Annotated in this window: 53 protein-coding genes (2 of these 53 cut by a window edge); 29 read left to right on the top strand and 24 right to left on the bottom strand. The window is 62.5% G+C overall.

Annotated features, from left to right (window positions below; genetic code table 11):
• Together DSC91_RS08950 and DSC91_RS08945 are read right to left on the bottom strand one after the other, a co-directional pair.
• A protein-coding gene (locus DSC91_RS08950; protein ID WP_115777789.1) for a Gfo/Idh/MocA family protein crosses the window boundary here: on the bottom strand, window positions 1-995 show its 5' portion. 76 nt of this gene lie to the left of the window's left edge; the window shows 995 of its 1,071 coding nt (coding positions 1-995); its start codon is at window positions 993-995; its stop codon lies beyond the left edge, outside the window.
• 33 nt (window positions 996-1,028) lie between these two features.
• A complete protein-coding gene (locus DSC91_RS08945; protein WP_115777788.1) occupies window positions 1,029-2,435 on the bottom strand; it encodes an MFS transporter in 1,407 nt (468 codons plus the stop codon).
• Window positions 2,436-2,714: 279 nt separating this feature from the next.
• Between DSC91_RS08945 and DSC91_RS08940 the strand changes: the two genes are divergently transcribed.
• Window positions 2,715-3,671 carry a LysR family transcriptional regulator gene (locus DSC91_RS08940; protein WP_115777787.1) on the top strand — a complete coding sequence of 319 codons (957 nt, stop codon included), beginning with the start codon at window positions 2,715-2,717 and terminating at the stop codon, window positions 3,669-3,671.
• 210 nt (window positions 3,672-3,881) lie between these two features.
• Window positions 3,882-5,405, top strand: a complete 1,524-nt coding sequence (locus DSC91_RS08935; protein WP_115777786.1) for a CoA-acylating methylmalonate-semialdehyde dehydrogenase — start codon at window positions 3,882-3,884, stop codon at window positions 5,403-5,405.
• A 153-nt stretch (window positions 5,406-5,558) separates the two neighbouring features.
• On the opposite strand, the gene DSC91_RS08930 is transcribed toward DSC91_RS08935, so the two are convergent.
• From DSC91_RS08930 to DSC91_RS08915, 4 genes are all read right to left on the bottom strand, one after another.
• Window positions 5,559-6,899 carry an MFS transporter gene (locus DSC91_RS08930; protein ID WP_115779763.1) on the bottom strand — a complete coding sequence of 447 codons (1,341 nt, stop codon included), beginning with the start codon at window positions 6,897-6,899 and terminating at the stop codon, window positions 5,559-5,561.
• Between the two features lie 52 nt (window positions 6,900-6,951).
• Window positions 6,952-7,515, bottom strand: coding sequence for an isochorismatase family protein (locus DSC91_RS08925; RefSeq protein ID WP_115777785.1), 564 nt, complete (start codon window positions 7,513-7,515; stop codon window positions 6,952-6,954).
• A 16-nt stretch (window positions 7,516-7,531) separates the two neighbouring features.
• Entirely contained in the window at window positions 7,532-7,999 is a 468-nt protein-coding gene (locus DSC91_RS08920) for a MarR family winged helix-turn-helix transcriptional regulator (protein ID WP_115777784.1), read from the bottom strand.
• Between the two features lie 566 nt (window positions 8,000-8,565).
• On the bottom strand, window positions 8,566-9,270 hold the full coding sequence (locus DSC91_RS08915; RefSeq protein WP_115777783.1) for an ArsR/SmtB family transcription factor: 705 nt from the start codon (window positions 9,268-9,270) through the stop codon (window positions 8,566-8,568).
• Between the two features lie 137 nt (window positions 9,271-9,407).
• Here DSC91_RS08915 and DSC91_RS08910 point away from each other — a divergent pair, with 137 nt between their 5' ends.
• The 4 genes from DSC91_RS08910 (at window position 9,408) to DSC91_RS08895 (ending at window position 13,708) form a co-directional block, all read left to right on the top strand.
• Window positions 9,408-10,787 (top strand): MFS transporter, encoded by a 1,380-nt coding sequence (locus DSC91_RS08910; protein WP_229758166.1) that lies wholly within the window; start codon window positions 9,408-9,410, stop codon window positions 10,785-10,787.
• A gap of 168 nt (window positions 10,788-10,955) precedes the next feature.
• On the top strand, window positions 10,956-11,867 hold the full coding sequence (locus DSC91_RS08905) for an NAD(P)-dependent oxidoreductase (protein ID WP_175171887.1): 912 nt from the start codon (window positions 10,956-10,958) through the stop codon (window positions 11,865-11,867).
• A gap of 746 nt (window positions 11,868-12,613) precedes the next feature.
• Window positions 12,614-13,117, top strand: coding sequence for an inclusion body family protein (locus DSC91_RS08900; RefSeq protein ID WP_115777780.1), 504 nt, complete (start codon window positions 12,614-12,616; stop codon window positions 13,115-13,117).
• 66 nt (window positions 13,118-13,183) lie between these two features.
• On the top strand, window positions 13,184-13,708 hold the full coding sequence (locus tag DSC91_RS08895) for an AidA/PixA family protein (RefSeq protein WP_115777779.1): 525 nt from the start codon (window positions 13,184-13,186) through the stop codon (window positions 13,706-13,708).
• A 57-nt stretch (window positions 13,709-13,765) separates the two neighbouring features.
• Here DSC91_RS08895 and DSC91_RS08890 read toward each other — a convergent pair whose 3' ends face one another.
• On the bottom strand, window positions 13,766-14,413 hold the full coding sequence (locus DSC91_RS08890; protein WP_115777778.1) for a VTT domain-containing protein: 648 nt from the start codon (window positions 14,411-14,413) through the stop codon (window positions 13,766-13,768).
• Window positions 14,414-14,547: 134 nt separating this feature from the next.
• Between DSC91_RS08890 and DSC91_RS08885 the strand changes: the two genes are divergently transcribed.
• Complete coding sequence (locus DSC91_RS08885; RefSeq protein WP_115777777.1) at window positions 14,548-15,075, top strand: GNAT family N-acetyltransferase; 528 nt, start codon at window positions 14,548-14,550, stop codon at window positions 15,073-15,075.
• 102 nt (window positions 15,076-15,177) lie between these two features.
• Here DSC91_RS08885 and DSC91_RS08880 read toward each other — a convergent pair whose 3' ends face one another.
• Together DSC91_RS08880 and DSC91_RS08875 are read right to left on the bottom strand one after the other, a co-directional pair.
• The gene (locus DSC91_RS08880; protein ID WP_115777776.1) at window positions 15,178-16,239 is read right to left on the bottom strand and encodes an alkene reductase; all 1,062 of its coding nucleotides are present in this window, start codon (window positions 16,237-16,239) and stop codon (window positions 15,178-15,180) included.
• Window positions 16,240-16,332: 93 nt separating this feature from the next.
• Complete coding sequence (locus tag DSC91_RS08875) at window positions 16,333-16,635, bottom strand: ArsR/SmtB family transcription factor (protein ID WP_115777775.1); 303 nt, start codon at window positions 16,633-16,635, stop codon at window positions 16,333-16,335.
• Window positions 16,636-17,105: 470 nt separating this feature from the next.
• On the opposite strand from DSC91_RS08875, the gene DSC91_RS08870 reads away from it, so the two are divergent.
• Both DSC91_RS08870 and DSC91_RS08865 read left to right on the top strand, forming a co-directional pair.
• Window positions 17,106-17,549 carry a GFA family protein gene (locus DSC91_RS08870; RefSeq protein ID WP_162831351.1) on the top strand — a complete coding sequence of 148 codons (444 nt, stop codon included), beginning with the start codon at window positions 17,106-17,108 and terminating at the stop codon, window positions 17,547-17,549.
• 9 nt (window positions 17,550-17,558) lie between these two features.
• Entirely contained in the window at window positions 17,559-18,659 is a 1,101-nt protein-coding gene (locus DSC91_RS08865; RefSeq protein WP_115777773.1) for an NAD(P)-dependent alcohol dehydrogenase, read from the top strand.
• A gap of 93 nt (window positions 18,660-18,752) precedes the next feature.
• Here DSC91_RS08865 and DSC91_RS08860 read toward each other — a convergent pair whose 3' ends face one another.
• Both DSC91_RS08860 and DSC91_RS08855 read right to left on the bottom strand, forming a co-directional pair.
• A complete protein-coding gene (locus DSC91_RS08860) occupies window positions 18,753-19,694 on the bottom strand; it encodes a helix-turn-helix domain-containing protein (protein WP_162831350.1) in 942 nt (313 codons plus the stop codon).
• A gap of 515 nt (window positions 19,695-20,209) precedes the next feature.
• Complete coding sequence (locus DSC91_RS08855) at window positions 20,210-20,470, bottom strand: DUF4148 domain-containing protein (RefSeq protein ID WP_115777771.1); 261 nt, start codon at window positions 20,468-20,470, stop codon at window positions 20,210-20,212.
• Between the two features lie 829 nt (window positions 20,471-21,299).
• Between DSC91_RS08855 and katG the strand changes: the two genes are divergently transcribed.
• Together katG and DSC91_RS37390 are read left to right on the top strand one after the other, a co-directional pair.
• Window positions 21,300-23,540, top strand: a complete 2,241-nt coding sequence (gene katG / locus DSC91_RS08850; protein ID WP_115777770.1) for a catalase/peroxidase HPI — start codon at window positions 21,300-21,302, stop codon at window positions 23,538-23,540.
• Window positions 23,541-24,005: 465 nt separating this feature from the next.
• Window positions 24,006-24,143, top strand: a complete 138-nt coding sequence (locus DSC91_RS37390) for a hypothetical protein (RefSeq protein ID WP_162831349.1) — start codon at window positions 24,006-24,008, stop codon at window positions 24,141-24,143.
• Between the two features lie 545 nt (window positions 24,144-24,688).
• On the opposite strand, the gene DSC91_RS08840 is transcribed toward DSC91_RS37390, so the two are convergent.
• On the bottom strand, window positions 24,689-25,705 hold the full coding sequence (locus DSC91_RS08840; RefSeq protein ID WP_162831348.1) for a Crp/Fnr family transcriptional regulator: 1,017 nt from the start codon (window positions 25,703-25,705) through the stop codon (window positions 24,689-24,691).
• A gap of 39 nt (window positions 25,706-25,744) precedes the next feature.
• Here DSC91_RS08840 and DSC91_RS08835 point away from each other — a divergent pair, with 39 nt between their 5' ends.
• The gene (locus DSC91_RS08835) at window positions 25,745-27,391 is read left to right on the top strand and encodes an FAD-dependent oxidoreductase (RefSeq protein WP_115779762.1); all 1,647 of its coding nucleotides are present in this window, start codon (window positions 25,745-25,747) and stop codon (window positions 27,389-27,391) included.
• On the top strand, window positions 27,388-27,717 hold the full coding sequence (locus tag DSC91_RS08830; protein WP_115779761.1) for a 4Fe-4S dicluster domain-containing protein: 330 nt from the start codon (window positions 27,388-27,390) through the stop codon (window positions 27,715-27,717). The genes DSC91_RS08835 and DSC91_RS08830 overlap by 4 nt, the downstream gene beginning before the upstream one ends.
• A gap of 244 nt (window positions 27,718-27,961) precedes the next feature.
• Here the strand turns inward: DSC91_RS08830 and DSC91_RS08825 are convergent, their stop codons facing one another.
• On the bottom strand, window positions 27,962-29,968 hold the full coding sequence (locus tag DSC91_RS08825; protein ID WP_115777767.1) for a bifunctional DedA family/phosphatase PAP2 family protein: 2,007 nt from the start codon (window positions 29,966-29,968) through the stop codon (window positions 27,962-27,964).
• A 141-nt stretch (window positions 29,969-30,109) separates the two neighbouring features.
• Window positions 30,110-30,817, bottom strand: coding sequence for a glycine zipper 2TM domain-containing protein (locus tag DSC91_RS08820; RefSeq protein ID WP_115777766.1), 708 nt, complete (start codon window positions 30,815-30,817; stop codon window positions 30,110-30,112).
• A gap of 403 nt (window positions 30,818-31,220) precedes the next feature.
• Here DSC91_RS08820 and DSC91_RS08815 point away from each other — a divergent pair, with 403 nt between their 5' ends.
• Window positions 31,221-31,565 (top strand): hypothetical protein, encoded by a 345-nt coding sequence (locus DSC91_RS08815; protein WP_115777765.1) that lies wholly within the window; start codon window positions 31,221-31,223, stop codon window positions 31,563-31,565.
• A 3-nt stretch (window positions 31,566-31,568) separates the two neighbouring features.
• On the opposite strand, the gene DSC91_RS08810 is transcribed toward DSC91_RS08815, so the two are convergent.
• On the bottom strand, window positions 31,569-32,210 hold the full coding sequence (locus DSC91_RS08810; RefSeq protein ID WP_115777764.1) for a GntR family transcriptional regulator: 642 nt from the start codon (window positions 32,208-32,210) through the stop codon (window positions 31,569-31,571).
• A gap of 109 nt (window positions 32,211-32,319) precedes the next feature.
• Here DSC91_RS08810 and DSC91_RS08805 point away from each other — a divergent pair, with 109 nt between their 5' ends.
• A complete protein-coding gene (locus tag DSC91_RS08805; RefSeq protein ID WP_115777763.1) occupies window positions 32,320-32,796 on the top strand; it encodes an OsmC family protein in 477 nt (158 codons plus the stop codon).
• Window positions 32,797-32,939: 143 nt separating this feature from the next.
• Here DSC91_RS08805 and DSC91_RS08800 read toward each other — a convergent pair whose 3' ends face one another.
• The 4 genes from DSC91_RS08800 to DSC91_RS08780 form a co-directional block, all read right to left on the bottom strand.
• Complete coding sequence (locus DSC91_RS08800; RefSeq protein WP_115777762.1) at window positions 32,940-34,616, bottom strand: NRAMP family divalent metal transporter; 1,677 nt, start codon at window positions 34,614-34,616, stop codon at window positions 32,940-32,942.
• A 134-nt stretch (window positions 34,617-34,750) separates the two neighbouring features.
• Complete coding sequence (locus tag DSC91_RS37385) at window positions 34,751-34,894, bottom strand: hypothetical protein (protein WP_162831347.1); 144 nt, start codon at window positions 34,892-34,894, stop codon at window positions 34,751-34,753.
• 994 nt (window positions 34,895-35,888) lie between these two features.
• Window positions 35,889-36,122 carry a hypothetical protein gene (locus tag DSC91_RS08785; protein ID WP_074287882.1) on the bottom strand — a complete coding sequence of 78 codons (234 nt, stop codon included), beginning with the start codon at window positions 36,120-36,122 and terminating at the stop codon, window positions 35,889-35,891.
• Between the two features lie 65 nt (window positions 36,123-36,187).
• Window positions 36,188-36,655, bottom strand: coding sequence for an Lrp/AsnC family transcriptional regulator (locus tag DSC91_RS08780; RefSeq protein WP_115779760.1), 468 nt, complete (start codon window positions 36,653-36,655; stop codon window positions 36,188-36,190).
• Window positions 36,656-36,809: 154 nt separating this feature from the next.
• Here DSC91_RS08780 and DSC91_RS08775 point away from each other — a divergent pair, with 154 nt between their 5' ends.
• Window positions 36,810-37,439 carry a LysE family translocator gene (locus tag DSC91_RS08775; protein WP_115777759.1) on the top strand — a complete coding sequence of 210 codons (630 nt, stop codon included), beginning with the start codon at window positions 36,810-36,812 and terminating at the stop codon, window positions 37,437-37,439.
• Between the two features lie 180 nt (window positions 37,440-37,619).
• On the top strand, window positions 37,620-37,940 hold the full coding sequence (locus DSC91_RS08770; protein ID WP_115779759.1) for a YnfA family protein: 321 nt from the start codon (window positions 37,620-37,622) through the stop codon (window positions 37,938-37,940).
• Window positions 37,941-38,090: 150 nt separating this feature from the next.
• Here the strand turns inward: DSC91_RS08770 and DSC91_RS08765 are convergent, their stop codons facing one another.
• Window positions 38,091-38,600: a DUF1993 domain-containing protein gene (locus DSC91_RS08765; protein WP_115779758.1), complete on the bottom strand. Its 510-nt coding sequence runs from the start codon at window positions 38,598-38,600 to the stop codon at window positions 38,091-38,093.
• A gap of 317 nt (window positions 38,601-38,917) precedes the next feature.
• On the opposite strand from DSC91_RS08765, the gene DSC91_RS08760 reads away from it, so the two are divergent.
• The 5 genes from DSC91_RS08760 (at window position 38,918) to DSC91_RS08745 (ending at window position 44,128) form a co-directional block, all read left to right on the top strand.
• The gene (locus DSC91_RS08760; RefSeq protein ID WP_115777758.1) at window positions 38,918-40,474 is read left to right on the top strand and encodes a S53 family peptidase; all 1,557 of its coding nucleotides are present in this window, start codon (window positions 38,918-38,920) and stop codon (window positions 40,472-40,474) included.
• A gap of 234 nt (window positions 40,475-40,708) precedes the next feature.
• On the top strand, window positions 40,709-42,379 hold the full coding sequence (locus DSC91_RS08755) for a S10 family peptidase (protein ID WP_115777757.1): 1,671 nt from the start codon (window positions 40,709-40,711) through the stop codon (window positions 42,377-42,379).
• Window positions 42,380-42,655: 276 nt separating this feature from the next.
• Entirely contained in the window at window positions 42,656-43,309 is a 654-nt protein-coding gene (locus tag DSC91_RS08750; RefSeq protein WP_115777756.1) for a hypothetical protein, read from the top strand.
• Between the two features lie 400 nt (window positions 43,310-43,709).
• Window positions 43,710-43,856, top strand: a complete 147-nt coding sequence (locus DSC91_RS37820) for a hypothetical protein (RefSeq protein WP_167470495.1) — start codon at window positions 43,710-43,712, stop codon at window positions 43,854-43,856.
• A 5-nt stretch (window positions 43,857-43,861) separates the two neighbouring features.
• Window positions 43,862-44,128, top strand: a complete 267-nt coding sequence (locus tag DSC91_RS08745; RefSeq protein ID WP_115777755.1) for an RNA-binding protein — start codon at window positions 43,862-43,864, stop codon at window positions 44,126-44,128.
• 133 nt (window positions 44,129-44,261) lie between these two features.
• On the opposite strand, the gene nadE is transcribed toward DSC91_RS08745, so the two are convergent.
• On the bottom strand, window positions 44,262-45,122 hold the full coding sequence (gene nadE, locus DSC91_RS08740) for an ammonia-dependent NAD(+) synthetase (protein ID WP_115777754.1): 861 nt from the start codon (window positions 45,120-45,122) through the stop codon (window positions 44,262-44,264).
• A 416-nt stretch (window positions 45,123-45,538) separates the two neighbouring features.
• Here nadE and DSC91_RS08735 point away from each other — a divergent pair, with 416 nt between their 5' ends.
• A complete protein-coding gene (locus DSC91_RS08735; protein WP_229758165.1) occupies window positions 45,539-46,555 on the top strand; it encodes a L,D-transpeptidase in 1,017 nt (338 codons plus the stop codon).
• Window positions 46,556-46,688: 133 nt separating this feature from the next.
• Here the strand turns inward: DSC91_RS08735 and DSC91_RS08730 are convergent, their stop codons facing one another.
• On the bottom strand, window positions 46,689-47,561 hold the full coding sequence (locus DSC91_RS08730; RefSeq protein WP_115777753.1) for a DMT family transporter: 873 nt from the start codon (window positions 47,559-47,561) through the stop codon (window positions 46,689-46,691).
• 73 nt (window positions 47,562-47,634) lie between these two features.
• Window positions 47,635-49,194 (bottom strand): ABC1 kinase family protein, encoded by a 1,560-nt coding sequence (locus tag DSC91_RS08725; protein WP_115777752.1) that lies wholly within the window; start codon window positions 49,192-49,194, stop codon window positions 47,635-47,637.
• A gap of 175 nt (window positions 49,195-49,369) precedes the next feature.
• Here DSC91_RS08725 and DSC91_RS08720 point away from each other — a divergent pair, with 175 nt between their 5' ends.
• The gene (locus tag DSC91_RS08720; protein WP_115777751.1) at window positions 49,370-50,125 is read left to right on the top strand and encodes a DeoR/GlpR family DNA-binding transcription regulator; all 756 of its coding nucleotides are present in this window, start codon (window positions 49,370-49,372) and stop codon (window positions 50,123-50,125) included.
• Between the two features lie 129 nt (window positions 50,126-50,254).
• On the opposite strand, the gene DSC91_RS08715 is transcribed toward DSC91_RS08720, so the two are convergent.
• Entirely contained in the window at window positions 50,255-51,364 is a 1,110-nt protein-coding gene (locus DSC91_RS08715) for a 2-aminoethylphosphonate--pyruvate transaminase (RefSeq protein ID WP_115779756.1), read from the bottom strand.
• 372 nt (window positions 51,365-51,736) lie between these two features.
• Between DSC91_RS08715 and phnS the strand changes: the two genes are divergently transcribed.
• The 5 genes from phnS to DSC91_RS08690 form a co-directional block, all read left to right on the top strand.
• Window positions 51,737-52,828 (top strand): 2-aminoethylphosphonate ABC transporter substrate-binding protein, encoded by a 1,092-nt coding sequence (phnS, locus tag DSC91_RS08710; protein WP_115777750.1) that lies wholly within the window; start codon window positions 51,737-51,739, stop codon window positions 52,826-52,828.
• A gap of 89 nt (window positions 52,829-52,917) precedes the next feature.
• Window positions 52,918-54,018 (top strand): 2-aminoethylphosphonate ABC transport system ATP-binding subunit PhnT, encoded by a 1,101-nt coding sequence (phnT, locus tag DSC91_RS08705; RefSeq protein ID WP_115779755.1) that lies wholly within the window; start codon window positions 52,918-52,920, stop codon window positions 54,016-54,018.
• On the top strand, window positions 53,996-54,940 hold the full coding sequence (locus tag DSC91_RS08700) for a 2-aminoethylphosphonate ABC transporter permease subunit (protein ID WP_115777749.1): 945 nt from the start codon (window positions 53,996-53,998) through the stop codon (window positions 54,938-54,940). Before phnT ends, DSC91_RS08700 begins: the two co-directional genes overlap by 23 nt.
• Window positions 54,930-55,793, top strand: a complete 864-nt coding sequence (gene phnV / locus DSC91_RS08695; protein WP_115777748.1) for a 2-aminoethylphosphonate ABC transport system, membrane component PhnV — start codon at window positions 54,930-54,932, stop codon at window positions 55,791-55,793. The genes DSC91_RS08700 and phnV overlap by 11 nt, the downstream gene beginning before the upstream one ends.
• 93 nt (window positions 55,794-55,886) lie before the next feature.
• Window positions 55,887-56,402, top strand: partial view of a phosphonate utilization associated transcriptional regulator gene (locus DSC91_RS08690; RefSeq protein WP_115779754.1) — the 5' portion only. 219 nt of this gene lie beyond the right edge of the window; the window shows 516 of its 735 coding nt (coding positions 1-516); its start codon is at window positions 55,887-55,889; its stop codon lies beyond the right edge, outside the window.

Here is a 56,402-nt window from a genome sequence, read left to right as displayed (position 1 = left end):
GTAATGCGGAGATTCCTCAGGCCGTCGCGGGCACTCACGAGCGGCTCGGCTTCTCCCTGAATAACCCGGTTGAAGTGTTCGAGTTGAAGCCTGAGCGGATCGTCGCGTGTCATTGCGGCCACGCCGACGTCGAACGGCTTCCACCACGAACGGTCTTCCGCCTTGCCATATGTTTTCAGACGCATCGTGGGCACGGAGAGCGAGCCGAACGTACCGGCAATCACATAGCAATCTTCGTCCGGATATGACGGGTAGGCCTTGTTCTCCTGCGAGGTCTGCTCCCAGCTGCGCGCGCTTGCAGCCGTGTCGGACAACATGAAGCTGCCGAGCGCGCCGCTTGCGAAGCGCAGGTTGATCGCCACGGTGTCTTCGACGGGAAAGCCGCGCGTCGCGTGCGATGAAAACGCCTGCACTGCGACGATATCGCCGCATAGCATGCGCAGGTTATGCACCTCGTGGATCATATTCAGCAGAATCGGGCCGCCGCCCGGATTGCGCCGCCAGGGGGCGTCGGAAAAGTACTGGTCAGGCTTGAAAAATACCGCGCTGCCCATCACCGCGACCAGTTTGCCGAGCCTGCCTTCGTCGATCAGTTGCTTCGCCCGGGCCATGATCGGGCTGTGGGCCCGATGATGACCGACCAGCAATTTCACGCCGGAGCGTTCGACCTCGTCGACGAGCATCCCGGCTTCCTCGACGGTGGACGCGATCGGCTTTTCGAGCAGCGTCGGCACACCGGCCGCGAGACATGTCAGCGCATGCTCGAGGTGCAACGGGTTCGGTGTGGCGAGAATGACGCCGTCCGGGCGATCTTTTTCCAGCAGTTCGTCGAGCGAGCGATAGAGGGGCACGCCGGCCTCGGCCGCGAGCCCCGCAGCCGCCGGCGACGGGTCGACAATGGCCGACAAGGCACACGTGCCGCTCTGTTGCGCGACGCTCATGTGCGCCCGCCCGATGTAGCCCGCGCCTGCGACGGCGATCCGGGTCCGGTTCATGGATAGATTCCTTTGGCGTCGGGAAGAGAGGGGTTATGCGAGCGCTTTCTTGGACTCAGCCATGGTCTGAGCTCGCTGCAGGTCGTAATCGTGCTTGTCGATCGGCACGGCATTGCGTTCGCCCAGGTCGCTCAACCTGACACGGAAGTTTTCGCGCGCGCTCCAGGCCGTTACCGCCGCCACGATGGTGATGCCGAAGGTGATTGCGCCAATGGTGAGCGGAACGTCGTGCGACCCCGGCGGCGCGACGTAGGCGAACAGTGCCGGCAACAGCGCGGTGATCGTGGTGCCGATGTTCTGGCCGATCGCCATGGCGGACACGCGTGAGCGGGTCGGGAACAGCTCCGGATAGAAACTCGGAAAAATGGCGTTATAGCCTTGATAAATGATGCCCCACATGAGAACCGACATGACCATCGCGAGCGGCACGTTCTTGATGCTGATCGCGTAGAGGTAGGCGAACGAGAGCAAGCCCGCGCCCAGCGCTCCGACGATGATCGGCAGGCGCCGGCCGATCCGGTCGGACAGATTGCCGACGTAGGGAATCACCAGCACGGCGACAATATTGCCGATTACCGGAATCCACAGATAGACGCTCTTGGAAAAGCCGATACCGTACGACGCCTGGACCGCATATGCCGCACCGAAAATGGTGGCGACAACGGGGATCACGTTCATCAGCGAGCATCCGACCACGCGCAACATATCCCCCCAGTTATAGCGGAAGGCCTCGACGATCGGCGATCTCGGTATCGCGCCGCTGGCGTCTTCCTTGGCAAAAGCCGGTGTTTCGTGGACTTCGCGACGAATGATGTAGCCGGCAACCAGCACCACCGAGCTCAACAGAAACGGAATCCTCCAGCCCCACGAGTTGAACGCGCTTTCTTCCATGTAGTAGGCGAGCGGCAGGAACACGGCCGCGGCGAGAATCTGCCCCGCCTGCACGCCTTGCAGCGTGAAGCTCGCGTAGTAGCCGCGCCGCCCGAATGGCGCATGTTCGAGAATCATGGAGCTCGCGCCCGAGATTTCGCCGGCCACGGCAAAACCCTGGATCAGACGGAGAACGACCAGCAGTGCCGGTGCAAGCAGGCCCACCTGGTGGTAGGTGGGCAGGAAGCCGACCGCCATCGTCGAGAAGCCCATCAGGAACATGCACACGAGCAGAACGTTTTTCCGGCCGTGCGTATCGCCCCAATGCCCCAGCACGATTGCGCCGATCGGTCGTGCGACATAGCCGACGCCATACGTCGCGAGCGATGCGACGATGGCGATCTTTGGATTGCCGGATGGAAAAAACAACTGAGGAAAGATGAGCGCCGCTGCCTGAGCGTAGATGAAGAAATCGTAGTACTCGAGCGCTGAGCCGATCCACCCGCTCGCGGTCGCCTTGCGGGTCTGCGAGCGATGCTCGCGGCCGCCTGCCGATGCATTCGTTTCCATGTCGTCTCCTGAACAGAAATGTTTTGATCAGCTTCTGTGGCTGATTCATTTGCTTCTCTAACGCGAAACTTTGCAAGCCAGGACTTATCGGGAAGCCGTGCCTGACGGCGCGGGGTCTCGGGGCAGGTATCGGCATCCTGACAACGGGGTCGATTTGCCGGCGGTTCAGGGTTAACCAGTGCCTGGGTGTCCGGAGCATTTTGTCTGACCCGCTTCGCTTGCCTGATCCAACCGTTGAGGCTAGGGTAATGTGCTTCTGCACCGACACAATGCGGCCAAATGGAAAATCAGAATGCGCTCACAGCCAGCAATGAGGCTTTCCTGCGCGATCTCCAGTTGTTCTGCAACATCGCGCGCCGGGGCAGTTTCGTCGCGGCATCGACGGAAATGGGCCTGTCGCCTTCGCACGTGAGCAAGCGCATCGCCATGCTGGAAGCGAGCCTCGGCGTCAAGCTGTTCCAGCGCACCACGCGCCGGGTCAGCGTGACGAGCGACGGCGCGGCCGCTTTGCAGTGGGCGCAGAAAATACTCGACGACGTGCAGGGCATGGCCGACGCATTCGCCGATCGCCGCACGGAGTTGCGTGGGCTGCTGCGTATCAGCACGAGCCTGCGGCTGGGGCGCAAACATGTTTCGCCGATCCTTTCGATGCTGCGCCAGCGCCATCCGAATCTGGAGATCTGGCTGGAATTGCTGGATCGGCGCGCGGATCTGGTCGGCGAAAACTTCGACATCGACGTTCGCGTGGGAGAAGTGCAGGAGCCGCACCTGATCGCGCACAAGATGGTGGACAGCGCGCGCATTCTTTGCGCGTCGCCGGAGTATCTGGCGCGTCGCGGTGTGCCTGCCGAATTGAGCGACCTGACTCAGCACGACTGCCTGCTGTTTCGCGGCCGCGACGACCGCTTCGGCGTCTGGCGCCTGAGCGGGCCGAATGGCGAGAAGAGCGTGAAGGTGACCGGAACCGTTGCGTCGAATCTCAGCGACATCGTCGTGCAGTGGGCGAAAGACGGTTACGGCGTGGTGATGGTGTCGATCTGGGACGTGGCTGAGAGCCTGCGTGCCGGCGAACTGGTGCGGGTGTTGCCGGACTATCTGCAATCGGCGGACGTCTGGGCCGTGACGGCGGAGCGCTTGTCGTCGTCGGCGAGGATCCAGGTGTGCATCGAGTTTCTCAGGGAGCAACTCACGAGTGGCCCGTATGCGCTCGTCACGCACGGCGTGGGCGGCCTTTGACGCGGGTTCCGGGTGTGGAGGCCCCTTGCAAGGTCGTGGAATGGACGTTCTTTCCTGACGTTGCGGCGGCCCCACCGGCCAATACAGTTGCTGCGCGAAAAACAGTACAGTGAGGCGCGGTTTTATTGTTCTGTATCGGGAATATGACCCGCACCGTCGATACAGTTGGCGGGTCAACCCTTGCGGCCCATCCCGAACACGAGGAACGAAATGAATGCAGTGAACGAACAAGCGAAGTTGTCGGTGCAGCAGTTGGGGCATTACATCGGCGGTGCACCGGCTGCGTCGACCAGCGGCCGCTTCAAGGACGTGTTCAATCCCGCCACCGGCCAGGTGACCGGGTCGGTCGCGTTGGCATCGGTCGAGGAAGTGGACGCGGCAGTCAAGGCCGCCAAGGCCGCTTTTCCCGCCTGGAGCGAAACCGCCCCGATCAAGCGCGCCCGCATTCTGTTCAAGTTCAAGGAACTGCTGAACCGGCATCACGACGAACTCGCCATGTTGATTACCCGCGAACACGGCAAGGTGTTCACGGACGCGCAAGGCGAAGTGGTGCGCGGCATCGAAGTGGTCGAGTTCGCCTGCGGCATTCCGAACCTGCTGAAGACCGATTTCACCGATCAGATCGGCGGCGGCATCGACAACTGGAATCTGCGTCAGGCGCTGGGCGTGGTGGCGGGGATCACGCCGTTCAATTTCCCGGTGATGGTGCCCATGTGGATGTTCCCGGTTGCGCTTGCCTGCGGCAACACGTTCGTGCTGAAGCCGTCGGAGCGTGACCCGTCGGCGTCGTTGCGCATTGCCGAACTGCTGAAGGAAGCCGGTTTGCCCGACGGCGTGTTCAACGTCGTGAACGGCGACAAGGTGGCCGTGGATGCGCTGATCGAACACCCGGACGTTGCGGCGCTCTCGTTTGTCGGGTCCACGCCGATCGCCGAATATATCTATACGGAAGCGTCGAAGCGCGGCAAGCGTGTGCAGGCGCTCGGCGGCGCGAAGAATCATCTGGTGGTGATGCCGGACGCCGATCTGGACCAGGCTGTGGACGCCTTGATCGGCGCCGCCTACGGTTCGGCAGGCGAGCGCTGCATGGCGATCTCGGTCGCGGTGGCGGTCGGCAATGTCGCCGATGAACTGATCGAGCGCCTGGTGCCGCGCGTGAAGTCGCTGGTGATCAAGAACGGCGAGAACCTGGACGCCGAAATGGGTCCGTTGGTTACAGCAGAACATAAGGCCAAGGTGGCCGGCTATATCGACTCGGGCGTGGCGGAAGGCGCCAAGCTGATCGTCGATGGCCGCGCGCATCCGGTCGCGAACACAGACGGTTTCTTCATCGGCGGCACGCTGTTCGACCAGGTCGGCACGGAGATGAAGATCTACAAGGAAGAAATCTTCGGCCCGGTGCTGGCGGTGGTGCGCGTGCCCGATTTCGCGAGCGCGGTCGAGTTGATCAATGCGCATGAATTCGGCAACGGCGTGTCGCTCTTCACGTCGGATGGCGGCGTGGCGCGCGCGTTCGGCCGGCAGATTCAGGTGGGCATGGTCGGCATCAACGTGCCGATTCCGGTGCCGATGGCATGGCACTCGTTCGGCGGCTGGAAGCGTTCGCTGTTCGGCGATCACCATGCGTATGGCGAAGAAGGCGTGCGTTTCTATACGCGCTACAAGAGCATCATGCAGCGCTGGCCGGATAGCATCGCGAAGGGTGCGGAGTTCACGATGCCGGTCGCGAAGTAAGCATTCGAGCCGTATTGCCGTAATTAAAAAGCCGCGCCTGATTTCAGGCGCGGCTTTTCTTAATGTGTCGTCGAATTCGCACTGGACGGTGGCCCGGATTGCGATTGCGCATTCGTTCCGATGCGCGGGCCGCTGCCGATTCCGCAGCGGCCGTCAAACCCCGGCGGACGTGTCCTCTTCCGCTTCGCTCAACACGGCATTGTGTACTGCCGTGACGGGACTGACGTAAGGCGGCGCCTGGCGCGGGTCGTCGATGCTGTAGCGCAACCGGCCCGCCTCGACATACACGCGCAACTGACGATACTTCACCAGATAGATCAGGCCGACGATCGCCGCGGCGAAGCCCGATGCAGCGCCGACGCCGAGCGCCCAACGCGGGCCGAAGCGATCCGCGACCCAGCCCACCACCGGTGCGCCGAGCGGCGTGCCACCGAGCGCGATAGCCAGCAGGATGGCGATGACCCGGCCACGCATGGCCGGCTCGGTAGAGATTTGCACGAGGCTGTTCGTCGACGTGTTGAACGTCTGCGTCGCCACGCCGATCACGACGAGTGCCAGCCCGAACAGCACATAGTTCGGCATCAGCGCGGCGACCGTGCAGCCCACGCCGAAAATCGCCGCCGCGCCGAGCAAAAGAGCCATGCGGGGCCTCGCTCTGCGTGCGGAGAGCAGCGCACCGGTTACCGAACCGATTGCCATGATCGAGCTCAGCACGCCGTATTGACTCGCACCTGCATGAAAGGCGGTGACCGACATGGTCGAGATGAAGATCGGGAAGTTCAGCCCGAACGTCCCGATCAGAAACATCATCAACAGCGCGGTTTTCAGATCGGGACGCGTCCACACATACTTGAAACCTTCCACGAAGCTGCCGCGCGTGCGTGTCGCACGTGGTTTCAGATTCAGTTCGCTGATGCGCAGCATCCGCAGCGAGGCGAGCACGGCGACAAAGGAGAGGCCGTTGATCACAAACACCCAGCCCGTGCCCACCGAGGCGATCAACAGCCCTGCGACAGCAGGCCCGATCATGCGCGCCGCGTTAAACGAGGTGGAGTTCAGCGCGACCGCATTCGGCAGATCGGCTTCTCCGACCAGATCGGAGACAAAGGTCTGACGCGCCGGTGAATCGAACGCGGTGACACAGCCGAGCAAACCCGCAAACACATAGACCTGCCATAGCTGCACGAGGCCGGTCACGGTGAGAATCCCGAGGCATAACGCCAACGTGCCCATCGCCCCCTGGGTGGCGAACAGCAGCTTGCGGCGATCGAAATGATCGGCCGCATAGCCGGTAAGCGGCAGCAGGAGCATTTGCGGGCCGAACTGCAGCGACATCACAATGCCCACGGAGGTTGCATTGTGATGCGTGAGTTCCGTGAGCACGAGCCAGTCCTGCGCCGTGCGCTGCATCCATGTTCCGATGTTGGAGACGATCGCGCCGCTGGCCCAGACCCGGTAGTTGAACGTGCGCAGCGAACGGAATGTGCCACTCACCGGAATCTCCCCGTGTGGACGATGCGCGCCGTGCAGCGGTTCAAACGCGTGGTCATGCGCGCGATTGATCAAGCAGGTCGAGGACGTCTTGCGTCGTGCCGGTCTCGCCGAGGCGCGGGAAGATTCGCGTGATGCTGTTGGTGTGAGCGTCGAGATTCATGTCCGTCATCGCGTCTACCGCGAAGGTGACATTGAAGCCGAGTTCCTGTGCGAAACGCGCGGTGGACTCGACGCCGATGCTGGTGGCCACACCGACCAGCACGATCTGCGTGACGTCTTGTTTGCGCAGATACGCTTCGAGGTCGGTGTTGGTGAACGCGCCCCAGGTGCGCTTGGTCACCAGATGATCCGACGGCTGATGATTCAGTTCGGGAACGAGGTCCGCAAAGCCGGCGGGGAAGTCACCAGTAGGACGCGACTGTTCCGCGCGGCCGGGCGCGCCGCCCGCCACGTTGACGAGCACCACCGGCAGACCGTGACGGCGAAATGCGTCGATCAGATCAACGGAGCGTTTGACGACTTCGCCGGTGGGGTGGGCGGTGGGCAGCGCGACGATACCTTGCTGCAAATCGATGGCGATCAATGCGGTTTTGGGGTCGAGCGTAGTGAGAGCCATGGTGTTTTCCTGGACGTTACGAGTCGATGAGGCGTTTGAGCAAGTCGACGCCAATCGCGAGTTGTTTCTGTTCGGCGGCGGAGAAGCGGGTCTGGATCGTACGGAATAGCCAGTCCTCGCGTGCCGCGCGGCTTGCCTTGATCTTTTTGCGGAACGCGGGCGTGAGGGAGAGAACGGTTTGCCGCCCGTCGTTCGGGTCTGGTGCGCCGCTCACGAGTCCAGCTGCTTTCAGAACTGAAAGCGTCTCGCCCATGGATTGCGGCCGCATACCCTGGATACGCGCGAGCGTGGTGACCGTTGCCGGACCTTCGCGTTCCAGCAGGCTGAGAACCTGCACCTGCGACGGCGTGAAATCGCCCACATGCGCTTCCTCGCGCAGCCGGCGACGCAATTTGCCGACAAGTACGCGCAGGTCTTCTGCCGTTGCGTGCAGGGCGTCGGGATCGGAGGAGGCGCGCGTGGGTTGAGTGTCGTTGCTGGACATACCGGCATATATGAAGGTTACCTTTGTAGATTACCTTTGCATCTGCCGGGAGTCAAGTGGACGGATTTGATTGCACCCGCGTCACGGCGCAATCATTGCGAAGTCAGGCAAGCTGTCTTCAGGCGGGAGTCTGTCGTCGGCCGAGAGGCCGTTGCAATCAGGCGCCGGCACCTGATTGCAACGGCCTCGATTCCTGGGTGACTTCCCGTGTTGGTGACGCGAGTCGTTTCGGCTTGCGTGGCAGTGCTGCAACCGAGCGCCTCAAGTAGCGAGGTCGAATTCGTCGCGCGCGTTTTGCAGGTCGGTCTTCGTGCCGGGTGCCCGCTTTTCTGGGCGTCAGCCTTGGCTTCTGCTCGGATTTCTGCCCGGGTTTCTGTTCCGGCTCGGGCCTGGGTCCTGGATGCGGCGGATCGGTCGGCTCGACCGCTTTCAGATGCGAGGGGCGATGAGTTCCGCGATGATGTTTCGGTGCGTGCACGTCGCCTTTCCTCGGTGAGCCGGCTTCAACACAACGAAGCGGCGAGGCGAGGATTTAACAATTGAGCGACCCGTGTGGGCCGGGAGTTTCAATCAGGTCCGCATGTCTCGCGCTCGACGCCGAAATGTTTCCTGAGTCCCTCCCAGCCGAGCGCCGTGACGGTCACCGACCGCGTGGCGGGGGACCTGCGCATCCATCCCCATGCAAGAAAGGCATCCATGAGCCGCGCGCCTAACGGCCCCGCGAGGTGGTATTGCCGTTCGGTCCAATCGAGGCATTGGCGGCCCTGTTCAGCTTGGCCCACCGCCAGATCGCCGATATCGATGCCGAGTTGCTGCAGCCACGCGCAGCCGGGTGGGGTGAGCGCATAGTGGCGCTCCCCCGCCTCGACGACAAAGCCCCGCGTGAGCATGCTTTGCGTCACCGCGATGCTGATCTGGCCAGCCAGGTGGTCGTAGCAGCAACGCGCGAAACGCAGCGCCTGCGCCGAGCGATTCGGCGTAGTGCGCCAGGCCGGGGTGACCGGTCCAACCGATGCGAGGCTTTCGAGCACGTGCGAAACGTGCGCCCCAGCGAGCCGGTAGTAGCGATGCCGGCCCTTGCTTTCCACGCTCAGCAAGCCGCCGTCGAGCAGCTTGGAGAGGTGCGAACTGGCCGTCTGCGCGGTCACGCCCGCCGCTTCCGCGAGCGCGCCGGCCGACATGGCGCTGCCGTCGGCGAGCGTGATCAGAATCACCGAACGAACCGGCTCGGCGATCAGGTGCGCAACGCTCGAAATATTGTGCTGGCCCATTTATGTACAAGGTCCGTCATTGATGCGTGATAGCGGGTGAAAAATCGGTCGGTCGCACGCTTCGATACAGCCCGAAGCATTCTCTGTGCGGGCCGCCTTATAGTCAACGGACAACCAGGAAATAGGGGCTGGAACTCTTGAACGATGAACGTGAATATCAGAAGCGGGTACTGATCGCGACGAGCCTCAGCTACGTCATTGTCATACTGGATACGTCGATCGTAAACGTTGCGCTGGAGCCGGTTGCGGCCAGTCTGGGCTCGGATATCGCCGGCTTGCAATGGGTGGTCAACGCGTACACGCTGACATTTGCCAGCCTGCTGCTGAGCGGCGGCGCACTGGGCGACCGGATCGGCGCAAAAACCGTTTACCTCGCCGGATTGCTGATCTTTGCCTGCGCATCGGGGTTATGCGGATTGGCGCCGGATTTGCCGATTCTGGTGGCCGCGCGGGTGTTGCAAGGTGTCGGCGCGGCACTGTTGGTGCCGTGTTCGCTGACCCTGATCAACCATGCTTTTCCGGTTGCCCGGCAGCGCGCCGGCGCGATCGGCGTGTGGGCCGGATGCGGCGGCATCGCGATGGCGGCGGGGCCGCTCGCCGGCGGCCTGCTGATTCATCTGCTCGGCTGGCGCAGCATTTTTCTGGTGAACGTGCCGATCGCGCTGGTCGGTGCGTGGCTGACCACGCGCGTCGATTCGGTCCGTCCAGCTGCGTCGGACAGGCCGATGGATGTCGCCGGACAGATGCTCGCCATCGTGGCGCTTGGCGCGTCGGTCGCCGTGCTGATAGAGGGAGCGAAGCTCGGATGGCGGACGGACGCAATGCGTGTGGGTGCAGCGGTTGCGCTTGCCGCCTGGGTTGCGTTCGTGCTGGTCGAGACCAGACGCAGGCAGCCAATGCTGCCGTTGGGCTTCTTTCGCAGTCCGGTGTTTTCCGCCTCGGCATTCGTTTCGCTGATATCCGGCCTGATTTTCTACGGCTTGTTTTTTCTGCTGAGCCTGTACTTCCAGTCCGCGCGTGGATGGACGCCTTTGCGGACCGGCCTCGCGTTCCTGCCCTTGACCGTGATGGTGACCATCGGCAGCTTCGCATCCGGCGCGTTGAACCGGGCGTATGGCGCGCACCGGCTCGTTTGTGGCGGCTTCCTGCTGTATGCACTGGGCTTCGCCGGGCTCGTCGCGCTCGCGGACGATGCGCCGTATTGGCGTATCGCGCTTTGCTTTCCGGCTGTCGGTTTCGGAGCGGGGGTGATTTCGCCGGCGGCGACTGCCGCGTTGATGACTGCGGTGGACAAGACGCGTGCCGGGGTCGCAGCGGGCGTGCTCAACGCGAGCCGGCAGACGGGGTCCGCTTTTGGCGTCGCGATCTTCGGCGCGCTGATAAGCGCGATCCAGCCGCCCGACGGGGGGATTCGCGTCGCCGTCTATCTGGCGATCGGTTTATCGCTGCTGGCCGCGCTGGTCTGGAGCATCGCGTTGGCCGTGGCGACGCGTTACGCGGGCAGCGATGCCTGGTGACACCCTCGAGGTGCAGGTGGAAATGCGGTAATTTAGATAGACTGGACGACGTCGCCCGGCTCTCGATCGACTCCGTCTGAAGCGCCCCACGGGGTGGCCAAAGCGGCCGCTGCGCGAGCACATCTGCACCCGATCCACTTACCCGTGCTCACAAGCACCGGATGAGCAATGGAGACCCTCATGACAGTAGGATTCATCGGCCTCGGCGTGATGGGACAGCCGATGGCGCTCAACCTCGCACGTGCCGGCACGGCACTGATAGTGTGGAACCGCACGCCGGAACGTTGCGCCGCGTTGCACGACGCAGGCGCGCAGGTTGCCAACAGCGCCGGCGATGTCTTCCGGCAGGCCCGCATCGTCATCCTGATGATGGCGACCGATACAGCGCTCGACGCGGTGCTCGGCCGCCATACCGCAGATTTCGCGGCGAACGTCGCGGGGCACACGATCGTGCACATGGGCACGACGTCGGCCGACTATTCGCATGGCCTCGAAGCCGACATTCGCGCGGCGGGAGGACGGTACGTCGAGGCGCCTGTTTCGGGCTCGCGCAAGCCGGCCGAAGCGGGTCAACTGGTGGCTATGTTGGCGGGCGAGCCCGCGGACGTTGACGAAGTGCGTCCGCTCCTCAAGCCGATGTGCCACGAAACGGTGATCTGCGGGGCGGTGCCGACAGGGCTTCTGATGAAGCTGTCGATCAACGCGTTCCTGATTCCGATGGTGACCGCGCTTGCCGAGGCGTCGCATCTTGCGCGGCGCTACGGACTCGACATGAAGCAGTTCCAGGCCGTGCTCGACGCGGGTCCGATGGCAAGCAACGTATCGCGCGTGAAGGTCGACAAGCTCGTGAACGAGGATTTCACGGTGCAGGCCTCGATTGTCGACGTGCTGAAGAACAACCGGCTCGCGGCCGAAGCAGCGCGCCATGCGAATCTCGCATCACCGCTGCTGGATGTCTGCTTCGACCTGTACACCGAGACCGTCGGGTTGGGGCACGGTCAGGCCGACATGGTGGCAGTCGTGCATGCAATCGAGGCGCGCACCGGCGCGAAGGCAAACGCAACGGACGCATCTGCTTGATGCCTCCCGGCACGGCGCGTGGCCGCCTTGTCGAACATATGCTTTACGTGGGCGAGTTCCGGGATTTCCGCCTTCGCCGCCGCCTGAACCGCACTGATTTGACGGCGCCAATGTGCGTGATTAGCCGGAACATTCAAGGGAGTTCTATTTAAAGTATGCCCGGCAGATTTTTAAGCCCGATGGGCCGATTCTGCTTATGCACCGCAGCTTTTTTCGGCGATCATCTTTTATTTTAAATCACGCGATTAAAGCTCGCGGATGATTGTTGTTGAGTATAAAAAACCGTCTTTATACGAACGATTTTTCCTGATCCTCGGTCTTGGGTCGTATTGAATATGTCAGCGTTGCGACAATAAAGTGTCATGTGCGACCACGCAACTCACGCTTGCTGTGAGAGCCATACTGGGCAGGGCTTTCCGGGTGGTAATTAATTGTGACGCAAGCCATGGGGTGGGAAAGTTGCGAAGCGAATCACCCTGTCGCGCGTTGAACAGTTTTACTCATTGGCAATGTCTGCCATCCTGATCCTATTGGAATTTTTCCACCTTGCAGTCCTTATAACAGCAGAACCTGAATTGTACCTATCAACATGTACAGGTGAATTGGGTTAACCGGCCGATATAAAATCAAATCGCGGTACGACCTGAAGATTCAGAGTCTCACGCGAATCGCCAGCCGATCGAGGATTGAAGGTCGTGGAACAAGTCCGCGCAACTACAAACCCCCTTACCTGAACGGGAGTTCCTATGTCACGCGTTACCGATGTGCTCGTCTCGATCGATTCCGAAACAATCCTGCAAAAATATCCGAATCCCAGCAGAGATCCCAAGAGTCCGACACTGATCGACTGGCGCCATGTCTACATGATCACCAACCAGGACAACGTGATCTCCGGACAGGCTGGTGGCGAACTCGACCTCAAGGCACAGGTCGGTGATCTGATCCGCTGGCGCGAAACGAGTTTGTCGCTCGGCTTCGAGAACCAGGTGGTGTTCTACGGCTTCATCGCCAACCAGGGCAAGGACCTGATCTCGCCCCCGACTCCGAGGAAGGCCACGGCGTCGGTTCCCCTTCCCAATCCGAGCTCGCCGGCAACGCCGACCTGCCAGAAGGTAGACAACTACTACTGGTCGTCGGAAACCCTGGCGGAGGGGCGGGTCACCTATCATTTCTACTTCCAGATTATCGACCGCAACTGCCAATCCAAGGGCTGCTTCCAATGGGATCCGTTCATCTCGATTCATAACTGATCGCAGCACGTTGGGCGGTCGCTTCGCGGTCGCCCGCTCCATGTCCGTCTTGCGGAGGAAGCGCTCATGTCTGGTCATCGTTGTGATGTGCTCGCAATCGTCGACGCCGTTACGCTACTCTCGGAACACGCCGACGCGAGTAAGGATGCCGACGCGCCGACTGTGATCGACGGTCGGCACATCTACGTCTTGAGCCCCGGCGAGACACACCAGTTCGCTCATAACGACAGTCAGATTTTTGGCGGCCTGTCGGTAGGCGACGAACTCCACTTGCGCGAAACGGCCTTGGCCCTACGTGCTGAAGTGAGCGTTCTCTTTATCCGGTTTCTCCTGAAAGACGCAGGCATCGTTTCGCCAATCGAACCGACGGTTCGTGACGCAGCAGCCCCGATTCCAGATTCTGGTGACTTGCTTCACCCCAACTGCCAGCAAATGAAGGACCATTTCTGGCTTAGTCAGGTGTTGGCTGCGGGCAAGACCGCGTGTACCGCTGACTTTGTCGCGCTTGGCCGCGACGAGTCCGTGCTGGGCTATTTCCGCTGGGAAACATCCATCGACATTGACGGCAGCAACTCGGAGACGAAGGCATAAGATTTCAAACCATCGTCGGGCCGGAACGACACCTTCACCTTTCCTCCGAATACCGGCTTAGTGAGCGCGCAACCGCCGGTTGACGAATCGCCACACGGCGCTCACCAGCAGCGATCCGACGCCGAGCGTCACGCCCAGCAGCACGATCGAACTCATATGATCGCGCACCAGCGGCACGTTGCCGAACAGATAGCCGGCCGCCACCAGCGACACGATCCACAGCGCCGCGCCGGCTGTGACGAACGACACGAAACGGGCAAACGTCATGCGCGAAACACCGGCGACGAAGGGTGCGAACGTGCGCACGACGGCAATGAACGGCGACAGCAGAAAGGTCAGGCCGCCGCGCGCTTCGTAAAACGCGTGCGCTTTGCGCAGGGCGTTCTTGTCGAGCCAGCGGTAGTCGGCGGTATAGACTTTTTCGCCGATTGCGCGGCCGATCGCATAGTCGACGATGCTGCCGGTCACGGTGGCGGCGAACAGTACCGGGATCACGAGCCAGACGTTCAGCGCGCCGGTGGCGGCGAGACCGCCACAGATGAAAATCAGTGGATCGCCAGGCAAAAAGAAGAGTGGCAGGAAACCGATCTCGACGAACACGACGAGAAACAGCATCGCATAGACGGCCGTGCCGTATTGGACGATCAAACCGCTCAGGTGCTGGTCGAAGTGCAGGGCGACCTGCAGCACATGCATGAGATCCATCTTGGTTCGAAAGGGATTGAGGTGTTCAGGAGTTTAGTCCCGTGACGGCGCGGGCACTTGTTTATTTCAGGGGGGAGATGTCAATATTGGGGCATGTCTTTCACAAGCGCGCTTAGAAACGCGACGAAACGCCTATGCAACACGCCTCCGGTTTCACGTTCCGCCTTGCGGCGCCGCACGATGCGAACACGATCCGTACGATCGAATTCGAGGCCGGCCAGCGCTTTGTCAGCGTCGGCATGACCGGTATCGCCGACGCACCGCCGATGGAACTGGAACTCGTCCACCGCAAGATCGACGCGCGGCAGATCGTCGTCGCCGTGGATGCCAACGGGACGTGCGTGGGGTTCGTCATGTTCGAGCCGCAGCCCGCGCGTTTCTATGTTCAGGAGCTCGACGTGCTGAGTTCGCATGCCGGGCAACGCATCGGCGCGGCGCTGATCGAGCAGGTCGCGCAACTCGCGCGTGCGCAACAGATCATGCAACTCATATTGTCGACGTTTCGCGAGGTGCCGTGGAACGCGCCGTACTATCGGCGGCTCGGCTTTCGCGATATCGAGGAGGCCGATCTCGATGCGGCGCTGATCGCGCGGCGCGATGCGCATATCGCGAGAGGACTCGACGAATCGAAGCGCGTGTTCATGCGGCGTGATCTTGCATGACAGTGGGGGTGACGGGATATCGCTCCGGTCACCCCAACCGCGTGGGTTCTGCTGCGTACTGCGCTGCTTATTTTTTGCTGACTTTCCGCTTGGTTCGCCAGCTTATTCGACGGTTTCCAGCGTCGGATAATCCACATAGCCCGTTTCGCCGCGTGCATAGTACGTTGCGGGATTCGGCTTGTTGAGCGGTGCATTCGTTTCGAAACGGCGCACCAGATCCGGATTCGCGATGAATAGTTGACCCCATGCCACCGCGTCCGCTTCGCCCGCGTCCAGCACGTGTTGCGCGGTTTCCCTGGTGAACCTTTCGTTTGCGATGTACGGGCCGCCGAATGCCTTCTTCAGTTGCGGGCCGAGGCGGTCTTCGCCGAGCGCTTCGCGTGCGGCGATAAACGCAATCTTGCGTTTGCCGAGTTCGCGTGCCACATAACCGAAGGTGCCGGCCGGATCCGAATCGCCCATGGTGTGCACATCGCGGCGCGGTGCGAGGTGTACGCCGACACGGTTCGCACCCCAGACATCGATACAGGCGTCGGTGACTTCGAGCAGCAGGCGGGCGCGGTTTTCGATCGGGCCGCCGTACGCGTCGGTGCGTCGGTTGGTGCTGTCCTGCAGGAACTGGTCGAGCAGATAGCCGTTTGCGCCGTGCACTTCCACGCCGTCGAAACCTGCGGCTTTCGCGTTTTCCGCACCCTTGCGGAAGGCCTCGACCACGTGAGCGATTTCGGCGAGCTCGAGTGCGCGCGGCGTCACGTATGGGCGCTCCGGACGCACGTGGCTCACGTGACCCTGGGCTGCGATGGCGCTCGGCGCGACCGGCAGTTCGCCGTTCAGGAACAGCGGGTCCGAAATGCGGCCGACGTGCCACAGTTGCAGGAAAATCTTGCCGCCGGCTGCGTGCACGGCGTTCGTGACGAGCTTCCAGCCTTCCACCTGTTCCTGCGACCAGATGCCCGGCGTGTCGGCGTAACCGACGCCTTGCGGCGTAACGGACGTGGCTTCGCTGATGATCAGTCCTGCCGTGGCGCGTTCGGCGTAGTACTTCGCCATCAACGCATTCGGCACGCGGATTTCTTCGGCGCGTTGGCGCGTGAGCGGCGCCATGATGATGCGGTTCGACAACGTGATGTCGCCAATCTGGAGCGGGTCAAAAAGAGTCGGCATAAGTGTTCACCTCAGGTGGCGGGCGCGCGGCCCGAGCCTTAAAAAAACTGCACGATGAAATAAGCGAAAAACGCGGTGATGCGGATGAAGCGCTCAGAGCCCGGTGTTCATGTACTCGAGAAACGCCTGAATGACGGCCTCATTGCGTTTGAAAAACACCCATTGACCGACCCGCTTCGACGTGACAAGCCCCGCGCGTTGCAAGGCCGCGAGGTGCGCCGACACCGTGGACTGCGACAGGCCGCAACGCGCGTCGATCTTGCCGGCGCACACGCCGTGTTCAAGCGTGAGTTCCTGATCGGCAAAATGCGCGCACGGCTCGCGCAGCCAGCCGAGAATCTCCCGGCGTACGGGGTTCGCAAGCGCTTTGTGGATCGCGTCGATATCGAGCGTCATGTGGATCGGTTTTCAGGGCATCAACTTCAGTTCATCGACAACCGGCAGACATGACGCCGGTGAGCGGCCACGCATCTGCATCGCTACAACACGAATTATATATCGGAATTTGACGATATGCTTGAAGCCATACGGGCTATGGGGTTGATGTCGCGCAGGCTCAGCGGATACGCGACGTACTTGGCACGGCACTGCGGAATTATTTCGATTTACTTTCGGGTGAGGGGGGGCGCGTTGTGTATCAGACGCATACCGAATTGCGCAATTGTGCGGATGACGCTCGCGCGGCCGTGCGAGATCGATCATCCCGTCCGGGGCACACTGCGTTGCGCGGATGTCGGTTGGATTCATCGAGAAGAAGACCAATGCAAGCACGTCCCGCGCAAGCTCTTGGAAAAATCAGGCAATCGCGCAGCTTTCGTGTGCACGGATGCCTCGAATAATGGTTCGAACATAACAGGAGGATGCAAATGGACAACACCGTTTATCGGGGATCTTGTCTTTGCGGAGGAGTAAAGCTTTCCTTGGCCGCTGGGCCACTTGCAGTTGCCCTATGCCATTGCCAGCATTGCCAGAAACAAAGTGGATCGGCGTTTTCTGCGGCCATGATCGTGCCTGCGGCCGCGGTCGAAATTGACGGGACGCTGTCGGAATTCATCGACACCAGCGACAGCGGTCAAGCGGTCTCGCGGCGCTTCTGCGGGGTGTGCGGGTCGCCGGTACAGACGGCCAGTGCCGCAACCGATGCGCAAGGCATCACCGTCATCAAGGCGGGGCTGATGGACTTGCCTTCAATGCCGGCCCCCCAGATGCAGATCTATTGTGACCGTGCTGTGTCATGGATGCCCGACCTGCCCGGAACCGCCCGATTTGACCGTATGCCGCCTGCCGCGGAATCCCCCTCAAAAGAATAAGGAAGTGCCATGATCGAGACTACTGCAGCCGTCACGCAATGTTGCGGTGCCGACTGGGAACTGAAAACCGTTACGCTCGACGAGCCGCAGAACGACGAGGTGCTGGTGCGTATCGTCGCCACGGGCCTCTGCCATACGGACATGAGCGTGCGCGACCAGCATTTGCCGGTACCGCTCCCCGCTGTCCTCGGCCACGAGGGTGCCGGAGTGGTGGAAAAGGTTGGCTCGGCCGTTACTGAACTCGCCGTTGGCGACCACGTGGTACTGACCGTCGCTTCGTGCGGCAAATGCCCCAACTGCCTGCGCGGCCTTCCAACTTACTGTCACCAGGCACTACCGCTCAATTTTTCTGGGCGTCGCGCAGATGGAAGCTCCACCATCCGTTGCGATGGCGTTGATATCAGCGGAAATTTCTTTGGTCAGTCGGCATTCGCGGGCTATGCACTCGCCAGCGAACGCAACGCCGTCAAGGTTCCAAAGGATGTGGATCTGGCATTGCTTGGCCCGCTGGGTTGCGGAATCCAGACCGGTGCCGGCACGGTGATGAACAGGCTCAAGCCAGGGATTGGGTCTTCCATTGCGGTCTTCGGCGCTGGCGCAGTCGGGCTTTCGGCCATCATGGCCGCGCGGGTTGTCGGCTGCACGACCATCATTGCAGTCGACATCCATGCCAATCGGCTCGCGCTAGCGAAGGAACTCGGGGCGACTCATACGATCGATGCGACAGAAGGCAATGCCGTTGATGCGATCCGCGCGCTCTGTGGCGGCGTCGAATATTCGTTGGACACAACGGCCGTGCCGGCAGTGATTCAGCAGGCAGTTGAAGCGCTGCTCCCGCTCGGTCAGTGCGTCATCCTCGGCGTGTCGTCTCCGGGGGCATCGATTACTCTGCCGATTCACAATCTATTCTTTGGCCAGTCTGTTGGGGGAGCCATCGAGGGAGACAGTGTTCCCAAGCTGTTCATTCCGAAACTGATTGAGCTTTGGCGACAGGGTCGCTTTCCGTTCGACCGCCTTGTCCGTTTTTACGAGTTTGGGCAGATCAATCAGGCTATGCACGACTCGGCCCAAGGCATTGCACTCAAGCCCGTGCTGAGAATGAGCGCATAAACACAGAGTTGCAAGCGAGCCGCCAAGCGGCGGCGGAAACGCCGTCGCTCTGCATGATTGAGTCTTGCAGAGCCGACCTGTGAGCATCGCCGCTCACCTGGATTTGCGCAATCGCGCTCTAAACATGCTAGGTGTCGTATCAAACCGCTTTCTGAACGCCCGGCTGAAATAATTGGAGTCGTTGAAGCCGACCTCAAACGCGATGTCCGTGATAGATCTGTCAGCGTGGTCGATCAGCATTGAACGAGCACGTTCGAGCCGACGAAGAAGAATGTATTGAGTTGGTGTGGTTCCCATGCGCGCGAAGATGTCCTGTATCGTTCGCACCGGAAAGTCTAATCGCCTGGCGATCATCGAGGTCGAGAGATCGGGGTCAGTCAAGCTTTCTTGTATCCAGTTGAGAATACGTTCTCGATCCCCATGCCTTTCGGCGGCATCGACAATTGCGTCGGGCGACAACGCCAGGCCGGTGAGATCGGAGAGGACGCGGCCAAGCGCAATATCATCTTCATTTTTCGAGGTCCGGCCGCCGAATTCGTCCCAGAGCGATAGAACAAAGCGCCGCAATAGTGCGACGTGCGGACTGTTACAGGACAGTCGCCGCGTTATCAAGGCCGTCACCTTGTCCGGATCCTGGAAGCACGACAGCGGAACATCGAGAACAAGAAGATCGTTGCCATCCGAAATATCGAGCGTATAGGGGCTAGCGCCGTCGCACAGTGTCAGGTCTCCAGTCGAAAGAGTGGCCGAGCGCGCATTTTGTGTGGTCTGCGAGGATCCCCGGTTTTGAAGATGCAGGATCAGTCGACCTGCGTCGGCATCGTCGGCACGAGACTGCCTCCAACGCGTAACCGTCGAACGTGTGGCTTTTGCGCGCATCAGCCGGATGGGGCCGACATTCCAGCGCCAGAATTCCGCGAGAAAATCGTCCTGTCGGGCATCGACTGCGCCGCCGCGGAAGGTTTGCCCGACAATCTGGTTCCAGAACCCGATGCGATCAGCTGCCGGCACTTCCGCCGTCGAAAAATGTTCCATCAAGGCCACGTGCTATTTCCCCCTGGCGTGGTCGCATCAATCCGGCTGCAGTGAATAGGGCCAACTTTTTAGGGCTAACTTTTGCGCCGAACCGATGGGCAGGTTGCGATGCTCACTCCGTGTCCGACTGCGGAGATTTTTCATTCTTGCATGAGAAGATGCGCAAGGACAGCCAGGGCAAGCGAGCCCCTGGGAGCGTCACTCGGCATCCCGGCGATGTCAATGCAGATTGCCCCGGAACACGCTTGCCGCGACGCTCCAGATACGACATTACAGCTTTGCCATAACACCAGTTCGGTTGCTGATTTCTTTTATGCAAAACTCCTTGGAGAACGATCGGGGCCTCCATTCCCGGCTGTGCGAGTGCCAGTGCGGCGCAGTTTTAAGAGCGTCGAAACAGGCAGAAAATTCACTGTGGAGCGAGGGATGGCGGCGGTGATAACGCGGGCTATCACCGCACCGATGTGCCGTTCGCGAGTCGCGACGTACAGGGAATACTGGCGATCGTCTGCACCTCAAGGCGCCGGCTTCGCCTGCCCATTCTGGCCAGCGTTCATCATCGCGTTTCGTTCCGCTTGATGTTTGGCGTTGACCTTTTCTTGCGCAGCCTGAATATCTGCGGGATATGAACCATCATCGCCCTGGGACGGGTTGTAACCTGCCGCCTCCAGTTCGTAGAGTTCATTCATGACCTCTGCTCGCGTCTTGCCTTGTGCAAATGCGCTCGATGATGTGAGGACGGCCATGGAAATAACGATCGCAATGGACTTATTCATTTCAGACTCCTGAGTGTCTAGTGAATGTTGTGCGGTGTGCATTGAGTAGACGGCGTTTGGTCGATGGATATTCCCGGATGCGTGATGAAGAACGCACGCCCTTGCAGCACCCAGAATAATTCGAGCTAGATAGGAATAAACGGGTGGCGACCTTGGTAAGCGGCGCCGAATCGAACTTGCCGCATCAGGCGACGCTCAGCTTTCCTCGTTGGCCTTTCTTCTAACGACACGCGCGGCAGCGAGGTGGAGGGAAGGTCGCCGGCGTGAACTGCAACCAGTTCACGATCGGCGCGACTGACACGTTGTCGCCGCGCACCGGTGTTGGTGCAGCGGTCGTCTATCAGACGGTCAACGGCCGGGATTCGGCGGGAGCAGATTGACGATGCCTAGTCACAACATCAGGCGCCGCCGCCTGCGGCCTGGCATGTCGGTTTCGGCCAGAGGGGGATGTCGATCGATTTCGATGACGGACTTGAAGCGGCATTTAGCGCGATCACAGCGACAGATGCCAACAAGCATATGATTCTCAACGGCACCTTACATCCTATAGTCACGAGCTATCGCTAGCATTGCGAAAATCGCATTCTGTTGATGGTCGCTCTCACATATATTTTAATTCGCAGTAGGCGCACTGACGCGAACCATCCTGGTCCAATGCACGCAACGACATCTGTCGTCGGACAAAGACCATGCGCGTTGGGTGACCGCCGTAGTACACCAAAAAGAGCCCACCATGTGATTTCCCGCCGGCGCAGAATCGGCGATGCATCGTAGAAGCCAGACGCCGTAGCAGTACAGGTAGTGGGTACATCCATCAAGGAGATAGCGCATGTCAAACGAAGCAAAGTGCCCTTTCAACCATGCCGCCGGTGGTGGCACAACGAATCGTGACTGGTGGCCTAAGCAACTACGGCTGGACCTGCTCAGCCAGCACTCCGGCAAGTCCAACCCGTTGGACAACAGTTTCAACTACGCCGAGGCCTTCAAGAGCCTCGACCTCGCTGCGCTGAAGAAGGACCTCGCGGCGCTGATGACCGATTCGCAGGATTGGTGGCCTGCGGACTTCGGCCACTACGGTCCGCTATTTATCCGCATGGCCTGGCACAGCGCCGGCACGTACCGCATCGGCGACGGCCGCGGCGGTGCAGGGCGCGGCCAGCAGCGTTTCGCGCCGCTCAACAGCTGGCCGGACAACGTCAGTCTCGACAAGGCACGCCGCTTGCTGTGGCCGATCAAGCAGAAGTACGGTCAGAAGATTTCCTGGGCCGACCTGATGATCCTGACCGGCAACGTCGCGCTCGAGACCATGGGCTTCAGGACCTTCGGTTTTGGCGGCGGCCGCGAAGACACGTGGGAGCCGGACCAGGACGTGTACTGGGGCAACGAAAAGACGTGGCTGGGCGGTGACGTGCGTTATGGCAAGGGTGAAGGCGCGATCGTCGGCGACGAAAAACTGCACGGCAGCGAGACCAGCCGGGACGACAAAGGCCGCAACCTCGAAAACCCGCTGGGCGCGGTGCAGATGGGCCTGATCTATGTGAACCCGGAAGGCCCGGACGGCAATCCGGACCCGCTCGCCGCAGCACATGACATCCGCGAGACTTTCGCGCGCATGGCCATGAACGACGAAGAGACGGTCGCGCTGATCGCCGGTGGCCACAGCTTCGGCAAGACACACGGCGCCGGTCCTGCAGACAATGTAGGGCCGGTACCGGAGGCCGCCGGCCTCGAGAACCAGGGGCTGGGCTGGCAGAGCAGCTTCGGCACGGGCAAGGGCGCGGACGCCATCTCCAGCGGGCTGGAAGTCACCTGGACCACCACGCCGACGAAGTGGGGCAACGGTTTCTTCGAAAACCTGTTCAAGTACGAATGGGAACTGACCAAAAGCCCGGCCGGCGCCAACCAATGGGTCGCGAAGGGCACCGACGAAACGATCCCGCACGCTTTCGATCCCTCGAAGAAGCAGCGGCCGACGATGCTCACCACCGACCTCTCGTTGCGCTTCGACCCCGCTTACGAGAAGATTTCGCGGCGTTTTCTGGAAAATCCGGACCAGCTCGCCGATGCGTTTGCGCGTGCATGGTTCAAGCTGACCCATCGCGACATGGGGCCGCGCGCCCGCTACCTTGGTCCGGAAGTGCCGGCCGAAGAGCTGCTCTGGCAAGATCCCATCCCTGCTGTCGACCACGCGCTGGTCGACGCACAGGACATCGCGTCGCTCAAGCAGAAGGTCCTCGCATCCGGGCTGTCCGTTTCGCAACTGGTCTCGACCGCCTGGGCATCGGCATCCACTTTCCGCGGTTCCGACAAGCGCGGCGGCGCCAATGGCGCGCGTATTCGCCTCGCGCCGCAGAAGGACTGGGCGGCCAACCAGCCCGAGCAACTGGCAAAGGTGCTGAAGGTCCTCGAAGGCATCCAGAGCGAATTCAACGGCGCACAGTCCGGTGGCAAGAAGGTCTCGTTGGCGGACCTGATTGTGCTGGCGGGCAGCGCCGGCATCGAGAAGGCGGCGGAGAGCGCCGGCCGCAAGGTAGCGGTGCCTTTCACGCCTGGTCGCATGGATGCTTCGCAGGCACAGACCGACGTCGAATCTGTTGCGGCCCTCGAACCGGCCGCGGACGGTTTCCGCAACTACCTCAAGGGCAACGTAAGGGTCCCGGCTGAGGCGTTGTTGATCGACAAGGCGCAATTGCTGACGCTGACCGCACCCGAGATGACCGCGCTCATTGGCGGCTTGCGCGTGCTGAACGTAGGGGGCGGGCAGAATCCGCAAGGCGTTTTCACCCACAAGCCGGAAACGCTAACCAACGACTTCTTCCGCAACCTGCTCGACATGAGTACGGAATGGAAGCCGGCGTCGGCGGCTCGGGACGTATTCGAGGGGCGTGACCGCAAGACCGGCGAGTTGAAGTGGACCGGCAGCCGCGTCGATCTGGTCTTCGGCTCGCATGCTCAACTGCGCGCCCTGGGCGAGGTCTATGCAAGCGAGGACGGGCAGGAGAAATTTATCCGCGACTTCGTCGCAGCCTGGGTCAAGGTGATGAATCTTGACCGGTTCGAACTCGCCTAAGGGTGATGCGGGAGTCCCGCCAGGGCTGTCACCCCGACGGGACTGTGCTCCGTTATGCTAGGAGTGAGCTTCCAGGCCGCTGTGCGGCTCCGGCGGTATCGGAGCCGCACGGTTTGTTTTTGGCCAGAGTATTTCGCCGGCCGGCGCGGTACTGAACGAATCCACGTATGACAAGCTGACAAGGCTGTGCGACCTTGTGGCGCGGCCTGTGCACGCACTGCGGACTGCCGGTCATCCGTAGGCGGCAGGCTGGATCGTCAGTGTCATTCTTTTCCCGTCTTCGGTTGTTCGGGTTGCGGGTCACGTCCGCGTTGCGTCGGTGCTCTGGTACACGCATCCGGGGGCGTCACGTAGGTCACGTCTTCGCAGCAGCACGCATAGACCGGAAACCCGTACGCATTCGTGCCGATGATTTTCGTTGGCCCGTGCAGCGGGCACACGGCGTCCATACCACCTCCTTAACGCATGATCGACCAACGCGACTTCGCAGACGCGGCGCGTGAGTTCGGGACGGTCAAACACCGCGTCGACCCGTCGATCACGTCGGGCGAGGTAACCCTTGCCGGCGCGGCGCTCGAGGCGGGCGCCGGAAAGGATCCATAGCGATATTCTACGACGCTCTCCACGGCGTGAAGGCACGATGGATATACGGAGTAAATGGCGTCCGTTCAGGTAGGCCGCAAGAGAATCGCGATAAGAAAACGCTGCGGGAACCACAAGGTAGGGTCATCCAGGCGGAAAGGAATGTTGTTGCCTTGACAGAGCGGCTATCGTGCGATGTTGTTGCGGCGCCGGTGCAGCGTCGCGCCCACTCCCGCTTTGTTCCGACCGGCCCAGACCGCTCGAACCGATCCCAACCTGAATCCGGGCGCTTAGCGCGCCCGCTTCGTTATGCTCGTCTTCTTGCCCCTCCTTGCTTGATCTCAAACGGCCCGCAAGGGATTTGTCCTTCGGCGCAACCTCACATCAGAGCTCGCGTGAATTCTGAACACCATCCTCAATTCGCCCCGTCATTTCGATAGAAGAAAATCTGCAAAGCACTGTCATGTTCACGACAGATTGCCCCATCTGCCGGCTTCGATAATGACCTCACGGTTGTTCAAGTGCTGCACATCAGTGTCGTTTGCAGGCGGAGGTTCTGCTGCCGTTCAGGCCGGACGGTTGCGCTTGAGCGAGTCGGAACCCTCGGCAGACGACTGTTCGACGATCGACTGGAGTTCGGTCGTGTCGACCAGCGTGATTCGGCCGTAGCGGATGCGCACGATTTGTCGCTCGATGAACCAGCGAAGCTCCTTGTTGACATGCTGACGCGAGGCCATGAGCAGTGCGGCCAGATCTTCCTGCGACAGGCGGATGCCGAGCGTGATGCCATCGCCGTCGGCGTAACCGTAGCGTTTGCCCAGGGCGAGTAGATGGCCGGCAAGGCGTGCGCGAAACGACATCAAGCCAAGATTGCCGAGGCAATCGTGAAGGTGACGTGCACGCGTGGCGAGCAAGCGGAGCAGGCTTGCAGTGAGGGTCGGGTCGCGTTCGAGTTCGACGTTCAACGCATGGGCGGGAATGTGAAAAAGCCGGGTGAGTCCGCGCGCCCGTTGATTGTGGATGGAGCGCTGGTCAGTCATCACGGCGGTGAGATTGGCCAGCTCGCCTGGCGGGATAAACGTCTCGACGGCCCGGACGCCGTGGGCGCTTGGCCATCCCCATTCGAGCATGCCAGACAGGATGATGTGGATGTCGGTACAGGGTTCGTTGGCGACATAAATCAGCGCGCCGTCGGCATACGCGCGCAGATGTCCGGCTTCGACGAGGGCGTCGAGAACGGCTTCCGGCCATGCGCGCAAGGTCTCATGGTTGCGAAACGCGGCCCAGATGATCTCTCGCTGCTGACGCGTCAGATCCCGGCCGCTCGACTGTAATGGCAGACGGGCCGCTGCTCTGGCGGAGATGTCTTTGGCGCGCTCGGCAGGGGCAAGGTTTCGGGCGGGAGATTGCATATGGGGCTGCCTGATTCGTGTGTTCGGGTCGCGTGGTGCTAAACGAAAGCGAAAGCCGCTCGAATGGGGACCATCGAACGCTAGCCGATAAACGATTGTCGCGCGTCGTCGGCGTCGATGCCGGGCCGTTTCGACGATGTTTTCATGTGAGCCGCCGGCGCGATGGAACACGAGCTATTCGGATCGACCTTCTGATGGGAGATGCTTGGGATGAGTGAATCGATTGTGAGCGTCAGCGCATTGGACGACGCAACCGCGGGTCAGCGTCACGACGTCGACGTGCTGGTGGTGGGCGGCGGGCCGGCGGGGACGTGGGCCGCGATTGGGGCCGCCGCGAGGGGCGCGAAAGTCGTGCTCGCGGACAAGGGGTTTTGCGGGACATCGGGGGCGACGGCGCCGTCAGGCACGGCGATCTGGTATGTCTCGCCGCAGGGTGACACGCGAGAGCGGGCGAAGTCGAGCCGGTTTGGACTGGGTGGCCAGCTTGCTGAACACGACTGGATGGATCGCGTCCTTGAGCAAACCTGGGTGAACGTCCACCAGCTTGCGCAATGGGGTTATCCGTTTCCCGTCGACGAAAACGGCGAGGAGCAGCGGACCTCGCTGCAGGGGCCGGACTATATGCGGCTGATGCGCAAGCGCGTGAAGGAGAGCGGCGCATGCATCCTCGATCACAGCCCGGCGCTCGAACTGCTCGTGGATGGCGGTGGCGCAGTCGCCGGCGCGCGTGGCGTGCAGCGCCAGAGCGGAGAAACGTGGGTCGTGCGCGCGAAGGCGGTGGTCATTGCAACGGGCGGCTGCGCGTTTCAGAGCCGCGCGCTCGGCTGCAACGTGCTGACCGGCGACGGCCAGCTGATGGCGGCCGAAGTGGGCGCGGAGCTCTCCGGCATGGAGTTCTCGAATGCCTATGGTCTCGGTCCGGCATTCGCGTCGGTTACCAAATCCCTGTTCTACAAATGGGCGACTTTCTACGACGAACAGGGGGTGAAGATCGAGGGCGCCGGTTCGGCGTTCGGGCGCAGCGTCATCGCGCGCGAACTGCAGACGCGCCGGGTGTTCGCATGCCTCGATCGCGCCGACGAGCAGGTCCGTGCATGGATGCGGACGGCACAACCCAACTTCTTCCTGCCATTCGACCGCCTGGGCCTCGATCCCTTCACCCAGCACTTTCCCGTAACGCTCAGGCTGGAAGGGACGGTGCGCGGGACTGGCGGTTTGCATGTCACGGGCCGCGACTGCTCGACGTCGGTTGAAGGTCTCTATGCGGCAGGCGACGCCGCGACACGCGAGATGATTTGCGGCGGATTCACCGGCGGCGGCAGCCACAACGCAGCGTGGGCGATGTCGTCGGGTTTCTGGGCCGGCGCCGGTGCGGCCGATCACGCGCAGGCAAAGCGTCGCTCCGGGATCGGCCGACTCTATTGCGCGGGCGCTGTCGGCTTGAGCGGCACGTCGCACACCATGCCTTTTGACAGCGTGAGTGCCGTGAAGACCGTGCAGGGCGAAGTGTTTCCGTACGAGCGCAACTGGACGCGCAGCGAGGACCTGCTGGTCGATTCGTTGGGGCGCCTCGACGCACTGTGGGCGCGCTTGCGCAACAGCGCGCCGGCACGCAACGCGCAAGAGGCCGTGCGTGCGCGAGAGGCGGCGGCGATGGTCGCGACCGCGCGCTGGATGTATCGCAGCGCGCAGGCGCGTACCGAGACGCGCGGCATGCATCGCCGCGCGGAGTACAGATCGATCGACGCCGGGCAGCGGCACAGGCTGATCAGCGGCGGTCTGGATGACGTATGGGTCCGCAGGAAGGCGGTAGACGACGGGGCAATTCCAGTCGAACGGCAAGAGGCATGCGCATGATCGAAATCTTGAGCGAATCGCGCTGCACGGGATGCAACATCTGCGTCCGCGCGTGTCCCACCAACGTGTTCGAGGCGGTGGAGGGCGGCATTCCGCGGGTCGCGCGGCAGGACGACTGCCAGACCTGCTTCATGTGCGAGCTGTACTGCCCGGCGGATGCGCTGTTTGTCGCGCCGCAGGCCGACATTGCAGTCGTGATGGACGAAGCGCGTCTGCCGCCGGGTGTGCGTCTCGGGAGCTATCGCGACGCACTTGGCTGGGGGCCGGGACGCCGCTCCACCGCTGCGCTCGATGCAAGTTACGAACTACTGACGCCGATCCATTGATGGAAACGACAGCAGTGCAATAGCGTCGTGGTCGCTTGCCGACATGCCTCAGGAGGAACGTGCGCAACGCGTCGCTGAGGTTATCCACAGAAAATGTTCATATCCTTGTGGACAAGTCCTGGCCAAATCCGCCAAGTGATTGAGCGCAGAGCGATTTCCGGATTGGTACGGCGAACCGGCGCATCCAGGCAGACCCGAGGCAGACCCGAGGCAGACCCCGGACAGACCGCTGGCAACGTGCCGCTCACTCGACCGGAGAGGCCAGCAGCGACACCGGCACGCCGTGGCAGCTCACGCTGGCCACGAGCGCTGCGCCTAGGCCGGCGCTCGTTTTTACGTGAGCATCGAACGGCGACACTTCCCGGTCGACTCGCAGAATGTTGATCGGCCACGATGCCCGGGAGAGCCGTTCGTGCGCAAAGGCCCCGACCCACAGCGGGGTGGCCGACGCGCCGTTCTCCACGGCGTAGCCGCTCGGCCAGAAACGCAGGACGTCGCGTTCGTCGCGCGTGTCGCCGGGACGCACGAAGACCAGCGACGAAGGCACGCCGTTGTTCAACTTCGGCAATACCGGCAGCGATGTCGCCGCGACGTTCGGCGACGCAAGCGAGAGTACGCTGCGCGCGGACAGGTCAGTGCCTTCGATCCATCCCTGGGCTCGCAGTTGCCCCCTGATCGAATCGAGGTTCGATACCCATTGCAGCGTGAGCGGCTCCTTGTGGTCGCCGCCCATGTCCGAGCGATAGCAGGGCAGTCTCTTCGACAGCGACACGGTCCATTGTGCCTGCGTGACCAGCACGGGCTGCGGGCGCGGCATGTTGTCCGGCGTCGGCGCCAGTGGATTGATGCTCAGCTGCACGCCCACGCTCACGAGCATCACCACCAGAATCACGACCGGCATGAAGCCGCGTGAGGGCGGTACCTCAGGATGCCGCAACATCGCCGTCAGCGAGACGATGGCGACCCAGATGTAGGCGAGCGCGGCGCCGCCGATCGCATCGGAGACCCAGTACCTGCCGAAGTAAAGCCCCGCCAACGCGACCACGATCACAACCACCGTACTCGCGGTCGCCACGAACAAGCCTTCCAGCATGCCGACCCGTCGCACGAGCAGGAAGGCCAGGAACCCATAGACGATCACCGTCGCGGCGACGTGATTGCTCGGAAACACGTAGGCGTCGGACAGCAGTTCATTGGGCGGCGCGCGGTGCATCGCGAACTGCAGCGCGAAGATCAGCAACTGGGAAAACACGACCGCGGCGAGCCAGTAGCCGATGGTGCGCCAACGCTGCTCCACCAGCATCCACACCGCTACTGTCGCAACCAGTGCCGTCAGCGTGAAGACGCTGCCGAGCGTCGCCAGGCCTGCGAGGACCGTGTCGCTCCAGGGCGTGCGCACCGATTGCAGGAAGTGATAGACGGACAGATCGACGCTGACCAGCGGATCGCCGCTGATCACGTCTTCGAGCACCCCGAAGAAGAGCGCGCCCGCCGCCAGCACGATCAGCGACGTCACCACGATGCTGCTGGCATCCGGCTGTTCGGGGTCGAGCAGGCGCCGCGCGAGCCGGCCGAACGGCCCCGGGTGGCGGCAAGCCCAGCTTCCCAGATAGCGGCCCGCCGCGCTCGACCATGCGCTGGCATGCGAGACCAGGAACCGCATCGCGCGAAAACTCAGCCAGACGATGGCAACCAGCAACGCGATGATGACGACGAGGCGGAACGATACGGCGCCGGCCAGCAGCACCGAGGCGCCGAATACCACGCCCGGCAGGATGTGCGCCGGCGCCCATAGCAGCGCCGACAGGACGTTCATGCCGTAAAAGCGCAGCGGCGTCATGCCCAGCATGCCCGCCACCACCGGCACGATGGCCCGTAACGGTCCGACGAAGCGGGCGAATACGACACTTTTGGCGCCGTGTTTCTGAAAGAAACCGTGGCCTGCCTCGAGTATCTGCGGGTGTGTGCGGAACGGCCAGAGCTGGACGATCCTGTCCTTGTAGCGGCCGCCGATCCAGAAGCTCATGCCGTCCCCGGCGATGGCGCCGGCGATCGCCCACAGGAACACCCAGGCGAGGCTCAGTGAACCGGTGCCGGCCAGCGCGCCGGCGAGGAACATCGCAGTGCTGCCCGGGATGAAGGTGCCGACGACGGCGACGGCCTCCAGGAAGGCCGCGAGAAAGACGACCGTGAGCATCCATGCCGGGTGGCCGGCAAGCAGATGCAAAAGGTGGATGTAGGCATGCTCCATCGTGCGCGATCAGCCGTTCTGGCGTAACGGTTGATCATAACGCGCACGGCGCCGGCGCACATTTTTGCGCGCCGGCATCGGGTGACATGGCGGCGCGCAATTTCACGAAGCGTTCAGCGAGTCGCCGGGTATGTTCAGCTGTTACGAAGCCGTCAGCGAGTCGCCGGATACGTGGACCCGCTCGCCGATCTGGACGTCCGGCTGCGTCGGGTAGCTGAAGTTGCGGTAGCTGCCATCCTGCATGCGCACCTGGACCTGATAGGTGGTCTGCTTGCGCACCGCGTGCTCGATCCCGTTGCCGGCCAGACCGCCGCCGACAGCGCCCGCGATGGTCGTAAGGATTTTGCCCCGTCCGCCGCCGATCTGATTGCCGACGAGGCCGCCGGCGACCGCGCCACCGAGCGCGCCGAGCCCGGTAGTCGGCTCAGGCGTCTGCACCGTGTTGATGGCCACGACTTCTCCCGCATAAGGATCGGCAACCGGCTTTGCCTGCGCGGGTTCATAGGGTGCCTGGTAGCCCTGATTGTTTGCGTACCTCGGCGAGTCCGTGGCGGGCGTGCTGTGCGTGTGATGTACACGCGGCCGTGCCGGCGCGGCTTGCTGTGTCGTTTGCTGAACCGCTTGCTGAACCGGGGCCGCCTGGGGCGCGGCGACCGGAGCGCTGGCAACTTGCGCGGCCATCGTGGCGACCGGCTGCGCGGGCTCCGTAACGGCATGCGAGGTCGGCAGAAGGCCGGTCATCGCGGCGACGCCGGTGGCGCTCGCCAGGATGACGGCCACCGCCGCGCCGGCGACCAGGGGATGAATACGGTTGCGCTGCGAATTACTGGACGTGAGGTTTGTGTTCATGGCGGACTCCGCGGGTAGATGCCTGCAATAACGCCGCAGCAGCGCGGCCGGTGTACGTCAGACATACGCTGCTTTGTAAGCATTTGTACGATTTACCGGCGAAGAGGGGCCCGCTCAGATTGCGTCGGCAAATTCATCGAGGAAGCGTTGCAATCGATCCTGGCGAATCCTCGCCGGACGCGCGCCGGTCTCCGTCTGGAAACCGGACGCCAGTTTCAACCGCTTCATGTGGAAAGGGTCGAGCGCGCATGCCGTGTCGTCCGGATTTCAGCGATGAACAAACGTGGCGGGCAGCCAGTCTTACTGTGTGACCGGGCTCCCTTTGCGGGTGTCGTTGGCTCGACATCGCCACGCTGGTGGAAGTCGTTCGATCGGTCAATTTGATGGCTTGATGGAGTGGGCTATGAAAATCGTAACAAAGACCCTATTTGTCGCGGCGCTGATGATGGGGTCGATGGGCGTGGCTAGCGCTCAATCGGCCAACCTGAGCGCCAATGGCAGGGTCGGTTTGCAGGCAGGCGGGATCAACGGCGCGGGCACGGGGCAGGGGGTGAGTCTGGGGACGGGTATGACGGGCCTGAGCGCAACGCCGGGCCTGGGTACGGTGGGCAGCTCTCCTACGGTCGGCGGAACCGGCAGCAATGGGTCGGGGCCGGCGCTCAGCAACATGCGAGCGAACGGCACCAGCCTGAATATGAGCCCGGATCCTCGCGCACCGAACGTGACGGGAAAGGCGTTTGGCCAGTAGCCGTCACTCAACCCGAACGAGTTGCAGAACAAGGCGTTTCGCCGACGCGAGGTGTTCAACCGTCATCGATCGAGCGAGGCGGGCGTTGCCGGCCTCGCATGCTTCGAGAATCTTGAGATGCTCATCCTGGAAGGCCGCTGTGTCGGCGAGCAGCGTGCCTTGCAATCGCTCGTAGCGTTCGACCTGGGCGCGCAGTTCGCGGATCGCTTTCAATTGCCGGCCGTTTGCGCATGGGCGGTATAGCAGTTCATGAAACTCGCGATTCAGTTCGCCCTGTTTTTGCGCGGTATCGGCGTCTCCCAGAAGCCGATGAACGAGTTCGGCGCGCGATAACGTCTCACTGTCCATGCGTTTGACCGCGTGGAAAATGGCGTCGCCTTCGAGCAACATGCGCAGGCTATAAATTTCGTCCAGGTCCGCTCCGGTCAAAGTGCGCACGACCGCGCCGCGATTGCGCATGAGTTCGACCAGTCCCTCGCCCTCGAGCTTTTGTATGGCCTCCCTCATCGGTACCCGGCTCACTCCGAATCGATCGGCGAGTTCGCGTTCGACCAGCCGTGCGCCATCCTCCAGTTCGCCGGTCGCGATCAGTTCGCGTAGCGAGACAGCGATGGCGTCGGCCGTCGAATCCAGTTTGTGGTCCATGTGCGTCGGGTTCCTGTTGTATGGAATAATAGTATACCAAAATGGGTGCGCGGATCTAGAATGTACCTGTTGCGAAATCAGGTTCGGGTCAACAGCTAAGGAGATTGGCATGGCGTACGGCGAGCACAAATACGCGGTATCGCTGCAATGGACAGGCAACCGCGGCAGCGGCACCTCGGGATACCGTGAATACGGTCGGGACCACATCATCGCTGCGGGAAACAAGCCCGATATTCCCGGATCATCCGACGCAGCATTTCTCGGCGACGCGAACCGCTGGAACCCGGAGGATCTGCTGGTCGCCTCGGCATCCGCCTGCCACAAGCTCTGGTATCTGCACCTTTGCTCGGACGCCGGGATCGTGGTTCTGAGCTATCGAGACAACGCCGAAGGCACAATGCTCGATAGTCCGGAGCAGGGCCGTTTTTCGCAAATCGTTCTACGGCCGCATGTCGTCATTCGGGCAGGAGGCGACCGCGAACTGGCCAGGCGATTGCATCACGTGGCGCATGGAAAGTGCTATATCGCGAACTCTGTCAACTTTCCGATTCTGTGCGAACCGGAAATTGCAACGGAAGGGGCGTGACGGAGGCGTGGTCTTCACCGGCATCCGGTGAAGGCATCGCGATGCAACGGGGTACGGACGGCAGTGCTGGGCGGATCGCGCGAAGGTCCGCTTGTTCGCCCGCCGCTTACCGACACAACCGGGAGCGGGCGGGCAGCATCGACTCAATGCATCAATGTCATCTGCACGACCTTCACTACAACGAGTGCGACTGCCACGATCAGATAGCCGCGCAGTACGCCCATCCAGATGCGTTTGGATAAGGTCAGTTGTGGCGCGGGCAGTTCTTCCAGGGGCGGCATGCGCCACGTATTGCGTGCTTCTTTCGAAAGCGCTTGCGCGCTGTCGGAAACAGCGGAAGCCGAAGAAGCCACCGCGCCCGAAGGTGCGAGCCGCAGCCTCCGAGCCGTCACGGTTGCGGCGTAGCCGACGACGGCCAATAACGTGCCGCCGGCGAGTACTTCGATCATCGCTTCGCCGGTAATGTCCGGATACATCACCGATGCGGTGAGGATGATAGAGAGCATGACGAGCACCCACACAACCGCGCCTGTAAAGAGGTTGAGCCTCTTCGAGTTCACCCACGGGCCGAGAACGGCCTTGTCGTTACACAAGAGCAGCAGGAACACCGTTGCGCTCGGAAGCAGCACGCCGGCCAGCGTCTGCACGGCTTCGGTCAGAAGTCCGAGCGGGCTGCCGGGAATCAATACCAGCGCAGCCGCGGCCGCGACGATGGCGAAGTAGACGAGGTAAAAGCCCTTCGCGTCCGTCACGCCGCGATGCAGCGAGTGGCGGATCTTGAACACGTCGCCGATTGCGTAGGCGGTGGACAGCGACACGGCCGCCGCGCCGATGATGCAGGCGTCGAGCAGCGCGACCGCGAAGAGAACCGCGGATGTGCGGCCGGCATATTTTTCGAGGTCGGCGATCACGCCGCCCGCATCCGTGAAATTGCCGAACTCTGCTTTGCCTGCATACAGTGCAGCGCAGAACGAGATCATGGCCACCGCACCGATCATCACGAAGACGATGCCGATCCACAGGTCGGCTTTCTCATACTTCATGAAGCGCGGCGTGATGCGTTTGTCCACGATATAGCTTTGCTGGAAAAAAAGCTGCCACGGCGCGACCGTGGTGCCGACGATGCCGATCACGAGCAGCATCACGTCGCTCAGTTTCGAATGGGCAGGCCAGCCCGGAATGAAGAAGTCGTGCGTCATCTGCGCAACCGGCGGATGAATCGACACCAGGACCGGCACCAGCAGCAGGCTCAGCAGACAGAGCACGACCGCGAAGCGCTCGAAGCGTCGGAAGTTGCCTGTGCTGACCGCGGCCATCGTCACTGCCGCGGCGATGCAGACCCCGGCCACTTTCGAAATGCCGAAGAAATTCAGCACGAACGTGATGCCGATGAACTCGGTCACGATGGTGAGGGCGTTCAGGATGAACAGGTCGATAACGCTGAACGCCCCCCAGAACTTGCCGAAGCGCTCGAAGATCAGCCGTGCATGACCGACGCCGGTCACGGCGCCGAGACGCAGCACCATTTCCTGATTGACGAAGAGAACGGGTACGAGCAGGAGCATGGTCCACAGCAAGGTGGTTCCGTAGTTCTGCCCCGCCTGTGTGTAGGTGCCGAAGGCGCCGGCGTCGTTGTCGCCGACCATCACGATGAGGCCCGGTCCGAGAATCGCGAGCAGCGTTCGGATGCGTGCCCACCAGTTGTTGCGAGGCGCGGTGTCGTGGTGCGCGATGGTGCCGAAAGCACCTTTGATGTCGCCGAGATGGGCTTCATCGAGAACGGCGCGGCGTGGTGGCGAGACGTTGAATGGAGTGGACATTTTTAGTCGCCTGAGCAGTGTGATTTGAGTGCCGTGGCGCGCCTTCAGGATCCGCAGAACGCATGCCGTCGAATGGGCTCGATAGACGGTGGCGCATGCGGATCGCGAAGACGTGCGGGTGCTGGCAGCAGGTATTACGAAGCCGGGTTCGGGAGCAGCGCTTTGACGCGGTGCCAGGACACGACGAGCCAGTGCGGCTTGACGCTGTGGAGCGCGAGTGCAGCGTCGCTGTGGATATGCATTTGCTGCAGGGTCGGGACGAGGACGGCGATGTACATGGTTTTTCTCCGGGCGTATGGCTTGACGCGGGTTGCGGAAAGCCAGCAGACACGGAGCACGGCCGGCACTATGCGCGCGGCGGCGAACGTCTACTTGCTTTCCTCAGGCAAAAGAAAAATTGCGTGGCAATTGAGCGGCATATGGGATAACTGTCACTGTCCGGCATGGCGGCTCCTTATCGGTTTTGCTTATCTGCGTCGCTTATCTACGTTGTGTATCTGCGTTGTGTATCTGCGTTGCTTCAGCACGTGCTTGTTCACGCGCTCGGTCGCGCAGGAATTCGAACGGATCGAACCGGCGTGAGCGAGCGCTGCCGCGAGTGGATGCTCGCGACGCGAAGCCAGACGGTTGCGCGACGTGCGTAAGCACGGCGCGGCCGAATGGCGCTAGTTAGGGTGCACGGAGAGAGTGACTACGGCGCGCACCGTCTGCCTGCTGGCAAGACGGCGGCTGAGGAAATGGAGCGCGGGCGTCGGGCCGGTCAGGCAGTAAAACTGTTCGAAAATCGACTACTGCTGGTGTCCAAGGCAATGGCCCCGTTTGTGATAACGCCCGAATTTTAGGCACTCCCGCGAGCAGAAGTCAACATGCTTCGTTAAGCGAAGCAAATATTCTTTTTCTATGTGTGCGGCAAGGCGCGTTGTCGATCGCTAGCGGAGTTGAGTCTTTCAGAAATGACAGGAAGGACGAGGGAATGAAGGGCGTAAGTGCAGCAGTGAATAGGGCAACGGCGTGGCGACGGCGGCCGGCGGACGACCGGCTCGCCCTCGACGCGCTTCCCGACGCACAAGCGCGTTAGAGCATTCCGGATGGAGCAGGGGATGGGCGATCCGGCGTTGTGGGAATTCCAGTTCCGGGACGGAAATGCGCAACTAACGGTCGAGCCCGGCCGATCCCTCCAAATAACGCGACGCCCGGCTCGATGGAAACTGAAAACGGCCGTCGCTCGCGTCCTACGCAGCAGCTACGCAGCGAAGAGACCGGCTATGCGACTCAACGATTGCCGTCAAGCAGATCGCCGAGCAATTCGTCGAATGCGGCTTGAGCGTCTTCGAGTTCCTGCAACGCAGCGTCGAACGTTTGCAGCGCGAACTGCGAAGGCTGACCGCTGCCGGCTGGCGGGAATTGCGATTGCAGCGACGCGAAGGCCGCCTGTACCCGTTTGGTTGCGGTCAATACGCGCTCCATCGCAGCGGTTTCTTCGGCTCTCGCCTTTTCGTGATCCATGAAAACTCCGTATTCGTCTGGTCGGCTCGCGCCGCATCAAATGGGTGACTATGCCACGTCAGCGTTCAGGACAGCGGCAGCCCGCCGTTGGCCTTGATTTCTCGCAGCGACAACGCCGATTCCACCGACGTCACACCCGGCAAGCTGCGCATCTCGTCGCGCATGAACGTGCCGTAGTCGTCGAGATCGCGTGCGACCACCTGCAGGATGTAGTCGGCGCTGCCCGACACGTTGTGGCACGCCAGAATTCGCGGGATGGCCTGCACTTCCCGCTCGAATCGGGTGGCCACCGCCCGATCGTGCACGGCAAAACGCACATAGACGAACGCGACGACCCCAAAGCCGAGGGCGGAGCGCGAAAGCATCGCGCGGTATTGGTCGATGTAGCCGTCGTTCTCGAGGCGCTTGAGGCGGCGGGCGCAAGGCGTCTCGCTCAGGCCGACCATTTCGGCCAACCGTGCATTCGACATGCGGCCGTCGTTCTGCAGTGCGGCGAGGATCGCGCGGTCTGTTTTGTCGAGGTCGGTGGTCATGGTTTTGGGCGTTTGCTGTGCGTTGGCGGAAAACATGGCTAGGGTGTGGAATATTAGCGTATTCCTTCAAAGATGGAGTCGTAGTCCCTGCATTTCGCCAGCAAACCCTCCGCCGGCGACGGCAAGATAGAGACCTTAAAAACAAGGGGTTTCTATGATTTCCGCACACCTTCTGGTTGTCTATATCGCTGCGTTGTTTGTGGTCTACGCCGTGCCTGGGCCCGACATGGCGCTGGTTCTGCAGACCAGTATCGGACGCGGCATGCGCAGTGGCTTCGCGGCGGCAGGCGGCCTTGGCGTGGCGCGGGCCACGCACGTCACGCTGTCGGCGTGCGGGGTGGCGGCGCTACTGCGTAGCGCGCCCTGGTTGTACGACGTGGTGCGTTACGGCGGTGCGGTTTATCTCGCATGGGTTGGTATCCAGATCTTCCGCTCACCCGTATTCGCGCTGCCAGAAGGCGGCGCGGTGGGCGCCGAGTCGCGGCCGTTGCGTGCGGCTTTCGTCAAGGGCTTGCTGACCAATCTGTTGAACCCGAAAGCGCTGCTGTTCTGCTCGGTGCTATTGCCGCAGTTCGTGCGTCCCGAGGCCGGACCGGTTGCACTGCAGATGGTCGAACTGGGTCTGGTGCTGCTTGCCATTGGCGTGTGTTTCGACGCGATCTACGCGATCGGCGCGGCGCGCATTGCCGGTTGGATGCGGGCTCATCCTCTCGCGCAGACATTGCAGCGCTGGACTTTTTCAGCGGCGCTGATCGGCTTTGCGTTGCGGCTTTCGCTGGACTGACTGCCGAACCAGCAGATGTCGGCATAGGGCGATGCCAGGCCGACGGCAGGCAGCGAATCGGGACCGGGCGCGAGGACCGTGGCACGCAGCATGCCCGCGCGCAAAGTGATTGTGTTAATAAAGTCGATCGACAACCGCGCACCGTTGCGCGGCAACACAACCACTCGCTTCCCTCTGCCGATGAAAACCTTTCTGCTTTATGCCGTGACCGCCATTGCCGAGATCGTCGGGTGCTATTTGCCCTGGCGTTGGCTGAAGGAGGGGGGCTCCATCTGGCTGCTGGTGCCTGGCGCGGCGAGCCTCGCATTGTTCGCCTGGCTGCTGACGCTGCACGGCGCCGCCGCAGGCCGCGTGTACGCGGCTTACGGCGGTGTGTATGTGGCGGTGGCGATCGCGTGGCTCTGGGGCGTCGACAACGTGCGCCCTTCGCTCTGGGATGCGGCCGGCGTGGCATTCACCCTGGCCGGCATGGCGATCATCGCGTTCCAGCCGCGCGTTTGATGCCGACTGATGCCGGCTGATGCCACACGAGCACGCCGCGAACACATGCCTGTACGCGGTTCACGCGCGGTTCGCCCGCGGCCGGCGTGCGGTTCATGTGCTGCTCATGCGGCAATCCCATGGCGCCCATGCAACAGCACCTACGCCTTCTTACTTGATGCCGCCCAGATAGTCGAGCTTGCCAAGTTCGACGCCGTTGTGACGCAGAATGTCGTACGCCGTCGTGACGTGAAAATAAAAGTTCGGCAGCACGAAGCCGAGCAGATATGACAGCCCTGTGAACTCGATCGGGCCAGTGCGCATTTTCAGTGTGATCGGACGTTCCTCCGATCCATCGATCTGTTGCGGATTGAATTCCTTCAGATAATCGATCGTCTTTTGAAGGCGGGCATCGAGTTCCTCGAAGGTCTGTTCGACGTCCTCGTACTTCGGCGCTTCGACGCCAGCCAGACGCGCGGCGCAGCCCTTCGCCGTGTCGCTCACGATATAGACCTGGCGCACCAGCGGCAGCATGTCCGGCGCGAGGCGGGCGTTCGTGAACACCGACGGGTCGATCTGTTTCTCTGCTGCGTGCGCCTCGGCCTTGCCGAGGATGACTTGCAGGTTGGTCATGCCGCGCATCAGCACGGGCAGAGATGCTTGATACATCGAAATTGACATGGGGTTCCTCTGATTCTTCGATCGTGCGCACGGGTAGCGCGCGAGGCGCTGCAACGGCTGGATTGCCGCTTCAGCATCATAGCGCGGGTGCTGCACGATGCGCATTGGTCGAACCCGCCGTTGGCCATTCGGACAACTGCCGCGCGCACAGGAACTGTGTTCGAATGCATAGGTCGGACGGTTTGGCGAAGTCCTTGAAACAGCAACCCGCCAGCAACCCGCCGCTGGTCGCGAGGCGGTGGGTCCGTGCAGGCGCGTGCCGCGCGTGGAGCCGATCGTGCGCTCCGCGCCGTCACGCTAACAGGAGAATCGACACCATGGTCAATAGACAACCGCTGCCGGGAAGCGAGCGAAAGGCAGAACAAGGTTCGACTGTCGTTGGGCAATGCGATCCGGCAGAGCGGATCGAGGTTTTCGTGCTGCTGCGCCGTCAGCGTCAGGCGCAGTTCGACGCCCTGATGAGCAGGATCGAAGCGGGCGACCCGAGTGTCAAACCGCTATCGCGCGAGGTTTTTGCAAAAGATTACGGCGCCGCGCCGGACGACATCGCCAGGGTCAAAGCTTTTGCCGCCGCGCATGGCTTGACTGTGGTGAGGGAAGATCCGGCAGCGCGTTCGGTCGCGCTGAGCGGCACGATCGCGCAGTTCGAGACTGCGTTCGGCGTCAAGCTGGAGCACTACCAGCATCACTCGGTGGGCCAGTTCCGCGGCCGCACCGGCACGATCAGTGTGCCGGACGATCTGCACGGCATCGTGCAAGCCGTGCTCGGCCTCGATAACCGGCCTCAGGCGCGGCCGCACTTTCGCATCCGGCCGCCGTTCGAGCCGGCCAGAGCGCATCAGGCGTCCTTTACGCCGCCTCAGCTCGCGTCGTTGTATCAGTTTCCGCAAGGCGACGGCAGCGGCGAGTGCATCGGCATCATCGAACTCGGCGGCGGGTACAACACGTCCGATCTCAAAAGCTACTTTGCGAGCCTCGGCGTGGCTTCGCCCAAGGTGAAATCGGTCGACGTCGATCAGGGCAGCAATCAGCCGAGCGGCGACCCGAACGGGCCGGACGGCGAAGTCACGCTCGACATCGAAATCGTCGGTGCGATTGTGCCTGGCGCGACGATCGCAGTCTATTTCACGCAGAACAGCGATGCCGGTTTCATCGACGCGGTGAGCCGCGCGGTCCACGACACGACCAACAAACCCTCGGTCGTCTCGATCAGTTGGGGCGGCCCGGAGTCGAACTGGACCAGCCAGTCGCTGCAGGCGTTCAACAGCGTGCTGCAAACGGCTGCGGCCCTCGGCGTAACGGTCTGCGCGGCCTCGGGCGATAGCGGCTCGAGCGACGGTTCCGGCGGCGATCAGGTGGACTTTCCCGCGTCGAGTCCCTATGTGCTGGCATGTGGCGGCACGAGCCTGACCGCGTCGGGCACATCGATTTCGCGTGAGGTGGTGTGGAACGACGGCGCACAGGGCGGCGCGGGCGGTGGCGGCGTGAGCCGGTCCTTTCCGGTGCCGGTGTGGCAACAAGGTCTGTCGGTCACGTCATCGAGTGGCGCAAGGACGGCGCTCAGCGGGCGCGGCGTGCCGGACGTGGCAGGCGATGCATCGCCTGCCACCGGTTATGTCGTACTGATCGACGGCACACAGACCGTGGTCGGCGGCACTAGCGCGGTCGCGCCGCTATGGGCGGCGTTGATCGCGCGGATTAACGCGGCGAAAGGGCAGCCGGCCGGTTTCATCAACCCGAAGTTGTACAAGACACCGGCTGCCTTTAACGACATCACCCAAGGCAACAACGGCAGTTTCGCCGCATCGCCGGGCTGGGATGCGTGCACGGGACTCGGCAGTCCCAATGGTCAGAAGGTGGCGGCAGCACTATAGTCTGATGAGTCGCGGTGCAGTTCGGAAGGCGCTTCGCCGACAGTCGGCCGAGGCGCTTACCGGTTGTCCGCGCTTGTCTCGAGGTGCGTCGCGTTCAGGCCGCAGGCGGTACGGTGCTTGTCTTCAGGAGACGCAGGCAGCGCAGGGCACACAAGTGACATCAAGAGACATCAAGAGAGACACACCAAGACACACCAAGACACACCAAGACGTTAACGAACCCATGGAGCGATCATGACGAACACCGAGTCAGCTTCCGTTAGTCCGCAGTCGTCACATAACGCGCATGCGTCGCCCGCAACGGCCGCCGCCGGTGCGTCGCACAAAGCCGGAGCCGGAGATCAGCCGTTTTTCGATCCGGTTGCTTATGGCAACGGGCCGGACGATTCCGTCACCGATACCACTGAAACAGCGGCGGTGACGCACCATTCGACCACGATCGGCGGCCAGAAGATCAACTACACGGCAACGGCGGGCCACCTCGTCATTGTCGACCCGAGCAGTTCACAGCCCGAAGCCAAAATGTTCTACGTCGCGTTCACGCAGGACAACCAGAAGGAAGAAACCCGCCCGGTGACGTTCTTCTACAACGGTGGCCCGGGTTCGTCGTCGGTGTTCGTGCTGCTGGGCTCGTTCGCGCCGCGCCGCATCAAGACGTCGATGCCTGGTTTTACGCCGCCGGCGCCGTATTCGATGGAAGACAACCCGGACAGCCTGCTCGACAAGAGCGACCTCGTCTTCATCAATCCGGTCGGCACGGGTTACTCGGCGGCCATTGCGCCGAAGACGAACCGCGCCTTCTGGGGCGTCGACCAGGACGCGGACTCGATCAAGCAGTTCATCAAACGTTTTCTCACCAAGAACAATCGCTGGAATTCGCCGAAGTATCTGTTCGGCGAGTCTTACGGCACGGCGCGTAGTTGCGTGCTGGCGTACCGGTTGCATGAAGACGGCGTCGATCTGAACGGCATCACGTTGCAATCGTCCATTCTCGACTACACGCAGTCCGGCAACCCGGTTGGCGCGTTGCCCACAACGGCGGCTGACGCGTGGTATCACAAGAAACTCGGCATCGCGCCGCGGCCGACCGACCTCGGCACGTTTGCCGAAGAAGTGGCGCAATTCGCGCGCACGGACTACCTGGCGGCGCTGCGCAAGTTTCCGACGACGGATTCCGCAACGGTCGAAAAGCTCAGTGAATACACCGGTATCGATAAAACCACCTTGCTCGCCTGGAGCCTCGATATCGCGTCGTACGACAGCCGCGGCAATTCGCTGTTCCTGACCACGTTGCTGAAATCGCAGGGCCTCGCGCTCGGCGAGTACGACGGCCGCGTGACGGCGATCAACACCGGCATTGCCGGCAAGATCGACCCGAATTCCGGTGGCAACGATCCGACCATGACGGCGGTGACCGGCGTCTACACGACGATGTGGAACGTGTATCTGAACGAGCAGCTGAAATACACGTCGAATTCGGCGTTCACGGACCTCAACGATCAGGCATTCCAGTATTGGGACTTCAGTCATATCGATCCGACCGGCGCGCAGAAGGGGCTCGACGCAAAGGGCAACATCATTCTGTACACCGCCGGCGACCTTGCCGCCGTGATGGCGTTGAATCCTGACCTGAAGGTGCTGTCGGCGAACGGTTTCTTCGACTACGTCACGCCGTTCTATCAGACCGTGCTCGATCTGCAGCAAATGCCGCTGGTCAGCCAGCAGGTCCGGCAGAATCTGTCGGCGCGTTTTTATCCGTCGGGGCATATGGTCTATCTCGACGGTGGCTCGCGTACCGCGCTCAAGGCGGATCTCGCCAAGATGTATGACACGACGGTGTCCAATACCCAGGCGCTCGGGCGGATCCGCGCCTTGCAGGCTCGGGTGGTGCAGAAGGCGAAGTAACTGGCTGTTGCGCCCGTGCCTGAGTTGTGCCTGAACCGTGCCTGGGTCTCGCCTGGGCGCGGTGCGGGCAATCGTGTTGTCTTCGTACTGCGGTTCGGAACGGTCCTGCCACGTGTATTCGTGCACGTCAGGACCGCGCCGGCGTTCCCCTGTGAGCGCATCGGGACGCATCGTCACTCACCTGCGTATGCAGGCCTTTTTCGCACGGGGATATTGGATGTGTTTTAATCAGTCTGCGAATTGAACTATTGCGCGACCCTCCCGGCGCGCCGACGAATGAACGCAGGCATTGCAGATGGGCGTCGCATCATCCAGCACAGCGACGCAACCAGCAGCACATACCAGGCGACTCCGCCAACGCTCGCGCGCCGGTACGGCGTCGTGCGTCCTGCCCGCGGGATGCGCCTTGCGTTCCTGCTCGGCTTCGCCGCGATACTCGCCTTGCGCGTCGGCGAAGTCCGGGCCCAGGATTCAGCGATGCTCGACGAGCGCGTCACGCAGGAGTCGGTCGGTGAAACGATTTGCCGACCCGGCTATGCGGACACGGTCGCACCGCCGTTCGACGAGTTGATGGCCCACAAGGATCGCATGCTTGCCGCGCGCGGCATCGATGCCGACAACGGCGCCGCTTTCGCTCTGGACAGGCGCGTGCCCATCGTGCTCGGCGGCTCGCCGAATGCACCCTCCAATCTCGATCTCCTGCCGTGGGCAGGCCACCAGGGCGAACGTCGCAAGGCGCGCGCCGCGGTCATGCTCAAACGCTGCGTTTGCGAAGGGAAGCTGAGTCTCGCGGAGGCGCAAGCGGCGATCGTCGGTAACTGGTCGGTGGTCTATTCCGGCTTCAGCCAGACGTCTTGCGACGTAAGCCGTCTCGACGTTGCAACCGGCGACAGCAACGCGCGAAGCGACGGTCGTGACAGCGCGCCATGAGGCCGCCTGTTCTTGCTTGCGTCGACGATCCGTCCGCGGCGCTGGTTCACGTGCCGTAAAGCAGGAACGCATGGTGGGTGAGCGCGGCCAATGTGCAAGCGGTGGACTGATCCCGACGATCAGTCCACCCTTTGCACACGTCCCCCGAAGGATGCCTGCGGCGATGCATGTCGCTGTCCGGTGCGGCCCGGTTTTTGCGTCCAGCGTCCGCGTCTGGTGCGTGTGCCGGGCCTGCACCACTGAATGAACATGTGTTTTGCTATTTTTACCGCTGCTTATTCAGGTACAGTGCATCAACGGAAATCTTTTTAGGTCCGTTTTTACGACATCGTGTCGCATCGCTTTTGTTGTTGATTGTGGCTATCCTGAAAACAGGACGAAATTCGAAGGGGAGATTTAAATGATTGCCTTCTATCTGACATTGGCTGCATTGGGTGCGGTCGGCGCCGCCTTGATCCGCCAACTCGCGGCTGCTCAGGCGAAACAGCGTGCAGCGCTGCGCCCGGTGCGGGTGCAGGCCGCGGATCGCAGCGCGCGCAGAGGATAGGCGGCATGAACCTGATCGTGCGCAATATCGCGGAATCGTGCACCGAGCAGGAAGTACGGGAATTCCTCAAGCATGAGCTTGGGCATTACGCGAAACACGTCGAGGTGGTCGACGCCGGGAAGCCCAGCGCTTACGCCACGGTCGAGTTAAACGCGGAAGTGCCCTATGTGGGCGAGGTCATCGCGCGACAGATTCACGGCAAGCATTTGGGCGGCCTGGCGCTCGAGGCGAGCGCCGATCTGTTCAGCAACGACACGCCGCCTGCTCACTGACTCTGTCGCAACTGCGCTTACCGCAACAGAATTTGCCGATTGCTTCAAATGCGCCGAGTGGGGAGAACGCGCCGCGTCGGTCGCATATTCCTGACATGCATCTTCCGCGCGTATTCTGGTAGTTACCCCTTTCTTATTCTCCGCCCGTCTTCTCCGGCCAATCGAACGGTGTGTAGGGCAACGCCCGCTTGTGCCGCGTGACGTCGTAGAAACGCAGGACAGTTTCGCGCGTCGTGTCGCTCACCGGCTTGCCTTCCAGAAAGTCGTCGATATCGTCGTAGGGGATGCCGTACGCGTCTTCGTCGGGTCGTTGTGGGCGCAACATTTCCAGGTCGGCGGTCGGCACTTTGTGCGCCAGCGACTCGGGCGCGCCCAAGGCTTTGGACAATGCCCGCACGCGACGCTTGTTCAGGCCCGTGAGCGGCAGCACGTCGGCGCCGCCGTCGCCGAATTTCGTGAAAAATCCCATCACCGATTCGGCCGCGTGGTCCGTGCCGATCACCACGCCCGCCCGTGCGCCAGCTACCGCGTATTGCGCGATCATTCGCTGCCGCGCCTTGATATTGCCGTGGACGAAATCCTGCTGTGAGTCATCGTTAAATTGCACGCCGCTGTTATCCAGGGCAGCGAGCATGGCATCGGCGGCGGGTTTGATATCGATGGTGAGATTCTCGTCCGCACGGATGAAGCTCAAGGCCTGCTGCGCGTCGGCTTCATCTTTTTGCACGCCGTAGGGCAAACGAATTGCGACGAAACGCGCGTCGTAATGTTCGGCGCGCAGCCGCTCGACCGCGAGTTGCGCAAGCCGCCCGGCGGTTGTCGAATCGACGCCGCCGCTAATGCCGAGCACATACGTTTTCAGGCCGTTGCGGCGCAGATAGTTCGCCAGAAAAGCGACCCGGCGCTCGATTTCCTGCGTGGCGTCGAACTCGGCGGCGACGTGCATTTCCGCTGCGATGCTTGCCTGGCGTGCGGCTGGGTCTTGTTGCGTCATGTTCCTGTTTTCTCCGTGTGCGATGGTGCGAGTGTGAACCATGAACGCTCGCGCGGATTGCACGAGTGATCGGCCCACGATCGAGCCGATTCTGCGAGCATGCCGTGTCGAATCAGTTTCGCGGTTTTATCGCGGATATTGGCTTTCAATTCACTTTGCGCTGCTTTTAAAAGCGCCGCGCGGAGCGTTGAATATTGGCTGCAAATACGATGATTTGGGTTGATTGGCCGAGTCTTCATCGACAGATGCCAATGTGCTTAGTAACATCCTCGTTCCGAGCGCCGCATGAGCCGGCGAGCAGTCAATAATAATCAGGTTTGCTCAAATACGCGATGAACTACCCCAATCGGCCTCGCCAGCCTGCACCGGACCGCCGTACTTCCGCATCGGTAGATCGTCGAAGTGACGGGATGTGGATGTCGGATTTACGTTTCGTGTCGCGTTTCGCGCGTGCGGTTTGTTCAGTGCGCTATCTGACGCGCGCGCTGGCGGCCGTTTTTTGCGCGCTGTCATGTGGCGTCGCCATGGCGGCGTCGGGCGCAGACTTGACTTCGGCGTCGGGTGTCACGTCTGCCCGGCCATTGGCATCCGTGGCAGCAAAGCGCCCGGCGCATGCGGTCGACGCTTCTGCGGTTACCGCGCCCGATGCAGCCGGCGTGGTCGACCCGCGTCGTGCGCTCCTGTTGCGGAACGTGTTCGCGCAAGACGTGACGCGCCGGCTGAAGGTGCCGTTCGCCGAACAACGCGCCTATGCCGATCGCCTGCAAACGGCGCTCGGCGAGCACATGCTCGGCAATCTCTCGGGCGAGTATGTGGTGGTGGTCGATCGCAACGCCAACGTTCAGGCGCTGTTCATCTATGTCCGGGCAACGCCTTCCGATAGCTGGCAGATGATCGGCGCATCGCCGGTCTCAACGGGCCGGCCGGGCGAGTACGACCACTTCATCACGCCGCTCGGCGTGTTCGAACATACGCCGTCGAACATGGACTTTCGCTCTGAAGGCACGCTGAACGAGAACCACATTCGCGGTTACGGCAAGCGCGACATGCGGATCTTCGACCTCGGCTGGGCGCAGGGCGAGCGGGGTTGGGGCAAGGGCGGCATGTCGCAGATGCGTTTCCAGATGCACGCCACCGATCCGGAACGGCTCGAACCGCTGCTCGGTATTCGTCATTCGAAGGGTTGCGTGCGGATCCCCGCGTCGCTCAATGCGTTCATCGACCACTACGGCATTCTCGACGCTGAATATGCCGCGCTGGTCGAGTCCGGCAAATCGCTGTGGGTGTTGAAGAGCGATCGCCAGGTGACCCCGTGGGCCGGGCGCTACATCGTCGTGGTGGATTCGGCGCGCAAGAGCCGCCCGGCCTGGGCGCCGGCCCCCGGCAGCAAGGTGCGCGCAAAAGTGCCGGCCGGCGCCGATACAGCGGATTAGGCGGTGGGCTGGGAGGTGGGCGAGGGTGCTGAGCCGATATCGAACCGACCACGTTCGCGCGACCATGCAGCCCAGCACGTGTGACGAACGCGCATTGACCGACGCAGGCTGGTCTGGGCCGATCGAAGAATACTCACGACCGCGCCAGCACCACGCCCACCAGCGCCACGGCAAATCCGGCGATCTGCACCGGCAGCAGCGTTTCGCCGAAGCCAACATACCCTTCGAGCGCGGCGAGCGGCGGCGCGAGAAACATCAACGCGGTGGCGCGCGCGGCATTGCCGCGCCTGACCATCCACACCAGCAAGGTGACGCTGATGCCGGACAGCATGACGATGCCCCACGCCAGCGACCCCCACAACGTAGCCGATGCAATCCAGCGATGCTCGCCGAGCGCCAGCGCAAACATCGCCGCAACGGCCGCCGCGCCGAAATTCTGCACCGCACTTGCGCTGCGGATATCGGCCTTTGCCAGCGAAGTCTTCTGAAACAGCGTGCCCGCCGTGATCGCGCCGATCGCGACGATCGAGATGAACACGACCAGCCAAGGTGGCGCGTCGCCGTGCGGGGTGGGCGGTGCGGCTGCGGCGAGTTTCGGTTCGAGAACCAGCGCGACGCCGGCGAGGCCGAGCGCCATCCCGGTCCAGCCGCGCCGCGAAAGCCGCTCGCCGAATAGGGGAGCCGCGACGGCGGCGGTCGCGAGCGGCTGCAGCGCGCCGAGCAAGGCCATCACACCCGCGCTCAACCCCTGTGCGACGGCCCAGTAGCCCGCGCCGAGATAGACGCCTTGCAGCAGCGCGCCCGCTATCAGGTGCTTGCCGAGATCGCGGCCGGTCGGCCACGCGGCACGGGTGGCGAGTGCGGCAAGCGCGAATATCAGCGCGGTGCCGCCGAAGCGTGCGAGCAGGAACAGATTGGGGTCGGCATACGGTGTGATCGCCCGGGCGACCACGAAACCGGTCGACCACAACACGACGAATACGGCGGCGATTGCAGAGGCGAGCATCGGAGACGGGTAGCGTGAAAAGCCGCCATCTTGCCAGGACGCAAGACGCGCGTCTTGTTCGAAGCTGCAATCATCACCACATCAACAAGACGGTCCCCGCGCCGAGCACGCCGCCGCACACCGCGCAAGCCCACAGCAGCACGCGCGTGCGTCGATATTCGCGGCTGATGTCCAGCATCAGTTGCGCGTTTTGCTGCGGCGTGCGGGCGCGATCGTGCTCATGCTGCAGATAGCGCACGGCCAGTTGCGGCACGCGCGGCAGCATATGCGCCAGATGGGGCAACTCACGCGAGATGCGCTTGATCCAGCCACGGTGGTCCATGTCGCGCCGCGCTATGTTCGCCAGCACGCCGCGTGTGACATTCCACGTATCGACGCCCGGATGCAGCGCACGCGCCAGCATTTCCGCCTGCTGGAAGGAGCGCTGCGCGGTGGCGAGCCGCGCGGACACGGCGCCGTCGAACGGATGCACCGCGTGCAGTAGATGATGAAACAGCGAACCCGCCGAGCGGACTTCCGGCGCGGCGGCGAAGTGCGCTTCGGCGCGCGTGCGCAACTCGGCTTCGAGCATCTCCTTGCGCGTGTCGTTCGACACATGCCCGGCGTCGCGATGCAATTCGGCGAGCCGGCCGTAGTCCTGGTCGAACAGCGCGGTCGCGCCGTGCACGAAGAATTCGCGCTCGTCGGTCGACAGACTCGACATGATCGAAAACTCCGCCAGTACGAGGCGTCCCAGCGTGTCCGGTTCGATGCTCACGCGCACCCGGCGCGCGTCGAGCGTTGCGTGAAAGAAGCCGTGCTCGAACGCCTGTTCGGTCACCACCTCGACAATATGCGCGGCCAGCGGCGCAAGCTTGACGTGATGCGCATGCAGGCCGGGCAGGTCGTTTGCGGGCAAGGTGCTGACGCGTTGCATCGTCAGCGTGAGGTTGGTGCACAGGTCCCAGATCACATTCGGCACGACGATGCGCCGGTCGCCGTCGAAATGATGGCCGGTCTGGCTCAGATTGGCGGCTTCGGCGCGTAGGTCGAAGCGGCGCAGGATGTCGTCGGTGAAGGTCTGTGCCAGCGTGCGCAGTTGCAGGCGGCGGGCCGAGCCCGAAAGCTTCTCCAGCCAGCGCGCGACCCAGCGCAACAGCGCGAGTTCGTCGCCGATCTGCTGCAACTGATCGGCGCGCACCAGCTTGATGGCCACCTCGCGATGGCCGTTGACCGGCACGATGAGCCGCGCGAAGTGCGTCTGTTCGGCGAAACCGCCGCGCACCGGCACCAGATCGACCGCGCTGAAGATCGTGGCGAGCGGCCGGCCGAATGCGTGTGCCAGAGCCTGTTCGGACGCTTGCGGCGGCAGCGGCGCTTCGAGATGGTCGATCGCGTCGATGGCATCGTGCAAGGTGCCGGTCGCGAGTTCGGGCCGCTCGGCGAGAGTCTGCGCGAAGCGGCTCGCGAGCGGCCCGAGCGCGGGCAGCACGCCGTGCAAGCTCGCGCCGCTGCGCCCGGCCGCGTGCACGCGGCCGATCAGCTCGATCGTCCAGTGCAGTTTGTGGTCGGATGGGGCGGCAAGCCAGATCAGGCGTGCGCCATAACGCAACGCGTGGAACAGCAGCAGTAAGCGGCGAAACAGTGGCGGCATCGGCAGTTCGGTTGACGGACCAGGCGGCATCGACTGGCGTCGGCGCGCGGCCAGGGCGTTCAGGTTAGCAGGTAAGCGCGGCAAGCGGAGCATCCCCGCGCTATGCGTAATACAATACGCCGGCCTTTGCTAACCGTGGCGAAACCCAAGCGTGCCGGTTCCCGGCCTCCAACAGATGCTCGCAGAACAACGTCACCAATACATCCTGGCGCAGGTCGCCAAAACCGGCGCGCTCTCGGTCGCTGAACTGGTGCGCGAACTGAATGTGTCGCGCGAGACGATCCGCCGCGATCTGAACGCGCTGGCCGGGCGCGGTCTGCTCGTCACGACCCATGGCGGCGCGCTGTCCAGCGACCGGCGCGAGCCCGACCTCGATACGCGCGAAGCCGCCAACGCCGGCGCCAAGCGGGCGATCGGCGAACGCGCGGCCGAGTTCGTGCCGGACGGCGCCTCGCTGATCATCGATTCGGGCAGCACCACGCAAGCGGTGGCCCGGGCGTTGCTCGACCGGCACCGCCTGTCGGTCTATACGAACGACTGGCGTATCGCGCTGCTGCTCGGGCGCCGCAACGATAACCGCGTGACGCTGCTCGGCGGCGAACTGTCGGATATCGAAGACGCCACCTTCGGCCTCGACACAGTCCATCAACTGACGCAGTACCACGCGGACTTCGCCTTCATCGGCGCGGGCGGTATCTCGCCGGACGGCTACCTGACCGACTACAGCCGCATGGCCGCCGAAGTGCGCAGCCGTATGATCGCCGCCGCCGACATGGTGGTGATCGTCGCCGACCACTCGAAGTTCGGGCGCGTGACGCCGGTGCGGATCAACGGCATTGAATCGGCGCGCTATCTGGTCACCGAACTGGCGCCGGAGAAGGCGCTCGGCAAGGCGATCACGGCGCATGGGCCGGAAATACTGATTGCCTGAGCACTTGGGCAACGGAGCACTTTGGTAGCTAGGCGCCCGAGCATCTGAGCACCGGAGAAGCGGAGCACCCGAACGCATGACCCCGCGCCTCGCGTACCCCGGCTACACGGCTGCCCCGCAGCATCCAAGTCACTTCACGCAAATCCCAAGCCCTTTCAGCGCACGGTCGATCGCAGCCACCGCGTTACGCAGTTCGTCCGCATCGATCGCGCCGATGCAACCCACGCGAAACGTCTCCACTTGCGTGAGCTTGCCCGGATACAGCACGTAACCGGCTTCGCGCACCGCAGCATAAAAGTTCGCAAAATTCCACGCGGGGTCGCGCGGTGCGTGAAACGTGACGATCACCGGCGCCTGCACCTCGGGTTTCAGAAACGGCTCGAAGCCGAGCGCTTTCATGCCGCTCACCAGCGCCGCACAGTTCCGCGCGTAGCGTGCGCCGCGTGCCGCTTGTCCGCCTTCCGCGATGAACTGATCGAGCGCCTCACGCAGAGCCGCGACCACATGAGTCGGCGGCGTGAAGCGCCATTGCGTCGTCTTCTGCATATAGGCGTATTGATCGTAGAGATCCAGCGCGAGCGACGGCGAGCGTCCCTCGCTCTGCTCCAGCACGCTGCGCCGCACAATCACGAATCCCATCCCCGGCACGCCTTCCAGACACTTGCCGCTTGCCGAGATCAGGGCGTCGATGCCGCCGCGCCGCAAATCGATCGGCAGCGCGCCGAACGAGTTCATCGCGTCGACGATCAGGCTTTTGCCGTGCCGCTGACACACCGCGGCGATATCGTCGAGCGGATTGAGCAGGCCGGCGCTCGTTTCCAGATGGACTTGCGCGACGTGAGTGATATGTGAGTCGCGATTCAAGGCGTCTTCGACGGCGGCTGCGCTGACCGGTTCGTCCTCGCGCAGCGTCAGTTCCACGTAGGCAATCCCCATGCGCTGCAATATCCGGATCAGACGGGCGCAATACGCGCCGTTGTTCGGAACCAGTACGCAGCCTTGACGCGGCACCAGCGTGCCGAGCGCCGCTTCGATGGCGAACGTGCCGCTGCCTTGAAGCGGCACGCATGCATAGTCATTTTCACCCTGTACGATTTTCAGGAGGTCGGCGCACACGCTTTGGGTCATACGGTTGAACGCGGCGTCCCACGAACCCCAGTCGCGCAGCATCGCCTCGCGGGTTTGCGGCGAAGTGCTCAACGGGCCAGGGGTCAGCAGGATAGGGTCGTTTCCAGGTATCACACAGCCTCCTTCATTAGATGAATGTCCGTCGCCCGAACAGGGGGGCGAAAAGATCGACTTGGATATTATTGGCGAATTGTGTCATTTGTTGGAATTCGACAGAATAGTCATGGCGTTGTCATGGAAACCTGTGATCCTTGCTGTGCCCGTTCAGGCATGGCCGGCAGCGCGATGCGTAGGTAAGCTGTAAGTCAGGCTGGAGAGGAAGCGGCAAAGTTGTCGGCAATCTGCAATCTGTGCGATTCGGACGAAACTGCACGACAACTGGCTGCGGGCAACACGCAAGCGGCACGGCGCTACCGCCGTTCAATCACAACAGGTATCGGGATATCCCGACCGTCTGGTTTTTTGCCTTTCGGAGAGAGCGACATGACAAAGACAAATTCCCTTCACGCCACGGCTGGCCTCGCACGCAAACTGTTGCCGGCGCTGATCGCCGCGGCAGCGTTCGGCGGCACGGCGATGCAGGCCCATGCGGCTGACGCAGTCGTGCTGTATACCGCCGACGGCCTCGAGAACCTTTATAAGGATGTGCTGCCGGCCTTCGAAAAGAAGGAAGGCGTGAAGGTCAACATCGTCACGGCAGGTAGCGGCGAAGTGGTGAACCGCGCCACGATCGAGAAGGATCAGCCGAAGGCCGACGTGATCGTCACGTTGCCGCCGTTCATCCAGCAAGCCGACCAGGCCGGCCTGCTGCAGGCTTACCAGAGCGCCAACTACAAGAACGTGCCGGCGATCGCCAAGGCGCCGAACGGTTCGTGGGCGACATTCGTGAACAACTACTTCTCGTTCGCGATCAATCCGGACGTCACCAAGAACCAGCCGAAGACCTTCGCCGACCTGCTGCACCCGGACTACTCCGGCAAGGTCGCCTACTCGAACCCGGCCACGGCTGGCGACGGCATGGCGGTGATCATCCTGACCACGTCGCTGATGGGCGAAGACAAGGCGTTCGACTATCTGAAGAAGCTCGAAGAGAGCGCCAAGTTCCACACCAAGGGCACGGGCTACCTCGACGTGCTGCTTTCGCGTAACGAAATCGCCTTCGCCAACGGCGACCTGCAGATGGATCTGGACGATGCCGCGAACGGCGGCTTGTCGCTCAAGCCGATCTTCCTCGCAGCCAAAGCCGGCGATAAGCCGACCACCTTCCAGCTGCCGTACGCGATCGGCCTGATCAAGAACGGTCCGAACCAGGCAGAAGGCAAGAAGCTGATCGACTACCTGATGTCGACCGACGTGCAAGCCAAGGTGCCGGACATCTTCGGTATCCCGGGCCGCACCGACGTGCCGCTCGCCGGCAAGAACGGCGAAGCAGTCAAGCAGGCGATCTCGGGCGTGAAGCTGATTCCGGTGGACTGGACGCAAGTGATGGCGAAGAAGGCTGACTGGACGGCACGCTGGAAGAGCGACGTGATCGGTTCGTCGGGCAAGCAGATCGAAGTCGTCAAGCCGAAGTAAGCCGTCGCGTTTGTCGTTGAGTCAGGCGGCGCCTCCTGCATCCGTGCGAGGCGCCGTATCAGCATGAATCCAGTTGGAGGATGAATCCGGTGAATACGGCCAGTCTTGCTCACCCAGGCGCGCTCGGCGCCTCGCCGGACGCGCTTGACGGCGCGCGTTCGAACACGCCGGGCGGCGTGCAGATCGACCACCTGACGGTGCGCTTCGGCACACGCACCGTGCTCGACGATCTGTCGCTGACCATTCAGCGCGGCGAATTGCTCACCGTGCTCGGCCGCAGCGGTTGCGGCAAGACCACGCTGCTGCGCTTCATCGCCGGGTTCATCGAGGCGGACGGACTGTCGGGCACCTTGACCGTCGCCGGTCACGACCTGACGCACGTGCCGCCGCATCAGCGCAATCTCGGCTTGCTGTTCCAGAGCTACGCGCTGTTCCCGCATTTGTCGGTATTCGATAACGTGGCGTTCGGGTTGCGGGCGCGCCGCACGCCGTCGAAGGATGTCGCGCGACGTGTCGCCGACGCGTTGAAGCTCGTGCAACTGGGCGACGCCGGGCATCACATGCCCGCGCAATTGTCGGGCGGCATGCAGCAGCGCGTGGCTCTCGCGCGTGCGCTCGTGATCGAGCCCGATGTGTTGCTGCTCGACGAACCGCTTTCCGCACTCGACGCCAATCTGCGCGCCTCGGTGCGCTCCGAGCTGAAGGCGCTGCATGAGCGCCTGCCGAATCTGACGATCGTCTGCGTGACGCACGACCAGGACGACGCGCTGGTGCTGTCCGACCGCACGCTGCTGATGCGCGAAGGCCGCATCGCGCAACTCGGCACGCCGCAACAGTTGTACGACACGCCGAACGACGGTTTCGTGGCGCGCTATCTGGGCGCGGCCAATCTTTTGCCGCCGCAGGTCGCATTCGGCATGGACGACGTGCGCTACAACGAGCGCGAGCGGGTCGCGTGTCTGCGTCCGGAAGCGTTGCGCATCGTGCCGCTCGGCGAAGGGCAGTTGCATGGCGCGATTACGTCGGTCGAATGGTACGGCGCGGTGCTGTCGGTGTCGGTCGCCCTCGACGCGATGCCTGACGAGCCGGTGCTCGTCACCATGCAGCGCGGCCAAGGCATGATGCCGGAGAAGGGCGCGCGTGTTTCCCTGCGTTATGAGGCTGACGATGTCGTCCTTATCAACCCCTGATAGCCCCAATTCCATAAGCGCGGCCGCTGCCGACGCCCGTCGCAGCGCGAGCGCGGCCTCACACACGGCGGCGGTGAAGCGACGCGAACGGGCGGCGCAATGGCACCTGCTGTTCCTTGCAGTGGTCGTGCTGGGTCCGCTGGTAATCTACCCGCTCGTGCGCCTGGTGCTGCTGAGTTTCACCGGTCCGCACGGTTTGAGCCTGCAGGCCTACTCGATGTTTTTCGGCAATCCGGAAACGCGCGGCGTGGTCGGCACGACGCTGTGGATTCTGTTTGTGAGCGCCGGACTCGCATCGTTGCTCGGCATTGGCCTCGCGGCGCTACTGTTCTTCAAGCCGTTTCCCGGCGCGCGCATGGTCACGCGTTTTCTGGAACTGTTCGTCGCGTTCCCGTCGTTTCTGGTCGCGTTCACGCTGATCTTTCTGTATGGCTCGCAAGGCTCGGTCAGCATCGCCTTGCAGCAGATGTTTCATCTCGAAGCGCCGCCGTTGAATTTCCTGTTCGGCGTGGGCGGCGTGATTCTCGCGGAAGTGGTGTTCTATGCGCCGTTCGTCGTGCGTCCGACGCTGGCGTCGTTCGCCACGCTCGACATGCGTCTGATCGAGGCGGCCCGAAGTCTCGGCGCAAGCGGCTGGATGGTCGCGTTCAAGGTGATCCTGCCGCTCGCGTGGCCGGGCATCGCCGCGGGCACGATCCTGTGTTTCCTGCTGACGTTGAATGAGTTCGGCATTCTGCTGGTGCTCGGCAGCGCGCATCTGATCACGCTGCCGGTGGCGATCTACAGTTCCGCGACCGTCGACCTGGATCTGCCGACCGCCGCCGCCGGCGCGGTCGTGATGCTGATCATGTCGTTGTCGCTGTATGCGTTGTACCGGCAGGTCAATCGTCGCAAGGTAAAAGGAGCGGGCCATGGCCGTTGAACTCGACCCGACCGTCTTGCCGGTCATGCACAAGAAGGCGCGGCCGGTGCGCCGCAGTCTGCCGGTGCGCATGCTCGGCGGTCTGTTTCTCGGTTTTGCCGCGTTGCTGTGTTTCTGGCTATTCGTCTTGCCGGTGGTGGTGGTCGCGCTATCGAGCGTGGCCGGACACTGGTCGGGCACGATCCTGCCTGACAGCCTCAGCATGCGCTGGTTCGAACGGCTCAGTTCCAGCGACTTCGACGCGCTGACGACGAGCCTCGGAATCGGCATGGGCGTCGCCGTGCTCGGCACGATCCTCGGGCTATGGCTGGCGCTGGCGCTCGAAGGCCGTGACCGGCGCGGTCTCGGCGCGTTCGTCGACACTATCGCGATGATGCCCAACGGCGTGCCGAGCGTGGTGCTCGGGCTGGCCGTGCTGATCGCGTACCACAAGCGTCCGCTCGACCTGTCGAGTTCGGCGGCCATCGTCGTGTTCGTGCAGCTCGCGCTGGTGCTGCCGTTCTGCTATCGCTGCGCGGCGGCCGCCTTGCGCCCGGAGTTGACCATTCTGCGCGAAGCGGCCGCGAGCCTCGGTGCGCCGCCGTCGATGGTCTTGCGTCGCGTCGTGCTGCCGCAACTGGTGCCGGCGATCCGCGCAAGTCTCGCACTCGGTTTCGCGCTCTCGCTCGGCGAACTCGGCGCCACGCTCACCGTGTATCCGCCGGGCTTCGCGACAGTGCCGATCGTGGTGGTCGGGCAGGTGGAGCGCGGGTATTACCTGCCGGCCTCCGCGTTGTCGCTGATTCTGCTGTTGGTTTCGCTTGCCGCGCTGCTGCTGATCGCGGCGCGGGTCCCGCGCCGTCGGGTGGACTGACGAGCACCTTCTGATGGTTGTGTTTGCGTGCGCATGCCAGGTGGCGGGTGCGCGAACACGCAAACACATATCGATGTGGCAAAATTTGTCAAAATGACCGAATATATGCAAACTGCTTCTGTCGATCCGATTGAGGTTGTGCGCAGGCATTCGCTGACGACGTTGGTCCGCGACGAAATCGAACGGCACATCGTCGACGGGGCGCTCGCACCCGGCGACAAACTCAACGAAGCCGACTGGGCCGCACGTCTGCAGGTATCGCGCGGGCCGGTGCGCGAGGCGTTTCGCGCGCTGGAACAAGCGGGCCTCGTGCGCACCGAGAAAAATCGCGGTGTGTTCGTGCGGACTGTGTCGCTGGCGGAAGCGGACGAGATTTACGCGGTGCGCGCGGTGCTTGAAGAAGCGGCGTGCCGGATGCTGGCCTTGCGTATCGATGCGCAGAAGCTTGCCGTGTTGCGCGAGTGGCTCGACGCGATGCGCGCCGCGCTCCACGCGCAGGATCACGATGCCTACGCGCGCGCCAATGTGGCGTTTCACGACGCGATCGTGGCGGCGTCGGGCAATCTGAAGCTGTATGAGACGTATCGAAGGCTGGTGAGCGAATTGAGT

The organism is Paraburkholderia caffeinilytica (assembly GCF_003368325.1).
Lineage (GTDB): Bacteria > Pseudomonadota > Gammaproteobacteria > Burkholderiales > Burkholderiaceae > Paraburkholderia > Paraburkholderia caffeinilytica.
The sequence above is the reverse complement of the archived record's forward strand: the minus strand, read 5'-3'. Positions and strand labels throughout refer to the sequence as shown.

Bases quoted from the DNA above. Each gene is read 5' to 3' on its own strand.
- DSC91_RS08885 (WP_115777777.1), top strand. From the start codon at position 14,548: ATGCAACACGCCTCCGGTTTCACGTTCCGCCTTGCGGCGCCGCACGAT.
- DSC91_RS08920 (WP_115777784.1), bottom strand. From the start codon at position 7,999: ATGTCCAGCAACGACACTCAACCCACGCGCGCCTCCTCCGATCCCGAC.
- DSC91_RS08745 (WP_115777755.1), top strand. From the start codon at position 43,862: ATGAACCTGATCGTGCGCAATATCGCGGAATCGTGCACCGAGCAGGAA.
- DSC91_RS08735 (WP_229758165.1), top strand. From the start codon at position 45,539: ATGTCGGATTTACGTTTCGTGTCGCGTTTCGCGCGTGCGGTTTGTTCA.
- DSC91_RS08940 (WP_115777787.1), top strand. From the start codon at position 2,715: ATGGAAAATCAGAATGCGCTCACAGCCAGCAATGAGGCTTTCCTGCGC.
- phnV (WP_115777748.1), top strand. From the start codon at position 54,930: ATGGCCGTTGAACTCGACCCGACCGTCTTGCCGGTCATGCACAAGAAG.
- DSC91_RS37385 (WP_162831347.1), bottom strand. From the start codon at position 34,894: ATGTACATCGCCGTCCTCGTCCCGACCCTGCAGCAAATGCATATCCAC.
- DSC91_RS08720 (WP_115777751.1), top strand. From the start codon at position 49,370: ATGCTCGCAGAACAACGTCACCAATACATCCTGGCGCAGGTCGCCAAA.
- DSC91_RS08770 (WP_115779759.1), top strand. From the start codon at position 37,620: ATGAAAACCTTTCTGCTTTATGCCGTGACCGCCATTGCCGAGATCGTC.
- DSC91_RS08780 (WP_115779760.1), bottom strand. From the start codon at position 36,655: ATGACCACCGACCTCGACAAAACAGACCGCGCGATCCTCGCCGCACTG.
- DSC91_RS08785 (WP_074287882.1), bottom strand. From the start codon at position 36,122: ATGGATCACGAAAAGGCGAGAGCCGAAGAAACCGCTGCGATGGAGCGC.
- DSC91_RS08945 (WP_115777788.1), bottom strand. From the start codon at position 2,435: ATGGAAACGAATGCATCGGCAGGCGGCCGCGAGCATCGCTCGCAGACC.
- DSC91_RS08855 (WP_115777771.1), bottom strand. From the start codon at position 20,470: ATGAATAAGTCCATTGCGATCGTTATTTCCATGGCCGTCCTCACATCA.
- DSC91_RS08825 (WP_115777767.1), bottom strand. From the start codon at position 29,968: ATGGAGCATGCCTACATCCACCTTTTGCATCTGCTTGCCGGCCACCCG.
- DSC91_RS08830 (WP_115779761.1), top strand. From the start codon at position 27,388: ATGATCGAAATCTTGAGCGAATCGCGCTGCACGGGATGCAACATCTGC.
- DSC91_RS08805 (WP_115777763.1), top strand. From the start codon at position 32,320: ATGGCGTACGGCGAGCACAAATACGCGGTATCGCTGCAATGGACAGGC.
- DSC91_RS08880 (WP_115777776.1), bottom strand. From the start codon at position 16,239: ATGCCGACTCTTTTTGACCCGCTCCAGATTGGCGACATCACGTTGTCG.
- DSC91_RS37820 (WP_167470495.1), top strand. From the start codon at position 43,710: ATGATTGCCTTCTATCTGACATTGGCTGCATTGGGTGCGGTCGGCGCC.
- DSC91_RS08865 (WP_115777773.1), top strand. From the start codon at position 17,559: ATGATCGAGACTACTGCAGCCGTCACGCAATGTTGCGGTGCCGACTGG.
- DSC91_RS08870 (WP_162831351.1), top strand. From the start codon at position 17,106: ATGGACAACACCGTTTATCGGGGATCTTGTCTTTGCGGAGGAGTAAAG.
- DSC91_RS08750 (WP_115777756.1), top strand. From the start codon at position 42,656: ATGAACGCAGGCATTGCAGATGGGCGTCGCATCATCCAGCACAGCGAC.
- DSC91_RS08810 (WP_115777764.1), bottom strand. From the start codon at position 32,210: ATGGACCACAAACTGGATTCGACGGCCGACGCCATCGCTGTCTCGCTA.
- DSC91_RS08935 (WP_115777786.1), top strand. From the start codon at position 3,882: ATGAATGCAGTGAACGAACAAGCGAAGTTGTCGGTGCAGCAGTTGGGG.
- DSC91_RS08730 (WP_115777753.1), bottom strand. From the start codon at position 47,561: ATGCTCGCCTCTGCAATCGCCGCCGTATTCGTCGTGTTGTGGTCGACC.
- DSC91_RS08900 (WP_115777780.1), top strand. From the start codon at position 12,614: ATGTCACGCGTTACCGATGTGCTCGTCTCGATCGATTCCGAAACAATC.
- DSC91_RS08765 (WP_115779758.1), bottom strand. From the start codon at position 38,600: ATGTCAATTTCGATGTATCAAGCATCTCTGCCCGTGCTGATGCGCGGC.
- DSC91_RS08895 (WP_115777779.1), top strand. From the start codon at position 13,184: ATGTCTGGTCATCGTTGTGATGTGCTCGCAATCGTCGACGCCGTTACG.
- DSC91_RS08725 (WP_115777752.1), bottom strand. From the start codon at position 49,194: ATGCCGCCACTGTTTCGCCGCTTACTGCTGCTGTTCCACGCGTTGCGT.
- DSC91_RS08860 (WP_162831350.1), bottom strand. From the start codon at position 19,694: ATGGAACATTTTTCGACGGCGGAAGTGCCGGCAGCTGATCGCATCGGG.
- DSC91_RS08905 (WP_175171887.1), top strand. From the start codon at position 10,956: ATGGAGACCCTCATGACAGTAGGATTCATCGGCCTCGGCGTGATGGGA.
- DSC91_RS08760 (WP_115777758.1), top strand. From the start codon at position 38,918: ATGGTCAATAGACAACCGCTGCCGGGAAGCGAGCGAAAGGCAGAACAA.
- DSC91_RS08755 (WP_115777757.1), top strand. From the start codon at position 40,709: ATGACGAACACCGAGTCAGCTTCCGTTAGTCCGCAGTCGTCACATAAC.
- DSC91_RS08835 (WP_115779762.1), top strand. From the start codon at position 25,745: ATGAGTGAATCGATTGTGAGCGTCAGCGCATTGGACGACGCAACCGCG.
- DSC91_RS37390 (WP_162831349.1), top strand. From the start codon at position 24,006: ATGATCGACCAACGCGACTTCGCAGACGCGGCGCGTGAGTTCGGGACG.
- phnS (WP_115777750.1), top strand. From the start codon at position 51,737: ATGACAAAGACAAATTCCCTTCACGCCACGGCTGGCCTCGCACGCAAA.
- katG (WP_115777770.1), top strand. From the start codon at position 21,300: ATGTCAAACGAAGCAAAGTGCCCTTTCAACCATGCCGCCGGTGGTGGC.
- nadE (WP_115777754.1), bottom strand. From the start codon at position 45,122: ATGACGCAACAAGACCCAGCCGCACGCCAGGCAAGCATCGCAGCGGAA.
- DSC91_RS08890 (WP_115777778.1), bottom strand. From the start codon at position 14,413: ATGGATCTCATGCATGTGCTGCAGGTCGCCCTGCACTTCGACCAGCAC.
- DSC91_RS08915 (WP_115777783.1), bottom strand. From the start codon at position 9,270: ATGGGCCAGCACAATATTTCGAGCGTTGCGCACCTGATCGCCGAGCCG.
- DSC91_RS08925 (WP_115777785.1), bottom strand. From the start codon at position 7,515: ATGGCTCTCACTACGCTCGACCCCAAAACCGCATTGATCGCCATCGAT.
- DSC91_RS08875 (WP_115777775.1), bottom strand. From the start codon at position 16,635: ATGACGCTCGATATCGACGCGATCCACAAAGCGCTTGCGAACCCCGTA.
- DSC91_RS08775 (WP_115777759.1), top strand. From the start codon at position 36,810: ATGATTTCCGCACACCTTCTGGTTGTCTATATCGCTGCGTTGTTTGTG.
- DSC91_RS08800 (WP_115777762.1), bottom strand. From the start codon at position 34,616: ATGTCCACTCCATTCAACGTCTCGCCACCACGCCGCGCCGTTCTCGAT.
- DSC91_RS08700 (WP_115777749.1), top strand. From the start codon at position 53,996: ATGTCGTCCTTATCAACCCCTGATAGCCCCAATTCCATAAGCGCGGCC.
- DSC91_RS08820 (WP_115777766.1), bottom strand. From the start codon at position 30,817: ATGAACACAAACCTCACGTCCAGTAATTCGCAGCGCAACCGTATTCAT.
- DSC91_RS08815 (WP_115777765.1), top strand. From the start codon at position 31,221: ATGAAAATCGTAACAAAGACCCTATTTGTCGCGGCGCTGATGATGGGG.